Genomic DNA, 56,236 nt, shown 5'->3' on the forward strand with positions numbered 1-56,236 from the left:
GCATCGTTATGGTCCTGGGGCTGGTGGCACTGCTGGCGCTGCCCGTGCAGCTTGCCTCCATTTCGGCCGTCCTGCTGGGTTTCGGCCTGGGAATCTTCCCGCTGGTGATGGTCATGATCAGCCGCAGCGGGGCGAGCACGGCTGAAACCACCGCACTGTCCACCCTGGCGCAGTCCTCCGGCTACCTGCTGGCGACTGCCGGACCTTTCGGGATGGGACTGCTGCACGGCGCCACCGGCGGCTGGACCCTGCCCCTTGCGCTGCTCCTGGTCCTGGCGTTGGTCCAGATTGTGGTGGCGCACCTGATCACAGGCTCCCCAATGACGGGCAAAGCCAACACCAGTGGAACGAAGTAGGACACCATGGCACTGATCCCCTCCACCCGCCCGCCGCTGGCCGACGAGGTCACCGCCAAACTGCGCGCCATGGTGCACTCCGGCGAGTGGCCGCTGAACCAGCGCATCCCCTCCGAGACTGAACTGATCGCGGGCCTCGGCGTTTCCCGCGGCACCCTTCGTGAAGCCATCAAGGCCCTCGCGCACAGCGGCATGCTGGAGGTCCGCCGCGGTGACGGGACCTATGTCCGTGCCACCAGCGAAATTTCCGGGGCCGCCCGGCGGATGTACCAGGACCATACGGAAAAACACATCCTGGAGGTCCGGCTGGGGCTGGACACCCAGGCGGCGCGGCTTGCTGCCAGGAATGCCACCGCCGACGACGTCGAGACCCTGCATGCACTCCTGGCCGAGCGGGACCAGGCATGGAAGGGCGCGGATTACGAGGGCTGGGCACGGGCCGACTGGGGCTTCCACGAGCGGGTGGCCCAGGCCTCCGGCAATCCCCTGCTGCACGAGCTGTACGTCAGCTTCGGACCAGCCCTCCACCAGGACCTCCTCACCCAGCAGCGCCGTCCGGGCTTCGAGGGGCTCCCGCGTGAAGGCCACGAAAATCTGCTGGCAGCCATCGAACGCCACGATGAAGATGCTGCCGTGGCCACTGTCAACCGGAACCTAAACTCCTGCGCGGAGTGGCTCGGCGCCTAATCAATCAGTAGGCTTACTATCTGACGTAGGTAGTTATGCCTGCCTGCACCCGCAGGCGGTGCAGCCGATGATGAGGAGTTCCCATGGCGCGATCCACACGCCTGACCGAACACGACCTGGGCAACGGGCGCCCACAGCCGCAGACTGCCGAGGTTCAGCCCGGACAGGCCCAGGTTCCTGCCAGGAAGACGCGGGAACCCAAGCCGCCCAGTGCCCTCTGGGGCGACGGGCTGGGCCGGGTTGGCATCCGCGCGGCCCAGATCCTGCTGATCCTGACTGTGGCCGTGGTGTCCGTCTATGCGCTGATGCAGATCAAGCTCCTGGTCATCCCCATCCTGATTGCGCTGATCCTGGCCGCCGCCATCGGCCCGTTCGTGAACATGCTCCGGCGCCGCGGGCTGCGCGGCGGGCTGGCCACCGGGATCGCGTTCATCGGACTGCTGCTGGTGCTGGGCGGGGTTTCAACCGTGATCTACTACTCCGTGCGGAACCAGTGGGGCGAGCTGGCAGCCCAGGCATCCTCCGGGCTGGATGAGTTTGAGCGGTTCCTGCTCACCGGCCCCATCCCCCTCGAGCAGGAGCAGTTGAACCAGGCACGGCAGGGAATCATTGAATTCGCCACCAGCAGCCAGGTCCGCTCCGGTGCCATCACCGGACTGTCCGTGGTCACCGAGTTTCTTGCAGGGGCAAGCCTCGTGGTGATCATCCTGTTCTTCTTCCTGAAGGACGGCGCCAAGATCTGGAACTTCTTCCTGCGCCCCTTCAAGGGGGAGCGCGAGGCAAAACTGCGCCGGGTCGGCAGCCGGACCCTTGAGGTCCTGGGCGGCTACGTCCGCGGCACCGCCATCGTGGCGCTGGTGGACACCGTAGCCATCGGCACCGCGCTGCTGATCCTGCAGGTTCCGCTCGCCATTCCTTTGGCCATCATTGTGTTCATCGGCGCCTTCATCCCCCTGGTCGGCGCCACCGTGGCAGGCATCCTCGCCGCGCTGGTGGCACTCGTGGCAAACGGGCCGGTGGTTGCCCTGATCGTGGTGGCGGTGGTCATCGCGGTCAACCAGCTCGAGGGCGATCTCCTGCAGCCCATCGTCATGGGCAAGTCCCTGCAGCTCCACGCGCTGGTGATCCTGATGGCACTGACCGCCGGCACCATCCTGGCAGGCATCGTTGGGGCGGTGCTGTCCGTCCCCCTGGCCGCCGTGGCATGGGCCATCATCCAGGTGTGGACAGCCGAGGATCCCAACATGGAGGACATGAACCCGGACCTGCCGCCCGCCGGCACCAAACCCACCTAGGGCTCTACCTTCAACCCACTTTCACGATTCGACACGCAAAATACCCGGCGCACCTGATATTTCAGGTGCGCCGGGTATTTTGCGCGTCGCCGGTAGCGTGCCCGTCAAACCGCATGCCCCACGCACGGCGGCGGCCCGGCACCTGGGTGCCGGACCGCCGTCGTACGCCTGGCGTTACCGCCTGCTGAACCGCCTAAGAGCGAAGGCCTGCGAAGACGTTCTTGGGCCGCTGCATCTCGCCGTGCTTGGCACCAAGGATGACCACCAGTCCGGCGAACGCCGGGATCGTCCACTGGAGCATCCGGAGCTGCTGCTGGGCGGCCTGCAGTTCCTCGGAAGCGCCCGGCCGGGGCTCCGTTGCACCTTCGGAGCCTTCCTCAGCGAGCTTCTCCACCTTCTTGCCCAGCATGCCGGAGTACAGTGTCACCCCGGCACCGGCCACCGTCACCAACGTCTTGATGACCGTATCCCGGGCCACGCCGTCCTGTTTGGCGATGCGTTCCTTGTTCTCGAGGGCGATGGCCAGGTCCGCCACCAGGTGCGAGGCGAACGCGGCCGTCTGGATAGGCGCCCACTTCATCCATCCGGCGCTGGAGAGCCGGGTCCGCTCAGAGGGGTCCTTGGCTTGCGCCGCTGCGCCGTTCAATCCGATGGCACCCATCAAGGATCCACCGAACCACGCCGCTGCCGTCAGATCGTGAACTGACCGGGCAATGAGATTTCCTGCCATGATGTGCATTCCTAACGTTGAACTGGTTCCGAGATGCCGCTGCTGCGGACTTCGCTTTCCGTGTCCCATCAAGGTCATGGTCCGCCTATGGTAAGCACACTTACTAATGTTACGAAAGCCCGTCTTTCGGGGGACGGACCGCGTAATATCGTCGCCATGGGAAATACAGGCACATTGTTCGGCTGGGCCTTCGGGGATCCCGCCCGTGAAGGTGAGGGTACGTATGTCGACGGGCTTCAGCGCGAGGCGCTGCGTAATGCCCGCGAGACTGCGGAAGCCAAAGGCGTAACCGTCGTCGCGGGCTCGGAGGTCTTCACGGTGCTGAGTGCAAACGAGTCCCTCGTGGAGCTGGACAACGCCCCCGGCCAGCTGGTGGTCCGCTGCACCGTACACGTCGAGGGACCCGGTGCGGAGAAGCTGCGTGCCGAAGGGCCCATGAACGGCTGACCGATGTCAAACGGCGACTTCACCCTCAGCCAGGCCGCGGACGCCATCGAGGAGGCTTCCAACCACAAGGTCCTGGACGTCCTGGCACGCGCCGGATTTGCCGTCATGGCCCTTCTTCACGTCATCGTGGGGTTCATTGCCGTGGCCGTTGCGTTCGGCCAGCCGGGCGAGGCGGAACCCACGGGAGCCATCGAGCAGCTGGCCGCCAACCCGTGGGGCCCATTCGTCATGTGGACGTGCGTGGCCGCGTGCGGCGGACTGTCGCTATGGCAGGCCAGTGAAGCCACGCTCCGCATGCGGGGCCGCCCCCGCAAGGAGCGCGTTGCCAAGCTGATTTCCTCAGGCTTCCTGGCCATCGCCTACGGCAGCGTCGGGCTCAGCTTCGCCGGTTTCGCCGTAGGGCTCCGGGGTGATTCCGGAGACAGCACCCGGGACTTCAGCGCGTCCCTGATGGCCAATCCGCTGGGGTTGTGGTTACTGGTGGCGCTGGGGCTGACCATTGTGGGCATCGGCATCTACTTTGTGGTGAAGGGTGTCCGGCGGAATTTCAAGGAAGAGCTCTTCCACTTCGACGGGACGCGGCGCGGCAGGATCATCGACACCCTGGGAGTGACGGGCCACGTCGCCAAGGGCATCGCCCTGAACCTCACCGGACTCCTGTTCGTGATTGCCGCCGCGAAACACAGCCCCGAGGAGTCCACGGGCCTCGACGGCAGCCTCAAAGCCCTTCGCGACCACCCCTTCGGCCCCTACCTGCTGGTGGCCATCGGGGCCGGCTTCATCGCCTATGGAATTTTTGCCTTGATCCGCTCGCGGTTCGGACGCATGTAGCTCCACCGGTTTACGGGTAGGAAGGAAACATGACCCAGCACCAGACAAGGGACCAGACAGCCGACGACGGCGGCAGCCGTATGGGAGCCGCCGGCACCAAAACAGCGGGCAATGCTTTCGCCGGGATGTTCCGGATACTCAAACTCGCGAGGCCTGACCGTCCCATCCACCCAAAGGGGCTGCGGCTCGCCGGAGAACTGGCCAGGACCGGCAACCCCTTCGAACCGAGCGGCCTGGACTGGCTCGACGCCACCGGGGTGGATCCGGTGGAGGCCAGGTTCTCGCGCTCCGTGGGACTGCCGCAGGCACTGCCGGACATCCTGGGGCTCGCCCTGCGCGTCACGCCGACACTGGACGCAACCGGCAGCCCGGGCGACGGCGGTCCGGCCGATGTCCTTTTCGCCTCCACCGGGTGGCGGCTTCCGGGACGGTTCCTGCTGCAGCCGCGGCTCGACGTCGACGGCGCCACCATGACCACCCTCATGCCGTACCGTGGCAGAAGAGGGCCCGTACTGCTGGGGCTGCGGACAGTCAGCCTGCCGCCAGGGTCGCTGTCCTCAGGGGAATGGGTGCTCGGACTGTACTGGGCCAGGCCGGCGGGACCGTGGCGGCAGTGCGGTGAGCTGCGGCTGCACGCCGGTTCCGAACCTGCCGACACTCCCCTTCGCTTTAACGCCCTCGAGAACCAGCCGCCCGGGGCACAGGCGTATGCCTGGACCCGCCGCCTGCGGGAGCGCTCCTACCGGGCGGCACAGCGGCCGGCCCCTGCCGCCGTCGGACGTTCCGCGGAACGCGCCCGCCCGGCAAAGAAACCAGCAGGAAAGCGTGCCGCCCGGAACCGGGCGCGCACCACCGCAACAGGAAGGAACTCCATGGCTACCGTGTCCCAGCTGTTCAACTCCCCCGCAGCCGATGTGTGGCGGGTGCTGGCCGACGGCTGGCTGTACTCCGGCTGGGTGGTGGGCACGTCCAGGATCCGGGCGGTGGACGACTCCTGGCCACAGGCCGGGGCCCGGCTTCACCACTCCGTAGGCGCCTGGCCCCTGGTGATTAACGACAGCACAAAGGTGGTTGCCGCTGACCACGGCCGCCGACTGGAAGTGATCGCGCGCGGCTGGCCAATGGGCGAAGCCAGGGTGGTGATCACCCTCGAGGACCGGGGCAGCCAGTGCCTGGTGACGATCGCCGAGGACGCCATCCGCGGCCCCGGCACCATGATGCCCAAACTCCTGCGGGACCCGATGATTTCGATGCGGAACCGTGAGACGCTCCGGCGGCTGGAACTGATGGCGGCCGGCGGCGCGGGCCGATAGTTAAACGCAGCGCGAGGTCACTTTCCGCTCAACGTACTGGGCGGAAGGTAACCTCGCGCTGTTGCATTGGGTTAGACCTGCGCGGCTACGCCGTCGCGGGAAATGGCAACCATGTCCTCGCGCGGCACCACCTTGATGCGCTCGCGCTTGACCTCTACACCGTGCGATCCGCCGGCCTCCGTGGCAGCGGCGCCCAGGGCGAGCTCGTGCGCGTCCAGGGACAGCCAGCCTTCCCAACTGGTGAACTTCACGCCGCGGGCGTCCAGGAGTTCGACGACGGCGTCAGCGTCGGGAACGCTGGCCACCGGAAGGTTTTCGCGGTCTTCGAGCAGGTACGTCACGGTTTCCAGGGCGTCGCCCTTCGTGTGGCCGATCAGGCCGACGGGTCCGCGCTTGATCCAGCCCGTGGCGTAGATACCGGGCACGTGGGCGCCGGAGGCGTCCAGGACGCGGCCGCCGTCGTTCGGGATGACGCCCTTCTTGTGGTCGAACTCGATCTCCGGCAGGGCGGAGCCGAAGTAGCCGATGGCGCGGTACACAGCCTGGACCGGGTAGTCCACGAGCTCGCCGGTGCCGCGGGCGTTGCCCGTGCCGTCCAGTTCGGTGCGCTCAAACTTGATGCCGGCAACCTTGCCCGGCGTCTCGGGGTCGTCATAGATCTCCACCGGGCTGTGCAGGAAGTGCAGGTGCAGGCGGCGGGAAGCCTTGAGTTCGGAGAGGTCCTCGGGCTGCTCGGCGATCCAGTTGGTGAGCGTTCCGACCATGGTCTTGGTCTGGTTGTTCGTCTGGATCTGGCGGTCGGATTCCTCGTCGAACTCGAAGTCCTCCGGGTACAGGATGATGTCCACGTCCTTGGAGTGGGACAGCTCGCGCAGCTCCAGCGGGGTGAACTTGACCTGGGCGGGGCCCCGGCGGCCGAAGACGTGCACGTCGGTGACGGGCGAGGCCTTCAGGCCGGCGTAAACGTTGTCCGGAATCTCGGAAACGAGCAGGTCGTCGGCGTGCTTGGACAGGACCCGGGCAACGTCCAGCGCCACGTTGCCGTTGCCGATGACGGCGATTTCCTTGGCGTCGAGGGGCCATTCGCGGGGCACGTCGGGGTGGCCGTCGTACCAGGAGACGAAGTCGGCGCCGCCGTAGGAGCCCTCGAGCTCGATGCCGGGGATGTTGAGGTCCGCATCCTTGATGGCACCGGTTGCGAAGATCACGGCGTCGTAGTGGGTGCGGAGGTCCTCGATGGTGACGTCGGTACCGTAGTCCACGTTTCCGAAGAACCGGATGTCGCCGCGGTCAAGGACTTTGTGCAGGGCGTTGACGATGCCCTTGATGCGGGGGTGGTCCGGGGCAACGCCGTAACGGATCAGGCCGTAGGGTGCCGGGTAGCGGTCAAAAAGGTCGATGCTCACGGTCAGCTCGCCGCTCTTGACGGCTTCGCTCTTGGTGAGGATGTCCGCGGCGTAGACGCCGGCCGGGCCGGAGCCCACGACGGCGACGCGCAGCGGACGTTCGGCAGAACCTACGGGGGTGCTTGATGACACGGCTGTGTTCCTTTTTCTTCGGTCCGTGGGGGCTAGGTGGTGAGGACTCGGGGCTTGTTCGGGGTGGTGGTGCTGTAGTCAGCGGTCTTGAAGTGCGACGGCGCGAACGGGCTCACGCGCACAACGTCACCGATGACAATCACTGCGGGGCTTGCGACGCCGGCGGCCTCCGCCTGGTCCGCAATGGAACCGAGCGTGCCGATGGTGACGCGCTGGTCCGGCAAATAGCCGTTTTCCACAATACCAACCGGAGTGCCACTGGGCAGGCCGGCTTTGCCGAGAGCGGACGTCGATTCGCGGAGCTGGCCGACGCCCATCAGCAGGACGATCGTGTGGTCGGCGCGGGCCGGAACCTCGGACAGTTCCTCATGACCGGTGACCACGCTGAAGCCCTTGGCCAGGCCCCGGTGGGTCACGGGAATGCCCGCGGCGGCCGGTACAGAAATCGCCGAGGTGACGCCGGAAACAACTTCGACCTCCACGCCGTGCCGGCGGCAGTATTCAGCTTCCTCGCCGCCGCGGCCCAGGACGTACGGGTCGCCGCCCTTGAGCCGGACCACGCGATGGCCGTTCAGTGCTTCTTCGACGAGGATGCGGTTGATCTCAGCCTGCGGCACGGGGTGGTGGCCCGGGGTCTTGCCGACCTCGATGATCCGGACGTCGGGAGCGAGTTCATTCAGGAGTTCGCGGGGGCCGAGCCTGTCGGCGACCACGACGTCGGCCTGGCCCAGGAGACGGCGGCCGCGGACGGTGATGAGGCCGGTATCGCCGGGGCCGCCGCCAACCAGCGCAACGGACCCGCGGTGGGCGCGGCGGCGGCGCAGCGGAAGATCTCCTGTTTCCAGTGCGGTAGCAACGGCGTCGCGCACTGCCATGGCACGGCGCGGGTCTCCCCCGGCATTGACAGCGATCTTGACGTCGTCCACCTCGGCGACGGCGGGGGTCCAGGCGGCGGAGGCTTCATGGTCGGAGGCGTTGACGCACCAGATGCGCTGCGCCTCGGCGTCGGCCGAAACCTGGGCGTCCACGGCGGAATCGCCGGTGGCGGTCTGGACGAACCAGGCGCCGTCAACGTCGGACGGAAGGTAGGGCCGCGCCTGCCAGGTGAGGAGGCCGGCGTCGGCCAGTTCCCGGAGCGCGGGAGAGGCAACGGGAGCCACGACGGTGACCCGTGCACCGGCGTCGAGCAGACCCTTGGCGCGGCGTGCGGCAACGGGGCCGCCGCCCACCACCAGCACAGGGCGGCCGAGCAGCCGCAGCGCTGTGGGGTAGATATCCTGAATTGCCATGAATCAACGGTAGGGCCGCGTCACAATCGCCAACAAAGGCCGAGCAACACCAGTTCACGTAAGGTAACGCTGCGTCACATAGCCGGCTGGCCCGCGAGGAACCTGCCGCGGGCAGCGATAAGGCGGTGCAAGTAGGGGCCCAGGACCAGTTTCCCAGCTACGCGCCCCAGGAACCCGAACGGCGCGGTGAACTCCACCCGGTCCGTCATGACGCTGCCGCCGGGCGTGGCCTCGAATTCATGGACGTGGCGGAAGGACCTGAACGGGCCCCGGACCTGCTCGTCCACAAAACTCCTGGGGTAGTCGAAGGCTGTGATGCGGCTGGTCATGGTGAGTGGAAGCCCGAAATGCCGGGCCCGCCACGTGACCTCCTGGCCCTCACCGATCAGTCCGCTCATTACGCCGGCTACAGCCCGCTCGCCGGAGCCTTCCTGGGACTCCACGTGGACGTCGACGCTGCGGGCCAGGTCAAAGAGCCGTTCCTGCGGAAGGGGGCTTTCGGTTCGGCACACAAAGCTGGCGGTCATCGCGTCAGTCTTTCAGATCGCCTGGCGGCCAGGCCTGCGGCCTATCCGTAGAGGCCTGTGCTCAGATAGCGGAAACCGGAGTCGACCACCACGGTGACGACAGTCGCGTCAGGGCCGAGCTGTTCAGCCGTCCGCAGCGCCGCAACAACGTTCCCGCCTGAGGAAGTCCCCGCAAAGATTCCTTCTTCACGGGCAAGGCGCCGGCTCATCGCCATCGCTTCATCGGAGGAGACCCGTTCAATTACGTCAACCTCAGCGGGCTCCCATAGCGGGGGCACGAAGCCGATACCGGTCCCTTCAATCCGGTGCGACCCGGTCGGGTCTCCTGAGAGCACAGCGGATTCGGCGGGCTCAACGGCGACAACACGGAGGCCGGGAAGATGCCCGCGCAGGCCCCGCGCCGTGCCGTGGATCGAGTGGGCGGTCCCGACAAACTGGACAAAGGCGTTCACCCGCCCATAGGACTGCTGCCAGATCTCCTCGCCCAGGGCCAAGTACCCGTTGATGGCGTCGCGGTTGTTGAGCTGGTCGCAGGCCCAATGGCCCGGCCGCCCGCTCAGTTCCCCGGCCCGGGCGATCATGGCCTTGATCAGCTGTTCAGTGATTCGCCCATGGTCGCTTGGCACATCCTCGACCGTTGCCCCCAAGGCCTCCATGGTGCGGCGTTTTTCATTGCTGAAGGCGTCCGAGAAAACGACATGCAGCCGGTAGCCCTTGGCTGCGCAGACCAAGGCGAGCGAGATGCCCGTTGTCCCTGCGGTGTACTCGACGACAGTGTCCCCCGGGCTGATGTCACCGCGGGCTTCTGCGGCTTTGATCGCAGCCACGGCCATCCTGTCCTTCATGCTCCCCGTGGGGTTCGCAAACTCCAGTTTCGCGAACACTCGCGCTGACCCCGGCGGCACCACTTTCCGCAGCTCAATCAATGGCGTGGAACCAATCCCCGCCAGTATGCCTTCGCCTGACTCCACCGCACGTCCCATGGGTCCGCCTCACGCTCAGCGCCAGCCCGGTCCCGGGAGGTTGCCGGACACGATTCAAGGTATACCTCGCTGGACAGGGGCGCCAGTGGCCGGCTTCAAGCCAGCAAAGCCCGACGGCGGGTGTCGCCGTCGGGCTTTGGGGATGCTTCGGCTGCAGGTGCTTTAGCGGGTGCTGCCGGCGAGGAGGCCGCGGCTGCGGAGCAGTCGCTTCTCGATGGGGCCGAACACCAGCAGTTCGATCAGGATGCCGACGGCGAGGATCAGCAGGATTGCCGACATCACCACGGTCATGTCGGACAGGATGCGGCCCTGGTCCAGCAAGGAGCCCAGGCCGAAGCCTATGGTGCCGCCCACGGCGATGATTTCCGCGGCCATGAGTGAGCGCCAGGAGAAAGCCCAGCCCTGCTTCAGCCCGCCCAGGTATCCGGGCAGGGCTGCGGGAAGGATGATCTGCAGCGCCATCTCCAGCCGGGAGGCGCCCAGGACGGTTCCCACGCGCCGGTACTGCGGCGGGATTTGGTCGACGCCGGAGATCAGCCCGTTGATGATGGACGGGATGGCGCCCATGAACACCACGAAGTACACGGTGGCGTCGGTGAGGCCGAACCAGATGATGGCGGCCGGGACCCACGCGACCGAGGGCAGGACCTGGAGGCCGGAGATCAGCGGGCCGAACGCGCGGCGCAGTGGAGCCACCTGTGCAAGCAGGAGGCCTACGGGGGTGGCGATGGCCACGCTGATCAGGAAGCCCACCAGGCCGCGCTGCAGCGAAGTCCAGACGGCTTCCTGGAGCTTGCCCTCGTTCCACAGGACGCCCATCTGTGTTGCGACGTCCAGCGGGCCGGGAACCAGGTCGCGCCTTTTCAGGCCGAGCGAGACGTAGAACTGCCAGGCCAGCACCAGTACTGCCAGGGCGGCGATGGGCAGCAGAATGCGGCTCCAGTCGATCCGGTTCTTGCGGGCGGCGTCGGACTGCAGGGAGTCGAGCCCGGATTCCAGCTCCCGCAGGTCCTCGTTCCCGGTGGAAGTCCGGGTGAGCGCGGCATGGATGTGCCGGGGTTCGGTGGGTTCGGAAGGGGCTTCGGCGAGCGGTGTCTGGTTACTTGGCATGGCGGCGGATCTCCTCCCGGAGCCGGGCGGTGATGACCCCGGTCAGCTGGCCGGCGAGCCCGGCGTCGGTACGGTGTTCCTCGGTGACGTCCCATTCCTGGACGACGCGCCCGGGGCGGGAGGACAACAGCAGCACGCGCTGGCCCAGCCGCACGGCCTCACGGACGTTGTGGGTCACGAAGACAATGGTGCGCCCTGTTTCCTTCCAGATGCGCTCCAGTTCGTCGTGCAGGAGGTCGCGGGTGATGGCATCAAGGGCGGCGAAGGGCTCGTCCATGAGCAGCAGCTGCCGGTCCTGCGCCAGGGATCTGGCCAGGGACACGCGCTGCCGCATGCCGCCGGACAGCTCGTGCGGGCGCTTGTCCCCCGCCACACCCAGGTGCACCAGTTCCAGGAGCTCCTGCGCCTTGGCCTTGCGCTCGGCCTTGCCCACGCCGCGGAGTTTCAGGGCAAGTTCAATGTTCTCGCGGGCTGTCAGCCAGGGGAACAACGCGGCGTCCTGGAACATGAACGCGGCACCGTCGCTGGGCACTTCCAAAGCGCCCGACGACGGCGGCTCCAGTCCCGCGATGATGTTCAGCAGGGTGGATTTGCCGCAGCCGGAGGCACCGAGGAGGGCGACGAACTCGCCCTTCCCGATGGTGGCGTTGACGTCGTCCAGTACCGGGGCGCCGTCGCCGAAGCGCTTGCCCAGGTGTTCCAGTACGACTGGCATGGTGCCGTCCTTAAGTTGTGATGGGTGGGATCAGTCCTGGCCGAGGCCGGCTGCTGAAAGCTTGGTGCTGGCGCCCTGGCCGGCAGGGTTTTCGCCGGCGGCGACCCCGTTGAGCATGCGGAGGTCGAACAGTCCGTTGATATCGGCCTGCTTGGTGGTGCCGGCCTCGACGCCGTCCTGCAGCAGCCGGGGGTAGCTTCCGGCCAGCGGATCCAGGGTGAAGGTGATGTTGGAAAGGGAGCGGGCCAGGACGTCGTCGGCAAGGGCAGCACCGGCGGATTCCTGCAGGGATGCGTTGATAAGGGCAGCCTTTTCCGCGGCAGGCGCCTGGTTCAGCCAGGCCACGGACTTGGCGTGGCCGGCCAGGAGCGCCTTAACCGTCTCCGGGTGGGCGGCGGCAAACTTCCGGTTCACGATCAGGACGGTGGTGGGGAATTCGCCGGGCTTGCCGGTGCCGCTTCCATCCCACAGGTCTTTTTCATCGACCAGTACTTTCGCTCCGGCCTGGAGCACCAGCCGGGAGGCCCAGGGCTCGGGCAGCCACGCGCCGTCGAGCTTTCCGTCCTGGAACAGCTTCAGGGACTGCGCGTTCTCGGTGGGGTTGATGGCCACGTCGCCGCTGCCGTCCACGTTGGTCTTGTAGCCCTGGTCCGCGAGCCAGGCGCGGAGGGCCACGTCCTGGGTGCCGCCGAGTTGCGGGGACGCGAGGGTCTTGCCGTTGAGGTCGGCGGCCGAGCTGATATCCGGCTTCACCACCAGCTGCGCACCACCCGCGGCGGCCCCGGCGATGATCTTCACGGACTGGCCCTGGCTCTTGACGAAGGAGTTGATTGCGGGGTTGGGTCCGATGTATGCGGCGTCTATCGCGCCCGCGTTCAGCGCCTCAATGGCGGCGGGCCCGGCGTTGAAAGTCTCAGTGCTGAGCGCGGTGCTTCCCAGGCTTTCGGCGAAGAAGCCCTGCTTGATACCCACCAGCGCCGCCGCGTGCGTGACGTTGCCGAAGTAGCCCAGCTTCAGCTCAGCTGCGGGGGTGGGTTCGACGGCCTGCGCCTCAGTGTTACGGGAAACAGTGGAGGCCACCACGGCGCCCACCACGATCAGGAGGACCAGCCCGATGGCCAGGGCGGCCTCGATGGCACGCTTGCGCTTGGGAACCGCGCTTTCGCCTGCCACGATGCGGGTCATCCCGGGCTTGGAACTAGTCATTGTTTCACCATAGGGAGTGGCCCAAACCCATTCAACGAAGCGGAAACGGGGGGTCACGCAGGTTCATCCAGCGTCACATTTGGACCCGCGGACCCGCAAGTGGGGCTGCTTCGCCCGGCTGCCCTTGACGCGCTCAGTTTCCTTTGACATTAACCAGCTGCCGCAGTTTGTGCCTGATGGCCACCAGGTCCCGGGCGTCGGCCATGACCTGGTCGATGGGTTTGTAGGCCGCGGGAATCTCGTCAATAAAAGCCTCCGAGGCCCGGAACTCTATCCCGCGCATGGCCTTCTTCAGCTCCTCCAGGGAGAACGCTTTACGGGCTGCGTTGCGCGAATACTCCCGGCCGGCGCCGTGCGGAGAGGAATTCAGCGACGCCGGGTTGCCCAGGCCCTCCACCACGTACGACGCCGTCCCCATGGATCCGGGGATGAGTCCGGGGTCGCCGTGCTCGGCTTTGATGGCGCCCTTGCGGGATACCCAGACGGATTTGCCGTAGTGCGTCTCCTGCTGGGTGAAGTTGTGGTGGCAGTTGATCCGTTCGAGTTCCTGCACCGGGCCGCCCACCCAGTTGCCGAACTGAGTGCTCACGCGGTCCATCATTTCTTCGCGGTTCAGGAGGGCAAAGTGCTGGGCCCACCGCAGCTCCGCGATGTACCGGTCGAACTGGGGCGTGCCCTCCTCCAGGTAGGCGAGGTCCGGGTCGGGCAGGTAGACCTTGTTTTTGGTCACCACGTGCTGCGCGACGCCGATGTGGTGCTGGGCGATCTTGTTCCCGATGCCACGGGAACCGGAGTGGAGGAACAGCCACACAGCGTCGGTCTCGTCCGCGCAGACCTCGATGAAATGGTTGCCCGAACCCAGGGAGCCCAGCTGGAGGTCCCACTTTTCCACGTACTGGCCGGGGTTGAACCCCGCTTTCGCTGCCAGTCTCCTCAGCTCCGCAATTCTCGGCTCTGCAGTGGCAAGCACTTTCCTGTTGTTGTGCCCGGCGGACAGTGGAATGGCCCGCTCGATGCCCTCCCGCAGCTTCTTCCGGTCTTTGGGCAGTTCCTTCAGCGGGTACTGGGTCCGGACGGAGATCATGCCGCAGCCAATATCCACCCCCACGGCAGCCGGCATGATCGCGTGCAGGGTGGGAATCACCGAGCCCACGGTGGCGCCTCTTCCCAGGTGCGCGTCGGGCATTAGGGCCAGGTGCGGATAGATGAACGGCAGCTTTGAAGTCTTCACCGCCTGCTCCCGGGTCTGGGCGTCAAGGATCGAGGCCCAGTTCAGCAGCTTGCCGTTGATGGTCTCCACGGTCCGCCTTCCGCCACGTGATGAGGATTAACGTGGTTCCAAGGCTAACCCCGGCCCCGCTTACGGAGCTGTGAACAAGCAACGGTTTCGAATACGGACCGGGTGGAACTTACGTCCTCCGGTGCACCCGGCGACGTGCATCCCGGGCTCCTGGCTCCAGCTGCGGCTGCCGCAGGAGGCGCAGGTTGAACCAACAGAACAGGGCCAGCCCCATGTACAGGGACAGCTCCATCGCTTCGGCATATTCCGAGATCACATAATTAGGCGTCGGCCACACCAGCAGGCGGAAGAGGCGATAACCGGCGGCCAGCAGGAAGGCAGGCACCAGACACAGCGGAGGGACCAGCAGTCGCATGGACGCAAGATGCCGCCACCGTTTGCCCACCGCCGCCCACACCAGTGGTGCACAGACGCCGTACAGGCTGGCAACGAGCATGGCAGGGGGGATCAGCTCCATCACGCCCCGGATGTTGTGCACAGTGGTCTCCCCCTGGCGGTTGACCGCTGCCATGTCTTCGGGTGTGTCCCAGCCGAAGATGCGCTGGCCCCAGGAGATCTCCTCGCCCGTAAGAAACCAGACGCCGAGCGTGACCAGGCCGTAAAGCAGTGCCATGCCCTTGAGTCCCATACTCAGCAGGCGGATCGTAATGAGGGGCAGGAAAATGCTTGCGCCCAGCAGGCAGAGGAACTGGAGCCATTCAACCAGGGAGTCCTCGCTGACGAGCCAGAGATAGAAGTCCCTGAAGGGAACAGTGGCCGCAACGACGACGGTGAGCACAAAGGGGATCAGGGCCAATACCGTGGCTTGGCACAGGGGAATTCTCCAAGCCTGGGAATCACTTCTGAAATGCTCAGCCGCGCGCGTGTACCACCGATGTTCTTTTGATCCCTTCACGGTACTCCTCGACCGGTCCGCCTCAACGCTGTCGTGTCCAGGTCCCCAAGGAAGCTGGTGCCCCTGCTGACCATTAACCTCCGGTGCTGCAGCAGGCCGCACGAGTAGCGAGTACTTGGATTTTGACGGGAACGGCACTTGGAGACGACAAAACCGCGGCTTGTTTGCGAAGCCGGGCCGTGATGGTCCGGATCTGCGTACAAGCCGCGGTTTCGCGGGCAGAACCTAGATGCTGTAGCGCTCGTCCTCGTGGTCGCCCGGGTGGTCTTTGACCAGGCCGGCGGCCAGCGTGTTGCCGTCCAGGGGGTCGATCACCAGGAACGCTCCCGTGCGGCGGTGGTGCAGGTAGTTCTCCAGCGGCAGCGGCGCGGCGAGCCGGAGCTGCGCGTGGCCGATGTCGTTCAGTTCCAGCGTGGACGCCGGTTCCAGCTTGAAGGACGCCAGGTCCAGCTTGCCGCCAACATTGCGCACCAGCGCCTGGACCGTTCGCGTACCATGCTTGACCAGTACCTTGGCGCCCTCGCGAAGGGGCTTCGGGGACAGCCAGCACAGCGAGGCGTACAGGTCCGCCGAAGCTTCACGGACGGTGCCTGCAGCGGCAATGGTGTCACCGCGTGCCACGTCGAACTCCTCGGCCAGCCGGATCGCCACGGACTGCGGGGCAGCGGCTTCCTCCAGGGAGGCCCCGGCGAAGTCGATGCCCACCACGGTGGTGGTGCGGGGGCCCTGGCCGGGGGTCAGGACGGACACCTTGTCCCCCACCTTGACTGAGCCTTCTGTGATCTGGCCGGCGTACGCACGGTAGTCGCGGTAGGCCTCCACGTCCAGTCCGGCTGCGACGGCGTCGGGAGCCAGGGCGCCCTGCGGCCGGATGACCAGCTGGACCGGGAAGCGGAAGCTTTCCAGGTGGCTTTCCAGTTCGTCGGCTGCGGGCAGGGTTTCGAGGACCTCGAGCAGCGCCGGTCCGGTGTACCAGGGAGTGCGCCCGGAGCGCTCCACCACGTTGTCACCGTCGAGGGCGGACACCGGAACCACCAGCAGGTCGGTGATGCCGTCGGAACCGAGGCCCAGTTCGCGGCCTACCTGCTGCACGTCGGCTTCGATCTCGCGGAACACGGATTCGCTGAAGTCCACCAGGTCGATCTTGTTGACGGCCACGATCACGTGCGCCACGCGCAGCAGCTGCAGCACGGACAGGTGCCTGCGGGTCTGCTCCAGGACACCCTTGCGGGCGTCAATGAGTACGACGACGGCATCCGCAGTGGAAGCGCCGGTCACCGTGTTCTTGGTGTACTGAACGTGCCCGGGGCAGTCGGCCAGGATGAAGCTGCGGCGGTCGGTGGCGAAGTAGCGGTAGGCGACGTCGATGGTGATGCCCTGTTCGCGCTCGGCACGCAGTCCGTCGGTCAGCAGGGCCAGGTCGATGCCGCCCTTCTCCCCGCCGAAGCCCCGGTCCGCGGAGGTGCGGGCAACGGCGTCGAGCGTGTCAGCCAGGATGGCCTTGGAATCGTGCAGGAGGCGGCCCACCAGTGTGGACTTGCCGTCGTCGACCGATCCCGCGGTGGCGAACCGGAAGAGCGTCGTGGGCAGTGATGTCTCGAGCTTGGCGGCCAGTGTGTCGGTGCTCATTAGAAATACCCGTCCTTCTTGCGGTCTTCCATGGCTGCCTCGGAGATGCGGTCATCTGCGCGGGTGGCGCCACGTTCGGTCAGGGTGGAGGCAGCGACTTCAACCACAACGTCGGCCACCGTGTACGCGTCGGACTCGACGGCACCGGTGCAGGACATGTCCCCCACTGTGCGGTAGCGGACGGTCTTGGTGATGACGTCCTCGTGCGGCAGCGGCTGGGACACCTCGCCCACTGCGCGCCACATCCCGTCGCGGGCGAAAACCTCGCGCTCGTGGGCGTAGTACAGGCCGGGCAGTTCGATGTTCTCGCGCTCGATGTAGCGCCAGATGTCCAGCTCAGTCCAGTTGCTGATGGGGAACGCGCGGACGTGCTGGCCAACGGTATGGCGGCCGTTGTACAGGTTCCACAGCTCCGGGCGCTGGTTGCGCGGATCCCACTGGCCGAACTCGTCGCGCAGGCTCAGGATGCGCTCCTTGGCGCGGGCCTTGTCCTCGTCGCGGCGGCCGCCGCCGAAGACGGCGTCGAACTTGTTTTGCTGGATGGCGTCCAGCAGCGGGACGGTCTGCAGCGGGTTGCGGGTGCCGTCGGCGCGCTCGGCGAGCTCGCCGCGGTCAATGAACTCCTGGACGGAGCCGACCACGAGCTTCAGTCCGAGCCGCTCGACGGTCCGGTCACGGAAGTCGATGACCTCGGGGAAGTTGTGGCCGGTGTCCACGTGCAGCACGGGGAACGGAACCTTGCCGGGCCAGAATGCCTTGGTGGCCAGGTGCAGCATCACCACGGAGTCCTTGCCGCCGGAGAACAGCAGGGCAGGCTTCTCGAACTCGGCAACAACCTCGCGGATGATGTGGATGGCTTCGGACTCGAGGGTGTCCAGGCTGGAGAGGCGCGTGGAAACGGCGGCGTCAGTCACCTGGGTGGTCTCCTCGGTTAGGGAAGTGCTCATACGTGTAGTCCGCATTCTGTCTTGTCGGAGCCTGCCCAGCGGCCGGCGCGGGGGTCAGCGCCGGGCGCCACCTTCCGCGTGCAGGGCTGGCAGCCAATGGAGGGGTAACCCTGGGAAAGCAGCGGGTTGACGGGCAGGAGGTTGTCGTCCGAGTACTGGACAAGCTGGTCGAAAGTCCACGCGGCCACAGGGTTGACCTTGACCAGGCCGTTGGCCTCGTCCCAGGTCACGAGCGGCGTGTTGGTGCGGGTGGGTGCTTCGTCGCGGCGGACACCGGTGAACCACACTTCATAGCCGGACAGGGTACGGCGCAGCGGGGCCACCTTGCGGAGGGCGCAGCACTGGGCAGCGTCGCGGGCGAAGAGATCCTTGCCCAGGAGCCGGTCCTGCTGCTCCACCGTGTTCTCGGGGAGGACGTCCACCACGTTGACGCGGAGGTTCGCGGCCACCTCATCGCGCGTGGCGTAGGTCTCCGGGAAGTGGTAGCCGGTCTCCAGGAACAGGACGTCGACGCCGGGCAGCTGGTCCGCAACGAGGGCGGGCAGGACGGCGTCGGCCATGGAGCAGGCGACGGCGACGGCGGGCAGGTCGAAGTTGCGCTCCACCCAGGCAATAACATCGCGGGCAGGGGCGTCCCAGCCGAGCTCGGCGGCGCCGGACTCGGCGAGGGCCTTGAGCTCTTCCTTGCTGCGGTGCTTGGGAGCGCCGGCTACGGTGGCGTCCACCTTGGCTGAGGCGACCGCCGGCTCAACTACCGGGTCTACCCCGAGGGCATGCTTGGGCCCACGGCCGCCGGGGTCCCCGGCCGAGCTTGCGAGGTTGGGGTGCGGCTGGGGACTCACTGGAGTGCCTCCTCGTCTGCTGCGTGGGCCCACTCGGCGAAGGTCTGGCCCTCGGCCCGCTGGGCAACGAACGTCCGGACAACGCGCTCGACGTAGTCGGGCAGGTCGTCAACGTAAACCTTCAGGCCGCGGACGGTGCGTCCCAGGCCTGCTTCCTCGCGGTCGCTGGAAGCCAGCCCGCCGCCGAGGTGGACCTGGAAACCCGGGGAGGGGTCGCCGTCGGGCGTGGGAAGCATCATGCCCTTGAGTCCGATGTCCGCGGTCTGGATGCGGGCGCAGGAGTTGGGGCAGCCGTTGATGTGGAGGGACAGCGCGTGCGGCAGCTCGCCGGAGGCCGCCAGGTCCGCCAGCCGGCGTTCCAGCTCGGCCACGGCGGTGGCGGCCGTGTGCTTGGTCTCCACGATGGCCAGCTTGCAGTACTCGATGCCCGTGCAGGCGATGGTGCCACGGCGGAATACGGACGGACGGGCGGACAGGCCCAGGGCGTCCAGCTCGGCCACCAGGGGCTCAACGTGGTCCTTCTCGACGTCCAGGACAACGAGCTTCTGGTGCGGGGTGGTGCGCAGCCGGTAGGAACTGCGGGCCTCGAGGGTGTCCGCAAGCTTCACCAGGGTTGAACCGGAGAGCCGGCCGGCCAGCGGGGTGGCGCCGATAAAGAACTTGCCGTCCTTCTGCTCGTGCACGCCGATGTGGTCGCCCGGAGTGGTGGGCCTGGGCGCGGCGGGGCCGTCGGCCAGCTTGTAGCCCAGGTACTCGTCCTCGAGGATCTGGCGGAACTTCTCCGGGCCCCAGTCGGCCATCAGGAACTTCAGGCGGGCCTTGGTACGCATGCGCCGGTAACCGTAGTCGCGGAAGATGCTGGTGACGCCCAGCCATACGTCCGCTGCCTGCTCGGGCTTCACGAAGGCGCCGAGGCGCTTGCCGAGCATGGGGTTGGTGGAGAGCGCCCCGCCGGCCCAGAGGTCGTACCCGATGCCGAGTTCGGGGTGGCGGATACCCACCAGGGCGAAGTCGTTGATCTCGTGGACCACGTCCTGGCTCGGGTGCCCGGTGATGGCGGTCTTGTACTTGCGGGGCAGGTTGGACAGCAGCGGGTTGCCGATGAAGCGCTCCCCCAGCTCCTCGATCAGCGGGGTGGGGTCGATGATCTCGTCCTTGGCGATGCCGGCCACGGGCGAGCCCAGGATGACGCGGGGTACGTCGCCGCAGGCCTCGGTGGTGGACAGGCCAACGCCTTCCAGGCGGTTCCAGATCTCGGGGATGTCCTCCACCCGGATCCAGTGCAGCTGGATGTTCTGGCGGTCGGTGAGGTCAGCGGAATCCCGGGCGAAGTCCACGGAGATCTGGCCGATGACGCGCAGCTGCTCGGTGGTGAGCGCACCGCCGTCGATCCTCACGCGGAGCATGAAGTACTTGTCTTCGAGCTCGTGCGGCTCGAGTGTTGCGGTCTTGCCGCCGTCGATTCCCTGCTTGCGCTGGGTGTACAGGCCCCACCAGCGGAACCGGCCGTGCAGGTCCTGGCCGGGGATGGCGTCGAAGCCCTCTTTGGCGTAGATGGTCTCGATACGCTCGCGCACGTTGAGGCCGTCGTCTTCCTGTTTCCAGGTTTCGTTGGCGTTCAGGGGCGTTTTGCCGTCCACTTTCCACTGTCCGTGCGGCTTTGCAGCGGGACGGGACGGGCGGGCGGGGCGCTTGGTGGCAGCGGAGTCCGCGGACGCTCCGGCTAGAGCTGTATCAGTCATGCATCGACTGTAGGTCCCGCCCGAATTGCGTCACAAAGGCCCGGAAACGCTAAGTCACCTAGGGAAATATTTCGTCACGAAACGCCGAACGGCCTTGAAGAAGCCACCCTGCTGTGCATCGGCCGGCTCCTTCCTGGGTGCCTGCGCGGGGTCTTTTTCGGGCGCTTTGGCGGGTTCTTCCGCTGGCTCTTCCGGAGCTGCCGAAGTGGCCGCGTCCCGGGACTTTGCGACGGCGGCGTCGTACCGCTCCAGGGCAATCTCTGCGAGCACGGGGGACGGCAGCAGCGGCTCGGTGACCAGGTCGGCGCCCGCCTTGGCCAGCTGGTCGTGGAAGAAGCCCGGTGCCAGGAGGTACGAGGCAATCACCACCCGCCCGCCGACATACACCGCCCCTGCGGACTCCCCCGCCCCGGCACCCCCGTCCAGTTCCTCGCGAAGCATTGCGACGGCGTCGGGCACGGAAGGCTTGGCGGAGGCACCATAGGCGGCCACCATCCGGTTGGGCCGCAGCTCCTGGAGCTGGCCCAGCAATTCCTCCACGCTGATGGCGGCGTTGGGGTTGGACGAGCCGGCGGCGGCCAGCACGATCACGTCGTTGTCCGTCACGCCGGCTTCGCGGAGCCGCTGGTCAAGCAGCGCCGCCAGGCGGGGATCCGGGCCCAGCGGTGCGGCCGCAGCGCTGCCCGGCCGGCTCTTCACTGCCCGTGCGATGTCCACCTTCACGTGGTATCCCACGCTCAGCAGCAACGGCACCACGACGGCGGACTCCCCCTCCGGCAGGCCCGCCACCACGTCCACCAGGTCGGGCTGCTGGACATCCACGTACGCTTCCCGGACATCGAGGCCGGGGCGGAGGGCGGCGATTTCAGCGCGCAGGGCGTTGACCTCCGCGGCTCCTTGTGTGTTCGACGTCCCATGGGCGCAGGCGATCATGACGGGGCTGTTCATAGGGGCTAGCGTAACGTTGGACCAGCCCTGACCGCCCTCTTTGAATTGCCGGGACGCTCCATGACCTTCCCTTTTGACTTCGCCCTGGTTTGGCTGGACCTGGCCGGTGTCTTCTTCTTTGCCGTCTCGGGATCGCTGCTGGCCGCCCGGAAGAGGTTCGACATCCTGGGCTCGCTCCTTTTGGCCTCGCTGGTGTCGCTCGGTGGCGGCGTGATCCGCGACATCATCCTGAATACCGTCCCGGCAGCCTTCACCAATCCCGCCTACCTGGTGCCGCCGCTGCTGGCGACGTTCCTGGTGTACTTCCTGTTTTCCAGCCTGCAGCGCTTCACCTCCCTGCTGGTCCTGTTCGACGCCGGCGGGCTGGCGCTGTTCTGCATCACCGGCACGCTGAAGGCCCTTTCGTTGGGGATGAACCCGTTCGCGGCGGTCCTTCTGGGCGTCGCAACTGCAGTAGGCGGCGGGCTGCTGCGCGACATCACTGCCAATGAGATCCCTCAACTGTTCAATGCGAGGGACCTTTACGCGCTCCCCGCGTTCAGCGGATCGGCTCTGACCTCTGTGCTGTGGGTGTCGGGTTCATTCAATGCACTGAGTGCGTGCCTGGTGGCGGCTGTCGTTTTTGCCTTCCGGGTGGTGGCATGGCGCCGTTCCTGGTACGTTCCGCTGGCCGTCCGCGGCTGGCACCGGGCGGGGCTTGAGGGCGGCGAATCACGGGTCCGCGATTAGCTAGGATATGAGCATGACTGACATGTTCCTCGAGAAGTTCCGCGCGCTTGTTCCGAAGTATCTCGAGGATGAATGGCAGGAAGAGGACGGGCTGTTAGTCGAAGAGCTGGACAAGGCCCTGGCCGACCACCAGTTCCAGATCCCGCTGGTCCTGCGGGAGTTCTACCTGGCACTGGGTGGCTGCGAGGACCTCATGGAGGCCTACCACTACTTCTGGGACCCGGAAGAGCTCGAAGTGGACGACGAAGGTTTCCTCATGTTCCTTGAGGATGAGCAAGAGCAGTTCACGTGGGGTTTCCGTGTGGGCGACCTCAGCGTCCCCGACCCCATCGTTTACCGCCGCAACAATGCCCGCGGCCAGTGGAAGTCTGAAGAAGGCACGTTCTCGGAGTTCGTGTTCGACATGTTCGAGTGGGCCTTCGAGGAAGACGAAGAGGACTAGGGTTACTCCCGCCCGGCGCGCCGGGGCTTGGTTCCAACGGCGGCCGACCGAAATGCGGAACTTATAGCCTCGCACTGGGCTTCGGACCCCGGAATCGCGGGGTTTGTTTTTCCCGCGGCGGCTAAAAGTTACGCATCTGCGTCCGCTCCCATTCCTCCCCTCGCGGGAAAACGCCGCAGCGCCTCAACTCGAGCACCGCAAGGACCTCAGCGACCATGTCGTCTGGGGAATAGACGACGTCTTCGTAGTAGTACCGGAGCACCAGATAGCCGCCCAAAATGCTCTTGTTGTTCCGCCGTTGGTCCTTCTTGACGGACCGTGGCTCAAAATGCGTGGACCCGTCGGTCTCCACTACAAGGCATTCCTCGATCAGGAAGTCGACCTCACCCACGCCTGGAATGAGGACATGGCGCCGTACCCGTAGACCCGCCCTTGCAAAATGGCTGTTGGCGAGCACCTCGAGTACGGAGTCTGCCCTGGGGATCACCATATCCAGGATCTTCCGTGTCTTCCCGTTTCGCCGCCCGGTTGACCTCGAATACAGAAACTCCAGTGAGATGTCGCCCCTGCCCACGGCCGATTGCACCATGACCAGCGACTCCAGCTCGGGCAGGCATCGCAGACCGTGCAGGAGCACGTCCGCCAGGCCTGCAACCGGGAGCCACGCGTGCTTGGGATGTTTGGGCCGGCCGTGCTCAAACAAGCCGGACGTTTGCACCGGATGGCTGCGGCAGATGTGTAAAGCTGCGGCATCCTTCAAGGTCCACAGCGTGTACGCCGGTGCTGCCGACAGGCAGGTCAGCAGCCCTCCGTGTTTCACAGCCTGCAGCAAAGGATTCACCCCCGACGGAATTCCGTAGACACCACGGCTGGACCTGACGATATTGCCCTCGGCGACTGCCTTGTTCACTGCCGCGCGGCCAAACCCGGCCCGTTCGAGCTGTGACGTTCGCGCCACCCCGCCACGCCGCTGGAGATAGTCCGAGATATCCACCTGCTCAGACTGACGCAGCAGCGCCCGAGACCGTGAGGTCAGGGGGGCTATGTGCAAAAGATGCGGCAGTGGCAAGAAGTCGACGCCTCAGTTGCGTACTTTTTGCCCCCAGTGCGGGACGAGACCCCTATGTATCCGGGCGATTCCGTTGTACAAAAATATCAAACCTGCGCATTTCCGTCGCTATGGCCACGTATCTGCCCCGAGGCGGAAGATGCTTGACAGCAGCAGTAACAAAGGACTTGCACTCTATGACAAACCTGTCATAAACTATTCACGGATCCGCTAAATGCCTCCGGTGGGTCTGATGCGAACGGAGAGATAGCCCCGGCTCTATGCAACATATGACTCGTATTGTTGCTGCGGACCGGGGCTATCCCGTTTAACAGGCGCCAGCGAAACAACAGGACGGCGGCGCCACCACAGCAGGAGCCCGGCGCCTGGGGGGAGCCGGGCTCCTGGCTGCCACCCAGCCGGCGCACATAAAGAAGCCCGGCCCTCTTAAGGAAGAGCCGGGCTTCAACAGGAACCGAGACTTAGCTGGCGCGGTCCACTACTGCCAGTGCGAAGTTGGACAACGACTCCTTGACCACGCCATCGGGCAGCGGATCCAAAGCCGTGACTGCCTCGTCGGCCCAGCGGCGGGCGACGATCCACGATTCAGCAGTGACGGGGTGATCGCGCAGGCCGGCCACGGCAGCAGCAAGGGCATCATCGGAAGTCAGGTCCCCGTCAATAAGCCGGAGAAGTTCGACGGCGGACCCGTCGCCATCCTGAGCGGCTTTCCGCAGGAGCAGGACCGGGAGGGTGGGAACCCCCTCGCGCAGGTCGGTTCCGGGGGACTTGCCGGACTTTACCTTGACGCCGGTGACGTCGATGACGTCATCGGCGAGCTGGAAAGCCACACCCACCTTTTCGCCGTACTCCACCAGGACGTTCTCGTATGCGGGATCAGCCCCGGCGAAGATGGCACCGAGCTGGCCGGAAGCTGCGACCAGCGAACCGGTCTTGTCGGCAATCACGGAAAGGTAGTGCTCTATCGGGTCCTCATCCGGCCGGGGGCCCACGGTCTCGTGCAGCTGGCCCAGGCACAGGCGCTCGAAGGTGCGGGCCTGGATGCCCAGCGCGCGCGAGCCCAGCTCGGACACCAGGATGGAGGCGCGGGCAAAGATGAGGTCGCCGGTCAGCACGGCTACCGAGTTGCCCCAGACCTCGTGGGCGGTGGGGGCGCCGCGACGGAACGGGGCGGAGTCCATGACGTCGTCGTGGTACAAAGTAGCCAGGTGCGTCAGTTCCACCACGACGGCGGCCTGCACCACTGCAGGCAGGGAGGCGTCGCCCAGGTGGGCACACAGCAGGGTGAGCAGCGGCCGGATGCGCTTGCCGCCGGCTTCCACCAGGTGACGCGACGTTGCGTCAGCCAGCGGGTCCGAGTTGGCGATGGCTTCGCGGAGCTTCTTCTCCACCCTGGCCAGGTTGTTGGTGATGGCAGGTCCCAGCTCGGCGTCCCCCGCGATGGCGGCGAATCCCGCCGGCAGCTGGAGGCCGGTGGCGATGGCGCTGGTGTTGAGCGAAGGCTCAGCGTCGGTCATGCCGTGTCCGGCACGTGTCCAGCTGTGGTCTGCGGGGTTGGTCACTGGTTAACCCTAACTTTTTGTTGCGGATACCGCTGGTTCGAAGCAGACGGGGTATTGGATGTGGCCGGAACCAGCGACTCCAGGACGCGGATCACCCGGTCCTCGAGGCCCTTGGCCGACGGGTCCGTGAGGTTGGCCAGGAGCCGGACCACGAACCGCATCAGCACCGGGATGGGCATGCCTGTGCGCAGTGCGAGCTTCATGACGGCGGGTTTGCCGATCAGGGCGGCAAACGCGCGGCCCAGGGTGAAGTGCGATCCCCACTGGTCCCGGACATAGTCCGCGTACCGCGAAAGGTGCGCATCGGCGTCGTACGTTCCGGCCGAAGCAGCCGTGCGCGAGGAGGCCTCGATGATGAACTCGGCGGCGAAACGTGCGGACTCCATCGCATAGGAGATGCCCTCGCCGTTGAACGGGGAGACCATGCCGCCGGCGTCGCCGAGTAGCAGCAGGCCGGGTGAGTAGTGCGGGGTGCGGTTGAAGCCCATGGGCAGCGCGGCGCCGCGGATCTCGCCTACCTGGTTCTCCGGGGTGAAGCCCCAGTCGGCGGGCATGCCGGCGGTCCATTCGCGCAGGACCTGTTTGTAGTCGAGCTTGCCGAATTCCTTCGAGGAGTTCAGGATGCCGAGGCCCACGTTGGAGGTGCCGTCGCCCACGCCGAACACCCAGCCGTATCCGGGCAGCAGCTTTCCGCCGCGGCCGGGGAGCTCCAGCCAGCCCTCCATCCAGTCATCGTCGGTGCGCGGGCTGGTGAAGTAGGTGCGGACGGCAACGCCGAGGGGGCGGTCGTCGCGTTTTTGGATGCCGAGCGACACAGCGGTGCGCGTGGAGTTTCCGTCCGCAGCGAGTACGACGTCGGCGCTGAACCCACGCGTCTCGCCCGTCTTGCGTCCGGACTCGTCCAGGAGCGCTGCGCGGACGCCCGTTACCCGGCCATTTTCGCTATGGATGGCCTCCGTGACGCTGTGCCGTTCAAGGATGGCAGCCCCTGCGGCCTGGGCATGGCGTGCCAGTTCCTCGTCGAAGCCGAGGCGCGTGCGGATCAGGCCGTATTGCGGGAAGTCGGAAACCTCTGGCCACGGCAGTTCTATTGACCGTCCGCCGGCGATGAGGCGCAGTCCCTTGTTGCGGCGCCAGCCGTCGTTTTCGGGATGCGGCAGGCCGAGCTTCTGGATCTCCCGGACGGCGCGTGGCGTGAGGCCGTCGCCGCAGACCTTTTCACGCGGGAAGCTGGTCTTTTCCAGCACCGTGACCTCGATGCCGGCCTTGGCAAGGTAGTACGCGGCGGTGGATCCGGCCGGACCCGCGCCGACAATCAGTACTTTCACAGGTCAGCGGACGATGTTGCGGCGCAGCTTGGCCACCGGGCCCTTGTGCGCAGCGATCGCGGCAGCACCGCCGTCGGGCGTTGACTCGGTTGCCTTGAAAGCGCGATGCACCGCCACGATGCCGCCGGTGAGGTTGCGGTAGGTGACGTTTTCCCAGCCGGTTTCCTGCAGCCAGGCGGCCAGGTGGTCCTGGTCCGGCCAGGCACGGATGGACTCGGCCAGGTAGACGTAGGCGTCAGGGTTGGAGGCGACCTTGACGGCGATGGCCGGCAGGGCGCGCATGAGGTACTCGGTGTACATGGTGCGCCAGAGCGGGACCACGGGCTGGGAGAACTCGGCGATGACCAGGCGGCCGCCGGGCTTGGTGACGCGGAGCATCTCCTGCAGCGCCTTCTTGGGCTCGTTGACGTTGCGCAGCCCAAAGGAGATGGTGGTGGCGTCGAAGGTGTTGTCCGCGAACGGCAGGTTGGTGGCGTCACCGGCGATGAAGTCGATGTCCGGGCGGCGGCGCTTGCCGACCTTCAGCATGCCGAGTGAGAAATCACAGGCCACTACATCTATGCCTGCATCAGCATATGGCTCGCTGGAAGTGCCCGTGCCGGCAGCCAGGTCCAGGACGCGCTGGCCCCTGTAAACCTCCATGGCGTCCACCACCACCTTGCGCCACCGGCGGGTCTGCCCCATGGACAGGACATCGTTAACGACGTCGTATTTCGGTGCGACGTCGTCAAACATCGTGGCTACTTCGTCCGGACGCTTATCCAAGGATGCTCGGTTCACCATGTCATTGTCTCAAATGTTCGGCAGCGTCCGGACCAGTGCCGGTTTGACTCACGGCTTCAGCAGGAATGCCCTGGCATCGTCCGCCACCAGGTCCGGACACACTCCCAGAGCACCAGATGGCCTGGCGTCCGGGTAAGGCCTCCAACGCCGCGCCCTGGATCCGGGAAGCCAGTTCTTCCTGGCCCGGTTGACTGTGATGCCGGTATCCAATGTGAGCCTGCGGAGCCCCGGGTCAATGGCTGAAGGCTACGCCCGGCAGCGAACTCCCGTGCAGGTCCAGCCAAAAGTACTTAAAGGTACTGTGGACCAATCATGACGAGCACGTTCCGCACCTTGACAGTCCCCCTGGATGGAAAATCATTCCCCGGGGGGCTGCCGTCGTTTTTGGTCCGGGACGACGTCCTTTGCTGGACCCGCCGCGAGGCCGGACTGGCAGGGTTCGGCGAAATTGCCCGGTTTACCGCCACAGGCCCCGAACGGTTCCTCGAGGCCGATATCTGGTGGCGCCACCTGGTCCTCGAAGCCGACATTAGGGACTCCGTAGGGTTGCCGGGCACCGGCCCGGTTGCGTTTGGCTCGTTCGCCTTCTCCAAGACCTCCGCCCATGAGTCCCGCCTGATTGTGCCGGAGATCGTAGTGGGTGTGCGGGACGGCCAGGTCTGGGTTACGCAGTTGACGTTCGACGACGGCGACCTCACCGAAGAGGGCGCCCGCGCCGCCCTGGACCGCTGGCTGAGCAGCGGATCCGCCGCGATTTCCCTTGACGCTCCCCCGGCAGGGCCGCCCCCGGCCGCCGCGATTCCAGCCGGCGTGGTTCCTGCCGGAGCGGTCCCTGGTGGTTCGCTTCCGGCGGCGGCAGCGGACTTCGCCGGGAACGCTTTCCCCGGTAACGTTCCCGCCAGCGTGGGCGGCGCCGTCGTGCGTCCCCTCCCCCTGGCCGCCGGCGCCACCCTGCACACGGGATCGCTCAGCGAGGAATCGTGGATGCAGGCCGTTGCCGCGGGAGTGGCTGAAATCCGCACCGGGGCGCTGGAAAAGCTGGTGCTTGCGCGGGATGTGGTGGCCACGGTCCCCACGGGCGTGAACGCCTCGAAAGTACTGCGCGAGCTTGCTGTGCGGTACCGCGAATGCTGGACGTACGGTGTTGATGGCCTGGTTGGCGCCACCCCGGAGATGCTGATCCAGGTTGAGGGCCGGACCGCGCAGGCCCGCGTGCTGGCGGGAACGCTGGACCGACGCGACGCGCATGGCGAGGACGGCATCCCGATGGACTACGCCACGCGGGTGCTGGCCGGATCCGAAAAGCAGCGGCACGAGCACGAGATTGCGATCCAGTCGCTCACCACCCAGCTGGCGCCGTTCTCTGAAGCAATGAACGCGCACGACGAGCCCTTCATCCTTGAGCTGCCCAACGTGTGGCACCTGGCATCGGACGTGAAAGCCGAGCTTGCCGAGGTGGAGGGGCACGTGCCCACCTGCCTCGCACTGATCAACGCTTTGCACCCCACTGCTGCAGTCTGCGGAACACCCACGCAGGTGGCCGGGGCCCTGATCCGCAAACTCGAACACCTGGACCGGGGACCCTACGCCGGCCCGGTGGGTTGGCTGGACGCGGCCGGCAACGGCGAGTGGGGCATTGCCCTGCGCGGTGCTGTAATCGAGGCTCCTGACACAGTGCGGCTGTATGCCGGATGCGGAATAGTCGACGGGTCCCAGCCGGAAGCGGAACTCGCCGAAACCTGGGCCAAGTTCCGTCCGATGCTCGAGGCGCTGGGGATCAACAACTGAGCGCACCTCCTGCCCAACTAAGTAGCAGCAGGTGTCGTTCTGGAGGCTCAATACGACACCTGCTGCTACCTACTTGGGGCGGGAGTCCGGAATAGGAGACAACCGTCGTCCCCGCCCGCTTGATTTTTGGTGTGATTTAGTTATCCAATAGTGAAACTAAGTTTCCTGTGATGCACATCTCATAATCGGCGCTACACTATGAACCGATTTAGTACCGCATACCCCTGCAACAAAAGGTAAGAATTATGCAGCTCAAGTCCCTGGCCACGGCCAAAATGACCGCCAAGGCAGCAGCACTCTTCGCCGCCGGCGCCCTCACCCTCACGGCATGCGGCGGGGGTGGCTCCACCCCCGCCGCCTCTGAAGGCGGCATCCAGCTGATCAACGCAGGCAAGCTCACGGTCTGCTCGGACATCCCCTACGAGCCCTTCGAGTTCGAGAAGGACGGCCAGACGGTCGGCTATGACGTGGACATCGCCAAGGAGATCGCCAAGGACCTGGACGCGGAGTTGAGCATCGTGGACAGCTCCTTCGAAGCTATCGAGACCGGCACCGCCCTCACCCAGTGCGACCTGGGCATCTCCTCGATCTCCATCACGGACACCCGCAAGGCTGTCATGGATTTCTCCACCCCGTACCTCGATGATGACCTGGCCCTGGTCGCCAGCGAGGAGTCCGGCATCAGCAGCCTGGATGATGCCAAGGGCAAGAAGGTGGGCGTCCAGCAGGCCACCACCGGCGCCGAGTACGCGCAGGAGCAGGGCATCGACGCCCAGCAGTTCGAGGACACCGGGCTCCTGGTCCAGTCGCTCCAGGCCGGCACCATCGACGCCGCACTTGGCAACCAGTCCGTGCTTGGCTACGCCATCAAGGACCAGCCCAAGTTCAAGAGCGTCGAGGACTTCGCAACCGGCGAGCAGCTGGGTATCTCAGTCAAGAAGGGCAACACAGCATTGCTGGAGAAGGTTGACGGCACGCTTGAGCGCCTGAACGAGGACGGTTCGCTGGAGAAGTTCAAGACCACCTGGTTCGGCGAGACCGCCAAGTAAACCAGAGCGCGGGTCCCAGGGCTTCCTTAGCCTTGGATCCTTTCCAGCCCTGAGAACCACGCAGCGGGGGCCCCGGACAAGCTGTACGCAGTCCGTCCGGGGCCTCTGCCACGCATAACGAATGTGAGCAACCTATGGCAACGGCAATGGCAATGACTGCACGTCAACGCGCCAGAGTAAGCCTGTACGTCCAGGCCGGAATCTTCATTGTGGCCGCCGCCGCGCTGATCCTGGCCACCGACTGGGAGACCATCGGCAACAGCGTCTTCAACTTCGCCAAGATCGGGCCGATGTTCCCGGGCATCTTCGTCACCGGCCTGGTCAATACCCTGATCTATACGTTCCTGGGCTTCGTCGTGGGCCTTTCCGGCGGCCTGCTGCTGGCCCTGATGAAGCTTTCCAGCTTCCCCCTGTACCGCTGGATCGCCACCGGCTACATCGAATTCTTCCGCGGAATCCCCGCCCTGCTGGTGTTCATCGCCTTCGGCTACGGCGTTCCGCTGGCTTTCGGTGTTTCCTGGAACGTCACCGTCATCGTGATGATCTCGCTGGGCATGGTGGCCTCGGCATATATCGCCGAAACCCTCCGCGCCGGCCTGCAGGCGGTCCCCAAGGGCCAGCTCGAAGCCGCGCGTTCGCTCGGCATGCCGCAGTGGCGCGCCATGGTGACCATCGTGATCCCGCAGGCCTTCAAGATCGTCCTGCCCCCGCTGACCAACGAAATCATCCTGCTGACCAAGGACTCCTCGCTGATCTACGTCCTGGGCCTGACCGCTTCGCAGTACGAGCTCACAAAGTTCGGCCGTGACGGCATCTCCAGCCTGGGCGCAGGCCTGACGCCGCTCCTGGTGGCCGGCGCCTTCTACCTGGTCATCACCATCCCCCTGAGCCTCCTGGCCCGGAAGTTCGAAAGCCGCTCCGCGCGGACCACACGATAGGCAGGGAAGACAATGAACGACGTCGTACATTCCTCCGGCGGCAGCACCGGTACCATCCACGCCGCCGGTGTAGCAATCAAGGACCTGCGGAAGTCCTACGGATCCAACGAGGTCCTGAAAGGCATCAGCCTGGACGTGGCTCCGGGCGAAGTGGTGTGCCTGATCGGGCCCTCCGGCTCCGGCAAGTCCACCCTCCTCCGCTGCGTCAACCTGCTGGAGCAACCCAACCAGGGCACCATCCACGTAGGAGGCTTTGAGGCCACCGATCCCGACGTGGACATCGACAAGATGCGCCGCAAGGTGGGCATGGTGTTCCAGCAGTTCAACCTGTTCCCGCACCTGGACGCGAAGCGCAACTGTTCGATCGCCCAGACCAAGGTCCTTAAGCGCTCCCAGGCGGAGGCGGACGAGGTGTCCATGCACAACTTGGAGCGCGTGGGCCTCGGGCACCTGGCGGACCGTTTCCCGGACCAGCTCTCCGGCGGCCAGCAGCAGCGTGTGGCCATCGCCCGTGCCCTCAGCATGGACCCGGAGCTGATGCTCTTCGACGAGCCCACGTCCGCCCTGGACCCCGAGACGGTAGGCGATGTCCTCTCCGTCATGCGGATCCTCGCCAAGGAGGGCATGACCATGCTGGTGGTGACCCACGAAATGGGCTTCGCCCGTGAAGTGGCGGACCGCGTGGTGTTCATGGACGGCGGCGTTGTGGTGGAGGAAGGGGTGGCCGAGGACGTCATCGGTGCCCCTACCCAGCCGCGCACCAAGGAGTTCCTGCGCCGGGTGCTCGATCCGACGCACATCGGCATCGAGGAATAGGCCCCTCGATGTGCTGATCAGCTGACAATACGCAAATGCCCTGGTACCGGAATTCCGGCTGCACCAGGGCATTTTGCGTATCCATGAGCCTTTACTTCAATGAGTGGCGCATCCGACAATGGGTCCCACCACAGCATCCACTGGCTCAGCAGCGCGCTGCCATTCCGCACCCAGGGCCGGCACTGCCGGCCGCACATTAGGAGCGCTGACATGACAGATTCGGTATCCACATCCCGGGCCGCTTCCGCGGTGTCCGGCCACGCCGCGCGGCTGGCTTCCATCCCCTCTTTCCAACGGGTGGACGCCTATATCACGCAGGCAAACGTGCGCCGCCAAGGCCAGTCGGAAGTCTGCGATTTCACATTCGGCAATCCGCACCAGATGCCTGCGGCCCGCTATGTCAGTACGTTGCGGGACGCTCTGGCACCGCAAAATGATCAGTGGTTCGCGTACCAGACCAACGGCGAGGCCGCCCGTGAGGCTGCCGCGGAATCCCTGCAGCGACTGCTGGACGTGCCGTTCCGGACAGAGGACATCTACCTCACCACCGGGGGCTTCGCCGCCATCGCCTTGGCCCTGAAGACGGTAACAGATCCGGGCAACGCGTGATGCACTGATCCGGGACCCGCAAGGAGCAACGTTCAGTGCCAGTCAGTTCACACCGCCGGCTGATTGAGGCAGGACTCCGGCAGCGCCGGCTGGCCGGAGGCGGCATGGCCAAGCCGAACCTGAAACGTCCTCCAGCTAACGCGCGAGCACTCCCCCGACGGCGGCGGCGACTGCGTCCTTGATCCGGCTGTGCAGAGCGCGCAGGCCGTGCCGGTCCGTGCGGACTTCCACGATGCTGCGCCCCGAGACCGGTTGGGCCAGAGCTTCGACGAGTCCCGCCGTCGTGGTTACCCGGGAATGCCCGACGCCGTATGCCGCCGCGAGTGCCGCGATGTCCACTGAGTGCGGGGTGCCGAAGAGCCGCTCGACGGCGTCACCGTAGCGGCCGCCTTCCTCCACCGCGCCGTGCTCGAGGAGCCCGAAGATGGCCCCGCCGGAGTCATTGAGCACTACGATCCGCAGCTGCGGCTCCTCCTCCCCAGCCCCGAGGAGCAGGCCGCCGGCGTCATGCAGGAAGGTGACGTCACCCAGCAGGACTGTGGTTTCCTGCCGCCCGCCCAGCGCGATGCCCGTGGCGGTGGAAATGGTGCCGTCGATCCCGGCGAGGCCGCGGTTGGCATAGACGGTGGCGGCGGGGTCGGGAGCGGGCAGGCCGGCCAGGTCCACGTCGCGGATGCCGTTCGAGGAGCCGAGCAGCAGCTGGCCGCGGGTATGCTTCCAGACCAGGGACCCCACGGCCGGCCCGGTGGCTGCGGCCTCGGCGGACAGTACCCCGTCCAGCGCGTGCTGCGCCGCCGACCCTGCCAGCAGCCAGGTATCCAGCCAGGCAGCGGTGCCGCGGCCGGCGAAGTCCGCGAGGTCGGCCAAGCTTTCCAGCGGCAGTTCGGTGCGCCGTCCGGGCTCGTACCAGGCGACGGGAACTGGCTGGTACAAGGCGGCCTGGACATCTGCCCGGGCCAGGAGTGCGGCCACCGGCCGGGACAGCGTGGGCCGGCCGAAGAGCACCACGCGCTCGATCGGCTGGTCAGATTCCGGCCCGAAATGTTCCAGCAGCAGCCGGTACGGGCCCACGGCGTTCGGCCCGAACCGTGAATTGGAGGAGGGCTCGGCAAGCAGCGGCAGGTTGTGGGCGCGTGCAAACGCTTCGGCGACAGGGCCGGCGTCGTGCCCTGCCAGCACCACTGTGCGCCGTTCCGGAAGCGCGTCTGCTGCCGGTGGCAGATTCATGACCAGCGGCTCGGTGCCGATCCGGTAGCGCTGCCGTTCCACCGCGCCCGGCAGCGCTTCCTCTGGCGCGGGTACGAGCGGATCGCGGAACGCGAGGTTGAGCTGGACAGGTCCGGGCGGAAGCTCAGGGAAAGCGCCGGTTGCTGCGGAGAGGCCTGTCTGGATGGCACGTTCGGGGTTGCTGCCGGCGGGAATGTCGGCCGCGAAGCGCACCTGCTCGCCGAAGAGGTCAGGCTGGATGGTGGTCTGGTTGGCGCCGGTGCCGCGGAGTTCTTCGGGCCGGTCTGCGGACAGGACAATCAATGGGACGGCGGCGTGGTTGGCCTCCATCACGGCGGGCAGCAGGTTCCCGACGGCGGTCCCGGACGTCGTCAGGACGGCCACCGGCGAGCCGGTGGACAGGGCCAGTCCCAATGCGGTGAATCCGGCGGCCCGCTCGTCGATCCGGACCAGGAGTTCCACCCGGCCCTCGGCGGAGGCCTCAGCCAGCGCGTACGCCATGGGCGCCGACCGGGAACCAGGCGAAAGCACCACATGCTGCACGCCGCCGCCGAGCAGGATTTCGACGGCGATCCGCGCCGCCGCGAGGGCGCCGAGTTCAGGAGCGGAGTCGGGAGCGTCCGGGGAAGCGTGGGGGGCGGGTTCGTTCGGCGAAGTCACCAAACCAGTCTGCCACCCCCGACGCTCTCTCACTTCCCGCAACGAAACCCCCGACGCTCTCTCACCTTTTGCAGCAAAACGGCTGACGCTCTCCCACCTTCGGCCCCGGCCTGAGGAAGGTGAGAGAGCGTCCGCCCAAAAGGGGGCAAAGGTGAGAGAGCGTTGGCCCAAAACCTGCGAAACGTGGGAGAGCGTCGCAGGGGTGGGAGTGGACTTAGGCGTCCGTGCGGAACACTTGGATCACTGACGGACGCGGCGCGCGCGCCTGGCCCGGAGCCGGCGTCGTGCCTTCTGCAACGTAGTCCGGGAAGAACGAAACCTGCGCGTCGAACGTGCCGTCCTCGCCCGGGTGCTGCACGGCGACGAACACGGTGCGCTCCTGGTCGTGGATGATGGGACCGCAGGTTTCGCCATCGCGCGGGACGGCGAGGAACTGCTCAACCTTGCCGCGCTCTGCACCGTCCAGGGTGACCTTGAACAGGCCGTCCGCCCGGCCGATGCCGGAGGGTGCGCCGTCGGTGGAGATCCAGAGGTTGCCCACGGAGTCGAACGCGAGGTTGTCCGGGCAGGAGATGGGTGAGACCTGGTCCACCGGGAAGCCGGAGAAGTAGGTGACATCGCCCTGGGCCGGATCGCCGCAGACCATCAGCAGGTTCCAGGTGAAGGTGGTGGAGGTCTGGTCGCCGGTTTCGGTGATTTCCACGATGTGCCCGTCGCGGTTCCGCGTGCGCGGATTGACCTCGGTGGCGCCCTCGTTGGATCCCACACCGCGGTTGGAGTTGTTGGTGCAGGCCACATAGACCTTGCCGGTGTGCAGGCTGGGCTCCACGTCCTCGCAGCGGTCCATCTTGGTGGGGCCCACCGTGTCGGCGGCCAGGCGGGTGTATACCAGGACCTCTTCCACCGACATCCCCGGAACTGCGGACTTGCCGTCAACCACCAGAGGCAGCCATTCACCGATGCCGTCGAAGGCGCCGTCGGAGGGAACGGCACCGGTGCCGGTGATTTCGGCAGCCGGCGAGTTGCCGGTGAACCTGGCGACATACAGGCTGCCGGCGGACAGCAGCGTCATGTTGTGCTTGCGGTCGCCCTCCCGGTACTTGTCCTTGGAGACGAACTTGTACAGGTAGTCGAAGCGCTCGTCGTCGCCCGAGTAGGCCACCACGTGACCGGACTCGGCGATGATCACGTTGGCGCCCTCGTGCTTGAAGCGGCCCAGCATGGAGTGCTTCTTCGGGGTGGAGGTGGGGTCGAACGGGTCAACTTCCACAATCCAGCCAAAGCGGTTGGTCTCGTTCTCGTAGCCCGGGTTGCGGGTGTCCCAGCGTGGCTCGTCCAGCTCCCACTGGCGGGCGGTGGGCCTGGACGTAATGCCGTAGCGCCTGTCGCCGGCGGAGGTGCCGGGCGCCACGAAGTAGCTCTGGAAGTTTTCCTCGCCCGAGAGGATGGTGCCCCAGGGGGTGGTGCCGCCGGCGCAGTTGCCGAGGGTTCCCTTGATGAAGCGGCCTGCAGGATCTTCCACGGTCTTGACCAGGGAGGAGCCGGCGGCCGGGCCGGTCAGTTCGTAGACGGTGTTGTTCAGGAAGCGGCGGTTCAACGGCGCACCCTTGACGTAGGTCCACGGCTTGTTCTTGTTCTTGCGCTCCAACTCCACCACGGACAGGCCGTGCGCCGCTGCCCCCACAGCGCGCATCTGGTCTGCGGGCATGGTTGTCGGGAACATGATGGTGTCGTTGGTGTACTCGTGATTGGCGAACAGCACGGCGCGGTTGCCCTTGCTGCCCGGGATCTCCAGGATGTCCGTGTAGTCATTGTTGTAGCCGAACTGCTTCTCCTGCGCGGCGGCCGTCTGGTTGTTCAGGTCGAACTGCGGCGCGTCGTTGAAGATGGGGTCACCCCAGCGGATGACCGGCTGCCAGGTGAAACCTTCCGGAACGGTGACGGCGTCGACGGCGGCATCAATGGACGGAATGGCCGTGAACTGGAGCTTGGACTTGCCAAAGCCTTCCTTGGCCGCCTTGGACAGGCCGGCGGCGTTGGCGGATTCAGGCGACGTGACAGCTCCGCCAAGGACGACGGCGAGCGCGCCGGCGGCGCCGAAGCCCAGGGCGGCGCGGCGGGACATGGTGGCGGAGGCGATGTCGCGGAAGTAGCTGTTGGAGCTGGTGTTGCAGACGTCGCCGGCGCAGGCGTTGTCACACTTCAGCGCGCAGGTGACGGCGCTGCGCTTGCCCTTGGTATGGCCGAGCATTGGCAGCAGGGTGAACTTGCGGGCAGTCGTTTCAGACATGGGGGCCTTCCAGGGAAAATCGATGCGGTTCACTCACCCTGTCAAGCGGTTTCTACGCGGAGTCATCCGCAAAGTGAAGTTCCGGTTAACCCCTTGTGACCTGCAGTAATGTTCACAAGCATTGTTTTACAGCGGTCAAACGTGAGAGAGCGTTCTGTGAAAAGCCGCAAGAAGTGAGAGAGCGTCCCGTGAAAAACCGCAAAAAGTGAGAGAGCGTCTCAGGGGGCCAGCAGTGCATGGACGCGGCTGAGCCGGGCCAGCCACCAGTCCCGGCGTTCCGCTGACGCGGCGTACCTCTCAAGCAGCCCGGCGTCGGCAGTGACGTCGCGGAGGCGGATGGCGCCGTCGTCGGCCACCAGGGGGTCCAGGGTGATGTCCGACTCGAACAGGGACACCGTCCCCAACCCGCACGCATACGGCAGCCCGGGCAGGGAAGCCGCAAGTGCCAGGCCCGCCCGGATGCCCACGGAAGTGTCCAGCGCGGAGCTGACGACGGCGGGCAGCCCGGCCTCCGCCACGATGTCCAGTGCGCGCCGCACTCCCCCAAGCGGTGCGACCTTGACCACGATGAGGTCTGCCGCGCCGGCCCGCGCCACCCGAAGGGGGTCGGATTCCTTGCGGACACTTTCGTCCGCCGCTATCAGGACCGGAGTGCCGGCTGCCCGCAGCGCCCGCCGCACCTCGGCCAGTCCTTCAATGGTGGGTACGGGCTGCTCCGCGTATTCCAGCCCGACGGCGGACAGCCGGGTGAGCGCCTCAACCGCGGCCGGTACATCCCAGCCGCCGTTGGCGTCCACCCGGATGGCGGCATCCGGCATGGCGGAACGGACGGCATTGAGGCGGGCGGCGTCGTCGTCGAGGCTCTGGCCCTGCTCCGCGACCTTGACCTTCACGGCATCCACCCGGCCGAAGCGGGCCAGGACCTCCGGCACCCGGTCCGCAGGCACGGCGGGGACGGTGGCGTTGACCGGAACCGCTGGACGCAGGGGCTCAGGAAAGCCGGACCAGGCTGCTTCGATAGCGGCGGCAAGCCAGCGGGAGGCCTCGGCGTCACCGTACTCGGGAAACGGGCAGAACTCGCCCCAGCCGGCCGGGCCGCGGAGCAGCAGGGATTCGCGCTCCATGATCCCCCGGAACTTAACCCGCATGGGAAGGCTGACCACATGCGCGGATGCGAGCAGTTCGTCCAGGTCAGGGAGGCCGGCGGCAGGAGCACCAGCGGCGGGGACAGCGGGGCGGGAAGACATGGAATCACTGTACAAGCGCGTACTGCGGGACCTGCGTAGTGGACATCCGCGACGTGGACCGGCTGTCCGGCTGGAAGGCAGGACCGTGCCGGAGCAGTTCGGGGTTACCGAGAAGCTGGCGGCGCCCCAGGGGCAGCTCCAACGTGCGGCGTTATCCCAGCTTTCTGTGACACCCTTAATACGATGGCACTTTCACCGCAGACGAAGACCAGGACCACAGCTCGACCCGCTCCCGGCTCGGGTTTCCTGTTCCTGCTTGCCACGCTGGCGTGTGTTGCAGGGTTGATGGCCACGTACTACTACTTTGTGCAGACCACCACAGGCCAGTTCATTGATGAGTCGGCCCTGGTGGAAGCCGTGGAGCTGCACGGACCGGCAGGCAAGGCGAGCACCAGGTTCCTGGACCTGCTGCCCACCATCTCCCTGGTGATGGCCGCCGTCGTGGTGCTGTTTGTCACTGTGATCCGGAAGCGCTGGACCGAGGCCGGGATCGCGGTGGCGGCCTGCATCGGCGCGAATGTGGCAACGCAGGTGTTGAAGGCCCTGCTTCCGGCCCGTCCGGACAAGGGAGTGATCACGCTGGAGCTGAACTCGCTGCCGTCGGGGCACACCGCCCTGGCGGCGTCGGCGGCGGCTGCGGTGTTCCTCATGGCGTCACCGCGCTGGCGCCCGATGGCCGGATTTGTGGGCGGCACGTTCGCCATCGCCTCCGGGGTATCCACCCTGATTAACCAGTGGCACCGCCCGGCTGACGTGGTGGCGGCGTTCCTGCTGGTGGGTGCCTTCATGATTCCCGCCGGCTGGCTTATTATCCGGCGCGGGTCCTGGAATGCCTGGGACGGATTCGGCGGGCATATCGGGTCCGCCCGGATCTGGCTGACGCTGCCGGTGGTGATCGGGCTGGCCTCGGCAACCGTGGCCGTGTATTCGCTGATCCGCCTGGCGCCCAGTCCATGGCAGGAAACCAGCACTACCAACTATTTCTGGGCCGGGATTTCGCTGATCGTGATTGCCGGCTACCTGGCCACCGTAGCCACCACCTCGCTGTTCGCCTACGCCGCGCGCGGCCGGGGCCCGTCGAACCGCTGACACCCACCTTTCGGGCAGCAGCCGGCTCAGCCCACCCTGTGGCGCTGTAGCCACATCTCCAGCAGGGCGAACTGCCACAGGACGTTGCTGTTCACGGGAGTCCGCCGGGTATTGGGATCCGCAAGCAGTTTATCGATGTACGCGGGCCGGAACAGCCCGCGCTGCTTGGCCTCGGGTGCGTGAAGGGCATCACGGACCATCGAGGTGAACGGTTCCTCCAGGTGCCGGAGCGCCGGGACCGGGAAGTATCCCTTGGGCCGGTCGATGATGGCGGATGGCAGCAGCTGCCGGCCCAGGTCCTTCAGGATCCCCTTCCCGCCCTGCGAGGCCTTGAGGCCGGGCGGGCAGGACGCCGCCAGCTCCACCAGTTCATGGTCCAGGAACGGAACACGCGCCTCAATCCCCCATGCCATGGACATGTTGTCCAGCCGTTTCACGGGATCGTCCACCATGAGCAGGTGGGTGTCCAGGCGCAGGACGGCGTCCAGGGCGGTGTCGGCTCCGGGCGCGTCCAGGTTGGCGGCGAGCACCTGGCTGCTCACATCGGATCCGCAGAACCATTCGGGTTCGAGGATCCCCACCAGGTCCTCGTGGGTGTGGTCCGCAAAGGATTTCGAGAACGCCGAAAGGGCGTCCTGGCGGCCCACACCGGCAAGGGGCTGGTGATACCGGTATCCGGCGAAGACTTCATCGGCGCCCTGCCCGCACTGCACCACCTTCAGGTGCTCCGCCACGGTTTTGGACAGCACGTGGAAAGCGGTCACGTCGTGGCTCGCCATCGGCTCGGACATCGCACCTACGGCAGCGTCAATGGAGGGCGCGAATTCGGACGTGCTGATGTGGAGCCGTTCATGCCGGGTGCCGAACTCCCGTGCCACGAGGTCAGAGTAGGCGAACTCGTTGCCGGCGTCCCCGCCGACGCCGTCGAATCCGATGCTGAAGGTGGACAAACCGCGCTGGCCTTCCTCAGCCAGCAGGGCAACCAGGAGGCTCGAATCCAGGCCCCCGGAGAGAAGGACGCCTACCGGCACGTCGGCGACCATCCGCCGTCGTACTGCTGTCCGCAGGGCATCGCGGATGGCATCCTGCCACTCCCGCGGCGACCACCCGGAGTGCTGTGCGCGGCGGGTGTAGTCCGGGCGCCAGTACTCGCTGTCATGCCAGGTTCCATCTGCGCGGACGGTACGGATGGTGGCTGCCGGCAGCTTCTGGATTCCGCGGAGGATGGTACGCGGCGCCGGAACGATCGAGTGCCAGCTGAGGTAGTGGTGCAGCGCCGCTTCATCGATGCCGGTGTCCACACCACCGGACGCCACGAGCGCGGGCAGGGTGGATGCAAAGCGCAGCTTTCCCGGCAGTGTGGCTACGTACAGCGGCTTGATTCCCAGCCGGTCGCGGACCAGGAGCATCTCCTGCCGCTGCGGATCGTACAGCGCGATGGCGAACATCCCCACCAGGTGGTGGACAAAGCCGTCTCCCCATTTCCGGTAGGCCTTGAGGATCACCTCGGTGTCGCTGGTGGTCCGGAAGGTGAACTCAGGCTCCAGTTCCCGGCGCAGTTCCTTGTAGTTGTAGATGCAGCCGTTGAAGGTAACGGCCAGGCCTTCATCCAGCATGGGCTGGGCCCCCGTGGAGGAGAGGTCGATGATGCTGAGCCGCTGGTGCCCCAGTGCGACCCAGCCGGCGCCGTCCCACGTTCCCCTTCCGTCAGGTCCGCGGGAGGTCATGGCCCCCATCATTTTAAGGACCGGTTCCCGGGAGGCTGTCCCTCCGTTAAAGGCGGCTTCGCCTGCTATTCCGCACATAACTTCCTCGTTTCCTGCGGCTTACTGCGATCTACGCTTGCACTGCGCCGGACCACCGTGAGTTCATTGCGACTGCTCTGTGGATATCAGCGGCGCATCTTTCACGTCCACCAGCGGTGCAACCGGCAGGTTGCTGCTGTGCACGGCGTCGGCGATGACTCCGCGAAGACTCCCCGTTCTGGCATGGGCTTCGCGCTGCCGTGCGGCGCCGGTCCCCCGGGTCATGACCTGGAAGAGCAGGAACTCCACCGTGCCCAGCTCGCCGTGTTCCTCAAGCACCGGCCGCAGATGGTCCAGCAGTGCAGCAACCACTTCCGAGGCGGGCCGGGGCTTTCCGGTTACGGGGTCCGCCAGTTCGCCATCCAGCCCATAGCGGCTTGCCTGCCAGGCGGCCAGCCTCAGCCGGGAAGCCGATGCCGGAACCGGCGGCACGCCGTCGCACCACTGGCGTGCCGCCGTCTCCACCAACGCGCGCACCAGGGCGGCAAGAAGGACGGTGTCGTCGGCGAACAGGCACACGTCGGCCACCCGCACCTCAACCGTCGGATGTTTGTGGCTCAGCCGGGAGTCGAAGTAGAGGTTTGCTTTGTCCAGCGGAACGCCGGAACCAAGGACCTGCTCGATCTCGCTGTAATACCCGGCGGCCGAACCGTAGATTTCGGCCGGTCCGGTGGTGGGCCAGCGGTTCCAGGCCTGGGCCCGGTAACTCGCGTACGCCGAGTCCACGCCGTTCCAGTACGGCGAATTGGCGCTGATTGCCTGCAGGACGGGCAGCCAGATCCGGATGCGGTCCAGGACGGCCACTCCTTCCTCGTCCGACCCGATCTCCACGTGCACGTGGCAGCCGCACGTCAGCTGCTCCACGGCAGTCAGCCCGAACCTCCGCATCAGCCGGTCGCACCGCTCACCGGGGGCCACCGTGGAGGTTACGGGCATCGGGGAGGTTGCCAGGGCAACGGCACGCGCTCCAACAAGCCTGGCCGCGGCGTCGGCACTCTTGCGCCCGGCGGTGATGTCCTGGGCCAGTTCGCGGAGGCTGATGCGGGGAAGGGTGCAGGTTTCGATCTGTTCCTGCTTCATCTCGCTGGTGAGGCCCGGATAGTCACTGAGGCGTTCCAGCACGTCACCCAATGCGACGGGATGCCCGTCAACGCTGTCAACAATCAGGAATTCTTCTTCGACACCCAGCCGGCGTATCATCGCACTCCTGCAGTACGAGGCGATTTCGCGCTCGGCTCCCAGCCGGCGGGCGGGAAATTGCGGTGGTCAAGGTTAGCCACGATGCCTCCTCGGTGGACCGTGAAGCATTTGCATAACCTCAAATAGTCCTCACATGGTAAGCATGCTTATTTGTCCCAGGCAAGCAAACCGCGCAAAAACAGCCTCCGGCCGCCTGCCCGGCAGGGCTTGCCGGGTCAGAAAGCGCCGGGCTCGATGGAGATCGCCGCCGTGGCCCCGGACGTCGCCATTGATGCGGAGGCGACCGACGACGGCGTGGCCGGCAGCAGGCGGGACAGGTACTTTCCGCGGGCTGCTTCAATGAACCCGCGGAACAGGCCGAAGTCCTCGGGAAGTTCCTCCGGGTGCCACTGGATGCCGAGGGCAAAGCTGTTGGCCGGGTATTCGATGGCTTCCACCACCTGATCCTCGCTCCAGGCGGCGGCTACCAGGCCCTCGCCGAGCTTGTCCACTGCCTGGTGGTGGGCAACGGGAACAATCTGGGTGTCCGAGCCGATCAAACGGGCAAGCTGCGAGTCGGGGCGCACTTCAACGGGTATCTGGTTGAAGGCGTAGCCGCCCAGCTGGTACTGCCCGTTTCCCACCACCTCGGGCAGATGCTGGTGGAGGGTGCCGCCCAGCGTGACGTTCAGCAACTGTTCCCCGCGGCAGATGCACAGCAGGGGCACGTCCTGGCGGAGCGCCTCACGGATCAGGGCCTGTTCCCAGGCGTCACGTTCCGGCCGGGGCTCGTCGGTTTCCGCATGGGCTTCCTGGCCGTAGAGGGCGGGGTCCACATCCCAGCCGCCGGGAATCAGGAGACCGTCCAGCCTGCCCACCAGGGCTTCGATCACACCGGCCGCGACGGGCTGGGGCGGCAGGAGCGTGGGGACGCCGCCTGCGGCGATGATGGGGATCAGGTACGTCTCGGGAAGGAACGCCGCGCTGACGGTGCCGCAGCCCGCGGTACCGGCCTGCTCAAGGTAAGTGCTGAGGCCGATGATGGGCTTCACGGCAGCGTCGGTTGTTTCCAATGTGTTCCTTCCAGGCGATTTCCCTGCATACAAGGATATGAGACCGCCGGGCCCCAATTGTTTCCGGCACGTCAAATTCGCGTATCAGTCAAGCACCCGCGGGGCCAAAAAAACCAGCCGAAAGCTTGACCGAACCTTGAGTAATTACTGGCGAGTAACTTGATCCTGGTCCACAAAGCTGTGTTCAGAAGGAGCCGCTCAGGGCTCAAAGTCTGCGGACACCGCACAAGAAGTTTTTAGGGGACACATATGAGCCAGGCTGCTGGACGTAAGAAACGCATCATCGGCACCACCGTGGCACTGGTAGCAATCGGCGGCGGCGCTGCCTTCGCTTACTGGACCGCTACAGGCACGGGCAACACCACTACTGCGGCGGGCACTTCCGCGAACTTCACCGTCACCAGCACCGTTGCCGGCGCCCCGCTCTCCCCGAATGGTCCAACCCAGACGGCCACCTTTACGGTGACCAACCCGGGCACCGGCGTCCAGAAGCTCAGCACCGTTGCCGTTACCGTCGCAGCTACCGACGGCTCGGCCTGGACAGCCGTCAACGGCTGCTCTGCCGCCGACTTCACCGTGGGAAGCCCCAACTTCACTGCCACCGAAATCCCGGCCGGCGGCGAGGTAACCGGCACAGTGACTCTTCAGATGATCGACCGCCCGGGTGTCAACCAGGACGGTTGCAGGGGCGCCACGGTGCCCCTGCATTTCTCGGCCAGCTGAAGAGGGCAGGGCCTGGCATTACCGGCACAGTCCATCAGCTTCATAGCCGAATGGTGAAGAAGCCCGCCTAACCCCTATCGAAGCCCGACTTCCGGAAGGTCACCCGTGCCCACCATCGCCAGCTCCCCCGAAGCCTCCCCCCGGCTTCGGAGGGAGCTGGTTTTGGTTGTCACAATCCTGCGTTCCGGGGTGTTTGCCCTCGTTGTGCTCTTCGTAACGGCTGCGCTGGGTGCCGTTCCCGCTTCCGCCTACTGGCGTGCCAGCGGAACAGGCAATACGACGGCGGCAGTCGCCACCCTGCTGCCTCCCACCAACGTGTCAGTACCGGCCAACAGCAACTCCAGTGTGGCCGTCAGCTGGACCGGCTCCTCCGGAACAGTGGCCCCCACCGGGTACTACGTCACCCGCATCACCGGTTCCACCACGATGCCCGCCTGCGGTTCCAGCCCCGCTGCCCTCATCCCAGCCACGACGTGCACGGACACGTCGGTTCCGGAAGGCATCCACAAGTACCAGGTCACGGCTGTCTACCGTTCCTGGAGCGCCGCCGGCACCGTGAGCGGGAACGTGACGGTGACCAGCATGCGGGACCTTTCCTTCAGCTCCCAGCCGCCCACTTCTGTTACAGCCGGTTCACCCATCACTACGTTCAGCGTTCAACTGCGGACCGCCTTTGGCCTCCCCGTATGGGAATCCGGTGTCCCGATCACCATCAGCATCGGCGCAAACCCCGGCGGAGGAACACTGTCGGGATCCCTAACGGCCAACACCAACTGGTCCGGCACTGCCACCTTCAGCGGGCTTTCCATCAACAAAGCAGGATCGGGCTACAGCCTTATGGCCTCCAGCCCGGGCTTCGCCGGAGTAGCCAGCAGCGGCTTCACAGTCACACCGGCAGCCGCCAGCAAGCTCGTAGTGACTACCGGCAGCACCATCAGCGGCACCGCTTCATCGGCCGCGCTCCTCGGCCCGGTCACGGTGGAGCGCCAAGATGCCTACGGAAATGCTGTCAGCGTTGGAACCACGGCCGTGACGCTGTCCACCACTTCAACGTCAACGGGAACCCTCGCTGCCACAGTGAACGGCGCCAAGGTCACCACGGTAACCATCCCGGCCGGCTCGGCCTCGGCGCCGTTCTTCTACGGCGACACCAAAGCGGGCAACGCAACCATATCCCTTGCAGCATCAGGCCTGACCAGCCCGGCACCGGTGACGGCGACCATCACGGCGGCAGCCCCCGCAAAGCTCAAGTTCGATGCCGTTCCGGCCGTGGTCCTGAAGAACGCGCCCATCACCCCGCCTGTCACGGTCCGGATCCTGGACACGTTCGGGAACCAGACGGACAGCGCCGCCCAGGTCACGCTGCAATCCGCCTGCAGCACCAAGGGCACGCTCACCAGGGCAGCGGTTTCGGGTGTGGCTGCCTTCCCCGACCTTGAAATTGCCGGCAAAGCATCAGGATGCACGCTGACTGCCACGAGCGGCATGCTGGCTGCGGATACCAGCACCCCGTTCAACTCGGACTAGGACCCACTGCGGAGCTCCCCGGCCGCCCCGGTTCGTACAGGTCGATGATCGGGAGGTGGCCGTCGGTGCGGATCGCGTCGCCGCCGCCGTTGCGGTGGTGGTAGCCGCTGGAGTAATTGAGGATGATGTGCACTGACTCCACGGCGTTGGCTGCGCGGAGCGTTTCGATGATGAAGTCGCGTTCCTCGTCCGTGCGGTCAGCGATTTTGTGGGTGATCTGGAACGTGAAGAGGGACAGGCCGACGCTCCTGTCATAGGTGCCGGCACCCACCCAGTCCACCGAGAGGCCGCCGGGCAGCATCCATCCCGCAGGGCATTTCCAGAACCGGACATGGTGCCGCTTGCGCGGGTTTCCGTCGATTTCACGCTGGAAGGCCAGGTCCTGCTTGTTTCCGAAAACGTAGAGCGAGCTCACCGGCGCCGCCGGGTAGCTTCTTCCCAGCACAGTGGACGTCAACGTTCGCCAGGCCGTGGCCAGGGAAATGGGGTCGGCCTCCACCCAGCCGGCCGAACGCATCGCCCGCCTCAGCTCTTCTTCCGTTCCCACCACTGCCAGGTTCACGGGATCGCCCAGCACGCCGTCGCCCGTCCTGGCCCTGCCGATGAAGTAGTCCGGGATGTAGAGGCTGCTCAGAATCTTGTGTATGCGTGGCAGCAGGGCGTAGGCAAGGACCAGCCATACCGGCAGGAACACCCAGGCCTGCTCGGGTCCGCGCGACAGGCGGGACAGCAGGAAGAAGTACACCGCCCAGCCCACGGCGATGGTCACCAGCAGATAGAGCAGCCTTTGCAACACCGCCAGCACAGTGGCCCACCGGCTCTGCCGCCGCTCCGCGGTGTTCTCGATGCGCGAGTGGTCCGGCTCGTGCGGAGCGGGCCGGCCGCCGTCGTACTGTGCGCCGGGATCAGGAACGGGGTTCACGATTCTCTGGGGGTGAGCTGCTCCACAATGATGCGGGCCGTTTCCGGATCGCCCAGGATCCGGAAGTGCCCGGGCGTGGGCAGCCCGATGTTGGTGGCTCCCGGCAGGACGCTGCCCTCCGGAATGTGCGGGTCGAACGGGCCGTAGATGGAGGTGATCCTGCTGTTGATGGTTTCCTCACGGGCCAATTGGAGGGTCAGGGCGTTGCGGGGCGAGAAGACCCGCAGGGTTGGCAGCAGCATGTACTTCGCATAGCGCGACCCGGAGAACGGCGTGCAGACCGTGATCATCCGCGAGATCCGCTGCTCCGGGTCCAGGTTCAGCATCGCGTACTTGCCGATCAGCCCGCCCTTGCTGTGCGCGACAATCGCGGCGTCCCGCAGCCCGGCCTCTTCCAGGTGCTGCGCCACCAGCCGGGCGGCCACAGGAACGTCCAGTTTGTTCCGCTGCAGGACCGTGACCACGTGGACGGGGTGGCCGGCGTCGTGGAGTGACCGGATGAGCGGCATCATGAACTGCCAGTTTTCGTACACGCCGGGAATGATCAACACCGGACTGAGGTGCCCCTTGTGGAAGGAGCCCGGCTGCACCCGGGACAGCATGCCCTGGACCTGGCAGACCGCAGCGTAGATATAGTCCTGTGCCCACCACACAGCCTTCTGCAGCGGACTGATCCGAGCGGGGATCCCCGTTTCACTCATCTGTCGAGGATAGCGTCCCAAGCCCCTTGCCCTCGCCGTGGGGACGCCAAACCGGCGGCTTAGGGACCGAAAATGGCAGCGCAAGCGGCCCCGGTCAGTAGTTCCGCCGGTGCTTCAGCCGCGGAATGACGACGGCGAACACAGCCGCCGCGGCGAACCCCAGTACGCCTGTGGCTGAGACCCCCGCGCCAAGGGTGGCAAGGGCTGTCACGCCGGCGAGGAGCAAGGGCCCGCCGGTGGACCCGGCATCGGCCATGAACCGCCACAGCCCCAGGAACTGGCCCCGGCCGCGGTCGGGCGAGAAGTCCGCTCCCAGTGTCATCACCAACCCGGAGCTGATTCCGTTTCCGAAGCCGATCAGCAGCGACGCCAGCAGCAGCCCCGCAAAGGATCCGGTCAACGGAATGAGCAGCAGGGCCGCGCCCATGAGAAGCGTGGAGGGAACGGCAACAAAGTGCCGGCCCTTGCGGTCCATAAGCTTGCCGGCGGGATAGAACACCAGCATGTCGATTGCGCCTGAAAGTCCGTAGATCAGCGAGGCGGAGGCGGCGTCCATGCCCAGGTGGTCCGCCCACAGCGGGATGACCACCTGCCGCGAGGAGCGGAGGGCGCTGAGCAGCAGGATGCCCACGCCGAGGCTGAGGAACACGCCGGAGTGGGACACCGCGACGCTCCGGAGCGTGGGCTCGGGACCCTTGTGGCCGCCGTCGGGCGCTGGCAAAACAGCCAGGTCCGGGATGGTGAGGGACAGCAGGGCGGCGGCCGCCATGGCCACTACGCCCACCCAGTAGGCGCCACTGATGCCGGAGAACTGCATCACAGCCGCGCCCAGGAATGGGCCGATAAACACACCAATGCGGTTCACGCCGCCCAGCGTGGACAGTGCCCGGGCGCGGAACTCCACGGGCACCGCTTCGGTGAGGTACTTCTGCCGGGCCAGGCCGAACACGGCGCCAGACATTCCGACGACGGTCATCGCCACCGCGAGCAACCACAGTCCAGCGGGGACCAGAGAGGTCAGACCTGCTGCGGCGAGTGCGAGGCCGGCGGCGACGGCGGCACCCACGATGGACCAGCGCTCACCGAACTTGAGGGTCACCAGGGATGCGGGCAGGTTGAAGAACCAGGATCCAAGCCCGATCAGTGTGAAGACGAGTGCCGCGACGGCCACTGAGGCACCGAGGTCGCGGGCGGTCAGCGCCACCACCGGAAGGATGGCGCCCTGCCCGATTCCAAAGAGCAGCGTGGGGCCGAAAGCAGCCACGGCGATGCCACGCAGGCTGAAGGGCTGGGGGTCATCCGGGGAAGTCATCAGAGTTATCCTATGGCTGGCCCGGGGACCGGCATTTCCGCACGAGTTCTGAACGAGGAGCTGGCGGAACTCCATGCTTCATCAGCGAGAAAGTCCCAGAACACCACCACAAACAGGTGCTGCTGAGCATGCCGGGCTTCGGACCCGTCCTGGCAGCTGAGTTTCTTGAGAACGGCACGAAAAGAAAGCCAGGCAACCAGCTGGTGCTTCCGCAAAAGACAGGCCCTCGACGGTAACGGCAAAAAGGTGTTCTCCCGGGTCGTGCTGGAGCTGGGGGACGCGCCGGTTCCAGCATGCACATGCACAGTCGGATGTAGCGTGGTCATAATGGCGTTCCTGCCCGCATCCCAGGCGCAGACCAACCCCATAGCGCCGGCGTCTGGGAGCCCGCCATTGCGTTTGCCGTCATTACTTCAATGAAGGGCGGAACAATTGGACCACTTCCTGCAGAGTCAAACCTGGGCAGACTTCAAGGCTTCTCTCGGCCGCAGGGTCCACCAGCAGTCAGGTCCGGGGTGGAGGTTCCTGGCCGTGGAGGAAAAGAACCCCGCAGGAAAGGTGCTGTATGCACCATACGGCCCGGTCGCAACTTCCCCTGAAGCGTTCGACGCCGCCCTGGCGGCCCTCGTTAAGGCCGCACGGTCCTGCGGTGCTGTCTTTGTCCGGATCGAACCTGTCTCCGCCGGGCTGGAGCTGCCGTCTGCCGCAGCGGAACTCCGGCGCCGCGGCCTGCAGCCCGCACCTGTGAATCAGCAGCCTGAGCTGAGCCGGGTGATTGACCTGGAGGGCGACTTCGAGGACGTTTTGGCGGCGATGAAGCCCGTAAACCGGAACCTCTATCGGAATATTCACAAAAAGGGCGTCACCTTCCGCACCTCGCAGGATCCCGGTGACATCCGGATTCTGCTCAACTTCCTTCACATGGCCGCCAGGCGTAACGGTTTCAAGCCCCAGAGCGACGAATACCTCACTCAAGTAGCAGCTTCGCTGATGCCGGCCGGCGCTGCCACGCTTTTTGTCGCGGAGCTGCACGGCGACCCTATAGCGGCAGCGCTTGTCTACGATTCAGCAGACACCCGCACGTATGCCCACGCAGCCCTTGACGACTCACACCGGAAGCTCAGCGCAGGGATCCCGCTCGTGGTAACCCTGATCGCGGATGCGAAGACACGTGGCCTCAAACATGTGGATCTCTGGGGTGTTGCGCCGTCGGACCAACCGGATCATAAATGGGCCGGCTTCACGGCGTTCAAAAATTCCTTTGGCGGCCGGGAGGTATCGTATCCCGGCACTTGGGACCTGCCGGTCAAGAAGTTCCGATACAGGGCCTACCGGCTCGCGCGCAAGCTCCGGACCAAGCTCCTCCCCACTCCTTCGGCTTGAACGCGGGGCGTTACGGTCCCGTCAAGAATCCCCCTAAGCCATCACGAGTGCATAACACGGGGTTGTTAGGCCGTCTCGGGCACGTAGCCTGATTAGTGAGAGGCATTGCGAAACCGGATCTCACGGAACCGCAAAATAAAGCCCATAACAAAATGCCCACCAGCAACGAGCCGCCCTTAGTGGCCTCCGGCAGACGCACCAGGGCCCCCTTCGCCCCGCTAACGGCACCGCCGACTGCGGCCAGATGGCCCCTGCCCTCCGCCTCGGCCCCTGAGACAGGGCAGGGAATCCGGCACCGGCAGGAACCTCCTATCGGTGAATGTTGAAAGGTAGTGGTTCTAATGGCAATGACAAGCAAAGCAGGCGTACTGATCGCAGGATCTGCCCTGGTGGCGGGCCTGCTTACAGGTTGCGGAGAACAAACGGTGGTCGAGGAGGCTCAGGAAGCAGGCCCCACCGCTGAAGCGGCGATTCTGGGTGAAACGGTCACTCTCCAGGCGGAGGTTCAAGACATCATCGGGCCTAACTCCTTCACGGTCGGCGATGACACGCTGGTCTTGGGTGAGGGTATAACCGAAGGCCTGGAAGACGGGGAACAGGTACAGGTCACCGGGACCGTCCGCAGTTTCGTCAAAGCGGACGTGGAAAGGGACTACGGCCTGGACTTCAACGATGATGAAGACTCCTTCGTCGTCGAGTACGAGCAGGATCTGGCCGTAGTGGCAGACAAGGTCCAGAAACTCCCTTAAGCAAGGAGGCAGTGGCACCCCTTGGCAGGGCGGACATTAGGGCTTCCCTTCGGGGTTCGCTGCAGTTCCCGCTTGGATAGGTAGCTTCTGGAAAGCGGCCCTGGACGGTAGTGAAATTTGGAAAGGGCATGTCCATGGATAGGGAAAAAAAGGTCTTCGCGGCGATGGTGGCACCATGTGTTGCGGCGATGCTTCTAACCGGGTGCACTCCGCCCGCTGACGAAGACCGTTACGCGGTAGCTGTGGGGTCAGACAAAGACTTTGCGGGCCTTGAATTGCGCAGCGTCTTCATTGTCGCTTCGGGCGAAAATGAACCCGGCCGGATCCTTGGAACGGTCTTCAATACAACTGGCGAGAATGTGGATCTGGTTATTGGAGACCGTGACGACGAACTGCCGGTGAGCATTCCAGCTGGCGGGAAGGTGGAATTCCAAGATTCCCCGGTTGTGCTCAGCAGCACAGAAGCCAGTCCAGGCGCGCGGACCGACCTGACTGTCACAGCGCAGGGTGACACGACAAGTTTTGACGTGGCCGTCCTCGACGGCACCCTGGAGCAATATGCACCGTATGTTCCCAAATAGGGATTAGGTCATTGAGTCAACTGACGCGGCCACCCGAGGTTCCAACCGAGGGGTAACTAATTGCCCTTGAACTGTGCGCCACTCAGCGCGCAGTGCATTAAGAGAACTAGTAAGCAAACGGTAATTGTATGTTACTGGCCATCCAATCAGATGAGGAGCACCAGCATCATGGCATCAAAGAACACCAGCGGGTCCAGTACCCCTAAGGAACATCGCGATGACGCCGTTGCCGCTGAAAAGGAGCGGTTCGGCGGGATCAAGTTCGGTTCAGCGTTCTTTGGCTGGCTGACGGCCATCGGGCTCACTGTAATCCTTAGTGCCTTGGCCGCCGCCATCGGCCTGGGGGCAGGAGCTGCGAACAACACCAGCGCCGGTGAAGCCGCGAACCAGGCCACGGAGAATGCCCAGACCATCGGCATCGTCAGCGGGATCGTGCTGGCTATCGTCCTGTTCGTTGCTTATTACTGCGGCGGGTACGTTGCCGGACGCATGGCACGCTTCGATGGAATGAAGCAGGGCATCGCGGTCTGGCTGTGGGGCATCATCATCGCGATCGTCCTCGCCATCCTCGGAGCCATTGCCGGCAACCAGTTCAACGTCATGGCTACCATCGGCGGAGCCCCCCGGATCCCGGTCGACGAAAACCTCCTGACCGCAAGCGGCCTGATCGCCCTGGCTATCGCCATCCTCGTGCCCCTTATCGGGGCCATCATCGGCGGCAAAGCCGGCATGCGCTTCCACCGCAGAGTGGACCAGGCCGGCATCAACCACCAGACCGGCCTGACCCACTAAACCGCGGATCTCTTCCTGGACCGGCCCTTGAACCCAGGCCATACCTCGCCTCCCCTGGGTAGCCGCGACCCCGATGGCTGCGGAACTTCACCCGGTAACAACATAAGGACAAACAGCAGCAAATTCGGGGGTCACAAAAGGCCCCCGAAGGAGTAGCGTTCGACTTATGGGGCGTTCTTCCGCGCCCACCGCCAAAGGGGAGGTCATTCCATGGGTGAAGTGTGGATCCGTACGCTCGGCAACGGGCTGGTCCGGGCAGACAGAGTCACCGAGATTTCATCCACCCGCGGATCCCTGCATGAGGACCAGGGGTATTCGCTGAAGGTCATTGTTGACGGCAAGGGCCACGTGCTGATTGACGACGCCGACCTGCAGGGCACCGCGGCGGAACGGTTCGAGTACGCGCGGCACGTTGAGGACGCCCTGCTGCTCGCCATGGACGAGGCCCGTGAGAACGACGCTTCCGTGGTGATTTCCTACGAGCCCGAGCGCGAGCGCTGGTCCTCTGCCGCCGTCTCGGTGTTAACCGGAAGACTTCCCGAGGCGGTCGGCTGAAGCCGGGCCGCCGGCGCAGGAGGAGCCGGCGGCTACCGGGTAGAGGTTTCGCTTGATCAGTTGCACGGACCGTTTGCAGGCGCGCAGGGCGGTGCGCAGCGCCCGGAGCAGGTGGAGGCGGCCCAAGCCGGTCTTAGGCCCTGCCGCAGGACGCCTCCGCCCAGGCAGCCGCTTCCCTCCTTTGACCTGGCCAAATGATGCCGTGCCGGAGGGGATGCAAGGGGGAACATTCCCCTTTTTCCGCCGTCATCACGCGGGTAACGAAAAGACCATCCGATGTAATAAATGCCATGGTGTTGCGTGAGTCACATTTCGCCCCTACTCTGGATGAGGCTGATGCAAACGGCCATAGCAAGAAGCTGCAGCGTCGCAGCCAATGCCGGGGAAGGCTTTACAACTTGAACTCTAAGCTCAACATTGTTGTCCGTGTAGATCTCGACCACGCACGTGCGAAGGTGATTGCAAAGGGGCATATCACCGTCCACAGCGTCAACGCCCTTTATGTAGTAGCTAAGCGGGCCAATTCCTTAAGGGCAGGCCTGGATTTGGAACTGGATGTCTCGCACGCCCGCGTAGATGAAGCAGCCCTGAAAATGCTCCAGACCTCGTCTGAGACCCATCACTTGCCAGCCAGGATCGATCCGCAGCAAGCGCCCTGCACCATCAGCGTGCTGGCGCCGCGGCGGCAGGCTGCGGCAGCAACCACCCGCCTGGCCGCATAGGCCAAAGACCGCGGCAACTCCCAGCGCCCAGCGTGGGGCCCAGAGTTTGCCATCAACCTCTTCCACACTTTCCATCGACCCCTGAGTACAGCTCGATCTGAATACACGGATGGCTGTACTCTGGGATCATGGAGACTCTTACGCACGCGCCGGTCCTGGCGCGCTTCGGTTATGCAGTGTCCGACCCCACACGGGCAAGGATCCTGCTGGCCCTGGCCGACGGCGGCGCGTACCCGTCCGATCTTGCCGAGTCCATCGGCGTATCCCGCCAGAGCATGTCCAACCATCTGGCGTGCCTGCGCGGCTGCGGCCTGGTGGTGGCTGTTCCGGACGGCAGGCGGACCAGATACGAACTTGCCGACGGCCGGCTGGGGCACGCCATGCGCGACCTGATCGGTGTTGTCCTGGCGGTGGATCCTGCCTGCTGCGCCCCGGACGGGACGTGCACGGCATGACCAGCCTCCAGCTCTCACCGGCACCGGGCCGGCGTGCGGTCCTGACCCGCCGCATCCGTTTCTTCGCTGCGGCCACCATCACCTACAACGTCGTTGAAGCCGTGGTCGCGCTCTGGGCCGGGAATGTTGCCGGTTCGGCAGCGCTGATCGGTTTCGGCCTGGACTCCGTGATCGAGGTGGCCTCCGCCGTCGCCCTGTCCTGGCAACTCGCTTCGAAGGACCCGGAGCGGCGCGAGCACCTCACGCTGCGCATCATCGCCCTGTCCTTCTTTGCCCTCGCAGCCTTCGTCGCCGCCGACGCCGTCCGGTCGCTGGCCGTCGGTGAACCAGCAGGGCATTCCACACCGGGCATCGTCATCGCCGCGCTGAGCCTGGCCATCATGCCGGTGCTGTCCTGGCTGCAGCGCCGGGCCGGACGGGAACTGGGCTCCAGAACAGCGGTGGCGGACTCCAAGCAGACGCTGCTGTGCACGTACCTCTCAGCCGTGCTCCTGGTGGGCCTGCTGCTCAACAGCACGCTGGGTTTGTGGTGGGCCGATGCCATCGCGGCCCTGATCATCGCCGCCATCGCCGTACGTGAAGGCATCAATGCCTGGCGCGGGGATGCCTGCTGCGCCGGTTGCGGTGGCCCAGCGCCGGCAGAGCAGGGCCCAATGACGCCCTAGGTGTCCGGCTGCCAACAGGAGCGGAAAAGTCGAGTACCCAATACTGTGTCCCGCTTCTTCCGTCCCGCGTAGGGTCCTTCCTAAGCCTGGGGGTGGTCAAGGCCCTTTTTCCCGGCCGGGAGGAGGGGTCACCCCCTCCTGGGCGGAAGGACATTGCTGATGCAGGACGAAGGGCTCGCTCCGCCCCTCCTGGACCCCTCCGTGCTGGACAGGCTGCGCGACGATGTGGACGACGACGAGGGCATCTGGAAGGTGTTCGTGCAAAGCTTCATCGCACAGCTTCCCGACAGGACCGAAAGGCTGCGACTCACCCTGACAACCGGGGATCTGGGTGGTGCCATCGACGCCGTGCTCAGCCTGAAAACCTCAAGCCAGATGGTGGGTGCCCAGCGCCTGGCGGGCTTGGCCTTAGGTCTGGAGAGGTCGCTGCGGGAAGATGAGAGCCGCGCCGAACCCGCCGTTGTCCTGCCCCATCTGGCAGCGGCCCACCTTCGCCGGATCAAGCAGTGCAGCAGACAAACCATCTACGCGCTGCAGGCCTGGCTGTAATGCTCGCCGGACGAGGCAAACCGGGCCGATCGGTAGGATTTTTATTATGAAGATGGCCATTGCGGGGGGAACCGGAACAGTCGGACGCCACGTTGTGGAACTGGCCCGCGAGCGCGGGCACGACGTGGTCAGCCTGAGCCGCTCGGAGGGCGTGGATCTGGTTAGCGGAAGAGGCTTGGAGCAGGCTCTTCATGGGATGGATACCGTGATCGACGTATCCGGCATTGAGTCCATGTCGACAAAGAAGAACGTGGACTACTTCACCAACAGCACCCAGAATCTGCTGGCAGCTGAGAAGAAGGCGGGTGTCCGGCACCACATTGCGCTCTCCATCGTGGGCATCGACCATGCCACGTCCGGTCTTTATGCGGGAAAGCGGGCGCAGGAGGACGCGGTCCGGCACGGCGGCGTGCCGTGGACCCTGCTGCGCAGCACGCAGTTCCACGAGTTCGTGCCGCTGACTATCAAGGTTGCCTCGGCAGGGCCGCTGGTAGTGGTTCCCAAGATGTTTACCCAGCCCATAGCGGCGCGGGAGGTGGCCGAAGCCCTGATCGCGGCGGCCGAGTCTGGACCGCAGGGACGCAGCACAGATCTGGGCGGTCCCCGCACGGAGGAGCTGGCGGATCTTGTCCGCGCCTACCTGGCCAAGACTGGCCAACGCAGGAGAATCCTCGAGGTTCCGTTCCCTGGGCCTATGGGGGAAGCCATGCGCCGCGGCGACCTGGTCCCGGCGCCGGGCGCCGCCGTCGGACGCCAAACGTTCCTCGAATGGCTTGAAACACGTAGTGGCGGGAGCGGTCAGGAAAAGTAGAGTACCGGCTACTCGTGTTCTCCGCGGGTGCCGCCCCTAGATTCGATGAAAACCCGCGCAGCTGCGGGCGGACCGGAAGTCGAGGGGGCAGAAAATTGGCAGTACAACCGGTAGCCGGAAGCAGGCGAACCCAAAACCCTGGGTTCCTGCTGGATCTGATCACGGGCGCGGAGACCGATCTGGACTCGGTGCAGCGGTTGGCGGAGGCTGCTGCTTTCGCCCTTGGCGGGTCTGGAGGGGTTGATTGTGCCGCCACGTTGACGCATGCGGGCCGTCCGCCCGTCACCGCAGGGAATGTGGGAGCGGCGGCGTGCGTTGCGGACTCCGAAGCCCGTTACTGCGACGGTCCCATGGTCCAGGCCGCCGCCATCTCGGGTCATGTGTCGGTGACCGGGGACGGGCCGTCCCAGCGGTGGCAGGCCTACCGGCGCCGGTTGGTGGGATCCGGGTATGGCGTGGCACTGGCTGTTCCGCTTGAACTTGACGGCCGAACATCCTGCGTCCTGGTGTTCCTGGGTACCGCCGGCTTCGAATTCACGCAGGACTTGGTAGACGAGGCCTCGCGGTTCGCGGCGGTGGCGTCACAGAGCATGAGGCTGGCCGTTGAAGTGCGCAGCATCCGCGCCGCCGGGGACAACCTGAAGACTGTCCTGGAGAGCCGCAGGTCCATCGACGTGGCCTGCGGCGTGATCATGGCGCAAAACAGCTGCTCCTACCCGGAGGCGTTCAGCAAGCTCGCCGGCGTTTCCCGGCAGCGGAACCTGAAGGTCCGCAGC

55 protein-coding genes (2 of these 55 only partly in view) are annotated in these 56,236 nt (G+C 65.7%); 27 read left to right on the forward strand and 28 right to left on the reverse strand.

Going from position 1 to position 56,236, the window contains the following annotated elements; all coding sequences use genetic code 11:
- The 3 genes from NXY83_RS15085 to NXY83_RS15095 all read left to right on the forward strand — a co-directional run.
- Positions 1-356: the 3' end of a CynX/NimT family MFS transporter gene (locus NXY83_RS15085; protein ID WP_397427345.1), read on the forward strand. Its footprint begins 937 nt before the window's first position; 356 of the gene's 1,293 nt are visible here — the last part of the coding sequence; the start codon falls outside the window, past its left edge; its stop codon occupies positions 354-356.
- A 6-nt stretch (positions 357-362) separates the two neighbouring features.
- On the forward strand, positions 363-1,043 hold the full coding sequence (locus NXY83_RS15090) for a FadR/GntR family transcriptional regulator (protein ID WP_258802999.1): 681 nt from the start codon (positions 363-365) through the stop codon (positions 1,041-1,043).
- 83 nt (positions 1,044-1,126) lie between these two features.
- Positions 1,127-2,338 (forward strand): AI-2E family transporter, encoded by a 1,212-nt coding sequence (locus tag NXY83_RS15095; protein ID WP_258803000.1) that lies wholly within the window; start codon positions 1,127-1,129, stop codon positions 2,336-2,338.
- A gap of 193 nt (positions 2,339-2,531) precedes the next feature.
- Here the strand turns inward: NXY83_RS15095 and NXY83_RS15100 are convergent, their stop codons facing one another.
- Positions 2,532-3,068 (reverse strand): hypothetical protein, encoded by a 537-nt coding sequence (locus tag NXY83_RS15100; RefSeq protein ID WP_258803001.1) that lies wholly within the window; start codon positions 3,066-3,068, stop codon positions 2,532-2,534.
- Between the two features lie 156 nt (positions 3,069-3,224).
- On the opposite strand from NXY83_RS15100, the gene NXY83_RS15105 reads away from it, so the two are divergent.
- Genes NXY83_RS15105 through NXY83_RS15115 form a run of 3 tightly spaced genes read left to right on the forward strand, consistent with a single transcriptional unit; the run spans position 3,225 to position 5,659 of the window.
- Positions 3,225-3,515: a hypothetical protein gene (locus NXY83_RS15105; RefSeq protein ID WP_258803002.1), complete on the forward strand. Its 291-nt coding sequence runs from the start codon at positions 3,225-3,227 to the stop codon at positions 3,513-3,515.
- A gap of 3 nt (positions 3,516-3,518) precedes the next feature.
- Positions 3,519-4,346: a DUF1206 domain-containing protein gene (locus NXY83_RS15110; protein ID WP_258803003.1), complete on the forward strand. Its 828-nt coding sequence runs from the start codon at positions 3,519-3,521 to the stop codon at positions 4,344-4,346.
- Between the two features lie 29 nt (positions 4,347-4,375).
- Complete coding sequence (locus NXY83_RS15115; protein ID WP_258803004.1) at positions 4,376-5,659, forward strand: SRPBCC family protein; 1,284 nt, start codon at positions 4,376-4,378, stop codon at positions 5,657-5,659.
- A 71-nt stretch (positions 5,660-5,730) separates the two neighbouring features.
- Here NXY83_RS15115 and NXY83_RS15120 read toward each other — a convergent pair whose 3' ends face one another.
- The 14 genes from NXY83_RS15120 to NXY83_RS15185 all read right to left on the reverse strand — a co-directional run bounded on the left by NXY83_RS15120 (position 5,731) and on the right by NXY83_RS15185 (position 21,330).
- A complete protein-coding gene (locus NXY83_RS15120) occupies positions 5,731-7,197 on the reverse strand; it encodes an FAD-dependent oxidoreductase (RefSeq protein WP_258803005.1) in 1,467 nt (488 codons plus the stop codon).
- A gap of 32 nt (positions 7,198-7,229) precedes the next feature.
- Positions 7,230-8,486 carry a uroporphyrinogen-III C-methyltransferase gene (gene cobA, locus NXY83_RS15125; RefSeq protein WP_258803006.1) on the reverse strand — a complete coding sequence of 419 codons (1,257 nt, stop codon included), beginning with the start codon at positions 8,484-8,486 and terminating at the stop codon, positions 7,230-7,232.
- 74 nt (positions 8,487-8,560) lie between these two features.
- On the reverse strand, positions 8,561-9,013 hold the full coding sequence (locus NXY83_RS15130; protein ID WP_258803007.1) for an SRPBCC family protein: 453 nt from the start codon (positions 9,011-9,013) through the stop codon (positions 8,561-8,563).
- A gap of 41 nt (positions 9,014-9,054) precedes the next feature.
- Positions 9,055-9,996 (reverse strand): PLP-dependent cysteine synthase family protein, encoded by a 942-nt coding sequence (locus NXY83_RS15135; RefSeq protein WP_258803008.1) that lies wholly within the window; start codon positions 9,994-9,996, stop codon positions 9,055-9,057.
- 162 nt (positions 9,997-10,158) lie between these two features.
- On the reverse strand, positions 10,159-11,106 hold the full coding sequence (locus NXY83_RS15140; RefSeq protein ID WP_258803009.1) for an ABC transporter permease: 948 nt from the start codon (positions 11,104-11,106) through the stop codon (positions 10,159-10,161).
- Positions 11,096-11,821: an ABC transporter ATP-binding protein gene (locus NXY83_RS15145; protein ID WP_258803010.1), complete on the reverse strand. Its 726-nt coding sequence runs from the start codon at positions 11,819-11,821 to the stop codon at positions 11,096-11,098. Before NXY83_RS15145 ends, NXY83_RS15140 begins: the two co-directional genes overlap by 11 nt.
- Positions 11,822-11,851: 30 nt before the next feature.
- Entirely contained in the window at positions 11,852-13,006 is a 1,155-nt protein-coding gene (locus tag NXY83_RS15150) for an ABC transporter substrate-binding protein (RefSeq protein ID WP_258806261.1), read from the reverse strand.
- A gap of 154 nt (positions 13,007-13,160) precedes the next feature.
- Positions 13,161-14,327: an RtcB family protein gene (locus NXY83_RS15155; RefSeq protein WP_258803012.1), complete on the reverse strand. Its 1,167-nt coding sequence runs from the start codon at positions 14,325-14,327 to the stop codon at positions 13,161-13,163.
- 109 nt (positions 14,328-14,436) lie between these two features.
- Positions 14,437-15,123 carry a hypothetical protein gene (locus NXY83_RS15160; protein WP_258803014.1) on the reverse strand — a complete coding sequence of 229 codons (687 nt, stop codon included), beginning with the start codon at positions 15,121-15,123 and terminating at the stop codon, positions 14,437-14,439.
- A 324-nt stretch (positions 15,124-15,447) separates the two neighbouring features.
- Positions 15,448-16,851, reverse strand: coding sequence for a sulfate adenylyltransferase subunit 1 (locus tag NXY83_RS15165; RefSeq protein ID WP_258803016.1), 1,404 nt, complete (start codon positions 16,849-16,851; stop codon positions 15,448-15,450).
- Positions 16,851-17,798 (reverse strand): sulfate adenylyltransferase subunit CysD, encoded by a 948-nt coding sequence (cysD, locus tag NXY83_RS15170; RefSeq protein WP_258803018.1) that lies wholly within the window; start codon positions 17,796-17,798, stop codon positions 16,851-16,853. The genes NXY83_RS15165 and cysD overlap by 1 nt, the downstream gene beginning before the upstream one ends.
- A complete protein-coding gene (locus NXY83_RS15175; RefSeq protein WP_258806262.1) occupies positions 17,795-18,523 on the reverse strand; it encodes a phosphoadenylyl-sulfate reductase in 729 nt (242 codons plus the stop codon). Before NXY83_RS15175 ends, cysD begins: the two co-directional genes overlap by 4 nt.
- A gap of 113 nt (positions 18,524-18,636) precedes the next feature.
- Positions 18,637-20,382: a nitrite/sulfite reductase gene (locus tag NXY83_RS15180; protein ID WP_258803020.1), complete on the reverse strand. Its 1,746-nt coding sequence runs from the start codon at positions 20,380-20,382 to the stop codon at positions 18,637-18,639.
- A 54-nt stretch (positions 20,383-20,436) separates the two neighbouring features.
- Positions 20,437-21,330, reverse strand: coding sequence for a sirohydrochlorin chelatase (locus NXY83_RS15185; RefSeq protein ID WP_258803021.1), 894 nt, complete (start codon positions 21,328-21,330; stop codon positions 20,437-20,439).
- Positions 21,331-21,390: 60 nt separating this feature from the next.
- On the opposite strand from NXY83_RS15185, the gene NXY83_RS15190 reads away from it, so the two are divergent.
- Both NXY83_RS15190 and NXY83_RS15195 read left to right on the forward strand, forming a co-directional pair.
- Positions 21,391-22,059, forward strand: a complete 669-nt coding sequence (locus NXY83_RS15190) for a trimeric intracellular cation channel family protein (RefSeq protein WP_258803022.1) — start codon at positions 21,391-21,393, stop codon at positions 22,057-22,059.
- Between the two features lie 13 nt (positions 22,060-22,072).
- A complete protein-coding gene (locus NXY83_RS15195) occupies positions 22,073-22,501 on the forward strand; it encodes a hypothetical protein (RefSeq protein ID WP_258803024.1) in 429 nt (142 codons plus the stop codon).
- Positions 22,502-22,622: 121 nt separating this feature from the next.
- Here NXY83_RS15195 and NXY83_RS15200 read toward each other — a convergent pair whose 3' ends face one another.
- The 4 genes from NXY83_RS15200 to NXY83_RS15215 all read right to left on the reverse strand — a co-directional run bounded on the left by NXY83_RS15200 (position 22,623) and on the right by NXY83_RS15215 (position 27,240).
- Complete coding sequence (locus NXY83_RS15200) at positions 22,623-23,495, reverse strand: type IV toxin-antitoxin system AbiEi family antitoxin domain-containing protein (RefSeq protein WP_258803025.1); 873 nt, start codon at positions 23,493-23,495, stop codon at positions 22,623-22,625.
- A 536-nt stretch (positions 23,496-24,031) separates the two neighbouring features.
- Positions 24,032-25,132, reverse strand: coding sequence for a polyprenyl synthetase family protein (locus NXY83_RS15205; RefSeq protein WP_258803026.1), 1,101 nt, complete (start codon positions 25,130-25,132; stop codon positions 24,032-24,034).
- Positions 25,129-26,460 carry a geranylgeranyl reductase family protein gene (locus NXY83_RS15210; RefSeq protein WP_258803027.1) on the reverse strand — a complete coding sequence of 444 codons (1,332 nt, stop codon included), beginning with the start codon at positions 26,458-26,460 and terminating at the stop codon, positions 25,129-25,131. The genes NXY83_RS15205 and NXY83_RS15210 overlap by 4 nt, the downstream gene beginning before the upstream one ends.
- Before the next feature lie 3 nt (positions 26,461-26,463).
- Positions 26,464-27,240 (reverse strand): demethylmenaquinone methyltransferase, encoded by a 777-nt coding sequence (locus tag NXY83_RS15215; protein WP_258806263.1) that lies wholly within the window; start codon positions 27,238-27,240, stop codon positions 26,464-26,466.
- 315 nt (positions 27,241-27,555) lie between these two features.
- On the opposite strand from NXY83_RS15215, the gene NXY83_RS15220 reads away from it, so the two are divergent.
- The 5 genes from NXY83_RS15220 to NXY83_RS15240 all read left to right on the forward strand — a co-directional run bounded on the left by NXY83_RS15220 (position 27,556) and on the right by NXY83_RS15240 (position 32,443).
- Positions 27,556-29,031 carry an isochorismate synthase gene (locus NXY83_RS15220; protein WP_258803029.1) on the forward strand — a complete coding sequence of 492 codons (1,476 nt, stop codon included), beginning with the start codon at positions 27,556-27,558 and terminating at the stop codon, positions 29,029-29,031.
- A 245-nt stretch (positions 29,032-29,276) separates the two neighbouring features.
- Positions 29,277-30,080: an ABC transporter substrate-binding protein gene (locus NXY83_RS15225; RefSeq protein WP_258803030.1), complete on the forward strand. Its 804-nt coding sequence runs from the start codon at positions 29,277-29,279 to the stop codon at positions 30,078-30,080.
- A gap of 146 nt (positions 30,081-30,226) precedes the next feature.
- A complete protein-coding gene (locus tag NXY83_RS15230; RefSeq protein ID WP_258803031.1) occupies positions 30,227-31,018 on the forward strand; it encodes an amino acid ABC transporter permease in 792 nt (263 codons plus the stop codon).
- 12 nt (positions 31,019-31,030) lie between these two features.
- The gene (locus NXY83_RS15235) at positions 31,031-31,834 is read left to right on the forward strand and encodes an amino acid ABC transporter ATP-binding protein (RefSeq protein ID WP_258803032.1); all 804 of its coding nucleotides are present in this window, start codon (positions 31,031-31,033) and stop codon (positions 31,832-31,834) included.
- A 210-nt stretch (positions 31,835-32,044) separates the two neighbouring features.
- Complete coding sequence (locus NXY83_RS15240) at positions 32,045-32,443, forward strand: hypothetical protein (protein WP_258803033.1); 399 nt, start codon at positions 32,045-32,047, stop codon at positions 32,441-32,443.
- Between the two features lie 135 nt (positions 32,444-32,578).
- Here NXY83_RS15240 and menD read toward each other — a convergent pair whose 3' ends face one another.
- The 3 genes from menD to NXY83_RS15255 all read right to left on the reverse strand — a co-directional run bounded on the left by menD (position 32,579) and on the right by NXY83_RS15255 (position 37,867).
- On the reverse strand, positions 32,579-34,330 hold the full coding sequence (gene menD, locus NXY83_RS15245) for a 2-succinyl-5-enolpyruvyl-6-hydroxy-3-cyclohexene-1-carboxylic-acid synthase (RefSeq protein ID WP_397427356.1): 1,752 nt from the start codon (positions 34,328-34,330) through the stop codon (positions 32,579-32,581).
- 214 nt (positions 34,331-34,544) lie between these two features.
- Entirely contained in the window at positions 34,545-36,620 is a 2,076-nt protein-coding gene (locus tag NXY83_RS15250; protein ID WP_258803035.1) for a PhoX family protein, read from the reverse strand.
- A 218-nt stretch (positions 36,621-36,838) separates the two neighbouring features.
- Positions 36,839-37,867: an o-succinylbenzoate synthase gene (locus NXY83_RS15255; protein WP_258803036.1), complete on the reverse strand. Its 1,029-nt coding sequence runs from the start codon at positions 37,865-37,867 to the stop codon at positions 36,839-36,841.
- 183 nt (positions 37,868-38,050) lie between these two features.
- Between NXY83_RS15255 and NXY83_RS15260 the strand changes: the two genes are divergently transcribed.
- On the forward strand, positions 38,051-38,956 hold the full coding sequence (locus NXY83_RS15260) for a phosphatase PAP2 family protein (protein ID WP_258803037.1): 906 nt from the start codon (positions 38,051-38,053) through the stop codon (positions 38,954-38,956).
- 26 nt (positions 38,957-38,982) lie between these two features.
- Here the strand turns inward: NXY83_RS15260 and NXY83_RS15265 are convergent, their stop codons facing one another.
- From NXY83_RS15265 to NXY83_RS15275, 3 genes are all read right to left on the reverse strand, one after another.
- Complete coding sequence (locus tag NXY83_RS15265) at positions 38,983-40,761, reverse strand: N-acetylglutaminylglutamine amidotransferase (protein WP_258803038.1); 1,779 nt, start codon at positions 40,759-40,761, stop codon at positions 38,983-38,985.
- A gap of 63 nt (positions 40,762-40,824) precedes the next feature.
- Complete coding sequence (locus NXY83_RS15270) at positions 40,825-41,961, reverse strand: glutamate--cysteine ligase (protein WP_258803039.1); 1,137 nt, start codon at positions 41,959-41,961, stop codon at positions 40,825-40,827.
- Positions 41,962-42,176: 215 nt separating this feature from the next.
- Positions 42,177-43,013, reverse strand: a complete 837-nt coding sequence (locus tag NXY83_RS15275) for a gamma-glutamyl-gamma-aminobutyrate hydrolase family protein (RefSeq protein WP_258803040.1) — start codon at positions 43,011-43,013, stop codon at positions 42,177-42,179.
- A gap of 249 nt (positions 43,014-43,262) precedes the next feature.
- Here NXY83_RS15275 and NXY83_RS15280 point away from each other — a divergent pair, with 249 nt between their 5' ends.
- A complete protein-coding gene (locus NXY83_RS15280) occupies positions 43,263-43,736 on the forward strand; it encodes a hypothetical protein (RefSeq protein WP_258803041.1) in 474 nt (157 codons plus the stop codon).
- Positions 43,737-43,898: 162 nt separating this feature from the next.
- Positions 43,899-45,263: a hypothetical protein gene (locus tag NXY83_RS15285; RefSeq protein ID WP_258803042.1), complete on the forward strand. Its 1,365-nt coding sequence runs from the start codon at positions 43,899-43,901 to the stop codon at positions 45,261-45,263.
- Here NXY83_RS15285 and NXY83_RS15290 read toward each other — a convergent pair.
- The 3 genes from NXY83_RS15290 to NXY83_RS15300 form a co-directional block, all read right to left on the reverse strand.
- Positions 45,250-46,185 carry an LssY C-terminal domain-containing protein gene (locus tag NXY83_RS15290; protein ID WP_258803043.1) on the reverse strand — a complete coding sequence of 312 codons (936 nt, stop codon included), beginning with the start codon at positions 46,183-46,185 and terminating at the stop codon, positions 45,250-45,252. The two genes, NXY83_RS15285 and NXY83_RS15290, sit on opposite strands and share 14 nt — an antisense overlap.
- Positions 46,182-46,886, reverse strand: a complete 705-nt coding sequence (locus NXY83_RS15295) for an esterase/lipase family protein (protein ID WP_258803044.1) — start codon at positions 46,884-46,886, stop codon at positions 46,182-46,184. The genes NXY83_RS15290 and NXY83_RS15295 overlap by 4 nt, the downstream gene beginning before the upstream one ends.
- Before the next feature lie 94 nt (positions 46,887-46,980).
- Complete coding sequence (locus NXY83_RS15300) at positions 46,981-48,198, reverse strand: MFS transporter (protein WP_258803045.1); 1,218 nt, start codon at positions 48,196-48,198, stop codon at positions 46,981-46,983.
- 432 nt (positions 48,199-48,630) lie between these two features.
- On the opposite strand from NXY83_RS15300, the gene NXY83_RS15305 reads away from it, so the two are divergent.
- The 11 genes from NXY83_RS15305 to NXY83_RS15355 form a co-directional block, all read left to right on the forward strand.
- A complete protein-coding gene (locus tag NXY83_RS15305) occupies positions 48,631-49,581 on the forward strand; it encodes a lipid II:glycine glycyltransferase FemX (RefSeq protein ID WP_258803046.1) in 951 nt (316 codons plus the stop codon).
- 341 nt (positions 49,582-49,922) lie between these two features.
- Positions 49,923-50,330, forward strand: coding sequence for a hypothetical protein (locus tag NXY83_RS15310; RefSeq protein ID WP_258803047.1), 408 nt, complete (start codon positions 49,923-49,925; stop codon positions 50,328-50,330).
- Between the two features lie 110 nt (positions 50,331-50,440).
- Positions 50,441-50,911: a hypothetical protein gene (locus tag NXY83_RS15315; protein WP_258803049.1), complete on the forward strand. Its 471-nt coding sequence runs from the start codon at positions 50,441-50,443 to the stop codon at positions 50,909-50,911.
- A 168-nt stretch (positions 50,912-51,079) separates the two neighbouring features.
- On the forward strand, positions 51,080-51,703 hold the full coding sequence (locus tag NXY83_RS15320; protein ID WP_258803051.1) for a hypothetical protein: 624 nt from the start codon (positions 51,080-51,082) through the stop codon (positions 51,701-51,703).
- A gap of 210 nt (positions 51,704-51,913) precedes the next feature.
- On the forward strand, positions 51,914-52,258 hold the full coding sequence (locus NXY83_RS15325; RefSeq protein ID WP_258803052.1) for a hypothetical protein: 345 nt from the start codon (positions 51,914-51,916) through the stop codon (positions 52,256-52,258).
- Positions 52,259-52,548: 290 nt separating this feature from the next.
- On the forward strand, positions 52,549-52,980 hold the full coding sequence (locus NXY83_RS15330; protein WP_258803053.1) for a hypothetical protein: 432 nt from the start codon (positions 52,549-52,551) through the stop codon (positions 52,978-52,980).
- Positions 52,981-53,108: 128 nt separating this feature from the next.
- Positions 53,109-53,435, forward strand: coding sequence for an ArsR/SmtB family transcription factor (locus NXY83_RS15335; protein ID WP_258803054.1), 327 nt, complete (start codon positions 53,109-53,111; stop codon positions 53,433-53,435).
- Complete coding sequence (locus NXY83_RS15340; protein ID WP_258803055.1) at positions 53,432-54,100, forward strand: cation transporter; 669 nt, start codon at positions 53,432-53,434, stop codon at positions 54,098-54,100. The genes NXY83_RS15335 and NXY83_RS15340 overlap by 4 nt, the downstream gene beginning before the upstream one ends.
- Positions 54,101-54,259: 159 nt before the next feature.
- Positions 54,260-54,649, forward strand: coding sequence for an Hpt domain-containing protein (locus NXY83_RS15345; protein ID WP_258803057.1), 390 nt, complete (start codon positions 54,260-54,262; stop codon positions 54,647-54,649).
- 46 nt (positions 54,650-54,695) lie between these two features.
- Entirely contained in the window at positions 54,696-55,460 is a 765-nt protein-coding gene (locus tag NXY83_RS15350) for an SDR family oxidoreductase (RefSeq protein WP_258803058.1), read from the forward strand.
- A gap of 95 nt (positions 55,461-55,555) precedes the next feature.
- Positions 55,556-56,236, forward strand: partial view of an ANTAR domain-containing protein gene (locus NXY83_RS15355; protein ID WP_258803059.1) — the 5' portion only. 75 nt of this gene lie beyond the right edge of the window; only the first 681 of its 756 coding nucleotides appear in the window; the start codon lies at positions 55,556-55,558; the stop codon falls past the right edge of the window.

The sequence above is a fragment of the Pseudarthrobacter sp. NS4 genome, from assembly GCF_024758005.1.
Classification (GTDB): domain Bacteria; phylum Actinomycetota; class Actinomycetes; order Actinomycetales; family Micrococcaceae; genus Arthrobacter.

What these genes read in the sequence shown, in the direction of transcription:
- NXY83_RS15325 (WP_258803052.1), top strand. Translation starts at nt 51,914, where the DNA reads ATGGGTGAAGTGTGGATCCGTACGCTCGGCAACGGGCTGGTCCGGGCA.
- NXY83_RS15130 (WP_258803007.1), bottom strand. Translation starts at nt 9,013, where the DNA reads ATGACCGCCAGCTTTGTGTGCCGAACCGAAAGCCCCCTTCCGCAGGAA.
- NXY83_RS15335 (WP_258803054.1), top strand. Translation starts at nt 53,109, where the DNA reads ATGGAGACTCTTACGCACGCGCCGGTCCTGGCGCGCTTCGGTTATGCA.
- NXY83_RS15225 (WP_258803030.1), top strand. Translation starts at nt 29,277, where the DNA reads ATGCAGCTCAAGTCCCTGGCCACGGCCAAAATGACCGCCAAGGCAGCA.
- NXY83_RS15135 (WP_258803008.1), bottom strand. Translation starts at nt 9,996, where the DNA reads ATGGGACGTGCGGTGGAGTCAGGCGAAGGCATACTGGCGGGGATTGGT.
- NXY83_RS15280 (WP_258803041.1), top strand. Translation starts at nt 43,263, where the DNA reads ATGAGCCAGGCTGCTGGACGTAAGAAACGCATCATCGGCACCACCGTG.
- NXY83_RS15095 (WP_258803000.1), top strand. Translation starts at nt 1,127, where the DNA reads ATGGCGCGATCCACACGCCTGACCGAACACGACCTGGGCAACGGGCGC.
- NXY83_RS15140 (WP_258803009.1), bottom strand. Translation starts at nt 11,106, where the DNA reads ATGCCAAGTAACCAGACACCGCTCGCCGAAGCCCCTTCCGAACCCACC.
- NXY83_RS15330 (WP_258803053.1), top strand. Translation starts at nt 52,549, where the DNA reads ATGGTGTTGCGTGAGTCACATTTCGCCCCTACTCTGGATGAGGCTGAT.
- NXY83_RS15150 (WP_258806261.1), bottom strand. Translation starts at nt 13,006, where the DNA reads ATGACCCGCATCGTGGCAGGCGAAAGCGCGGTTCCCAAGCGCAAGCGT.
- NXY83_RS15235 (WP_258803032.1), top strand. Translation starts at nt 31,031, where the DNA reads ATGAACGACGTCGTACATTCCTCCGGCGGCAGCACCGGTACCATCCAC.
- NXY83_RS15345 (WP_258803057.1), top strand. Translation starts at nt 54,260, where the DNA reads ATGCAGGACGAAGGGCTCGCTCCGCCCCTCCTGGACCCCTCCGTGCTG.
- NXY83_RS15230 (WP_258803031.1), top strand. Translation starts at nt 30,227, where the DNA reads ATGGCAATGACTGCACGTCAACGCGCCAGAGTAAGCCTGTACGTCCAG.
- NXY83_RS15195 (WP_258803024.1), top strand. Translation starts at nt 22,073, where the DNA reads ATGACTGACATGTTCCTCGAGAAGTTCCGCGCGCTTGTTCCGAAGTAT.
- NXY83_RS15145 (WP_258803010.1), bottom strand. Translation starts at nt 11,821, where the DNA reads ATGCCAGTCGTACTGGAACACCTGGGCAAGCGCTTCGGCGACGGCGCC.
- NXY83_RS15255 (WP_258803036.1), bottom strand. Translation starts at nt 37,867, where the DNA reads ATGTCTTCCCGCCCCGCTGTCCCCGCCGCTGGTGCTCCTGCCGCCGGC.
- NXY83_RS15115 (WP_258803004.1), top strand. Translation starts at nt 4,376, where the DNA reads ATGACCCAGCACCAGACAAGGGACCAGACAGCCGACGACGGCGGCAGC.
- NXY83_RS15310 (WP_258803047.1), top strand. Translation starts at nt 49,923, where the DNA reads ATGGCAATGACAAGCAAAGCAGGCGTACTGATCGCAGGATCTGCCCTG.
- NXY83_RS15100 (WP_258803001.1), bottom strand. Translation starts at nt 3,068, where the DNA reads ATGGCAGGAAATCTCATTGCCCGGTCAGTTCACGATCTGACGGCAGCG.
- cysD (WP_258803018.1), bottom strand. Translation starts at nt 17,798, where the DNA reads ATGAGCACTTCCCTAACCGAGGAGACCACCCAGGTGACTGACGCCGCC.
- NXY83_RS15220 (WP_258803029.1), top strand. Translation starts at nt 27,556, where the DNA reads ATGACGAGCACGTTCCGCACCTTGACAGTCCCCCTGGATGGAAAATCA.
- NXY83_RS15340 (WP_258803055.1), top strand. Translation starts at nt 53,432, where the DNA reads ATGACCAGCCTCCAGCTCTCACCGGCACCGGGCCGGCGTGCGGTCCTG.
- NXY83_RS15265 (WP_258803038.1), bottom strand. Translation starts at nt 40,761, where the DNA reads ATGTGCGGAATAGCAGGCGAAGCCGCCTTTAACGGAGGGACAGCCTCC.
- NXY83_RS15300 (WP_258803045.1), bottom strand. Translation starts at nt 48,198, where the DNA reads ATGACTTCCCCGGATGACCCCCAGCCCTTCAGCCTGCGTGGCATCGCC.
- NXY83_RS15165 (WP_258803016.1), bottom strand. Translation starts at nt 16,851, where the DNA reads ATGAGCACCGACACACTGGCCGCCAAGCTCGAGACATCACTGCCCACG.
- NXY83_RS15190 (WP_258803022.1), top strand. Translation starts at nt 21,391, where the DNA reads ATGACCTTCCCTTTTGACTTCGCCCTGGTTTGGCTGGACCTGGCCGGT.
- NXY83_RS15105 (WP_258803002.1), top strand. Translation starts at nt 3,225, where the DNA reads ATGGGAAATACAGGCACATTGTTCGGCTGGGCCTTCGGGGATCCCGCC.
- NXY83_RS15185 (WP_258803021.1), bottom strand. Translation starts at nt 21,330, where the DNA reads ATGAACAGCCCCGTCATGATCGCCTGCGCCCATGGGACGTCGAACACA.
- cobA (WP_258803006.1), bottom strand. Translation starts at nt 8,486, where the DNA reads ATGGCAATTCAGGATATCTACCCCACAGCGCTGCGGCTGCTCGGCCGC.
- NXY83_RS15090 (WP_258802999.1), top strand. Translation starts at nt 363, where the DNA reads ATGGCACTGATCCCCTCCACCCGCCCGCCGCTGGCCGACGAGGTCACC.
- NXY83_RS15180 (WP_258803020.1), bottom strand. Translation starts at nt 20,382, where the DNA reads ATGACTGATACAGCTCTAGCCGGAGCGTCCGCGGACTCCGCTGCCACC.
- NXY83_RS15350 (WP_258803058.1), top strand. Translation starts at nt 54,696, where the DNA reads ATGAAGATGGCCATTGCGGGGGGAACCGGAACAGTCGGACGCCACGTT.
- NXY83_RS15270 (WP_258803039.1), bottom strand. Translation starts at nt 41,961, where the DNA reads ATGATACGCCGGCTGGGTGTCGAAGAAGAATTCCTGATTGTTGACAGC.
- NXY83_RS15295 (WP_258803044.1), bottom strand. Translation starts at nt 46,886, where the DNA reads ATGAGTGAAACGGGGATCCCCGCTCGGATCAGTCCGCTGCAGAAGGCT.
- NXY83_RS15240 (WP_258803033.1), top strand. Translation starts at nt 32,045, where the DNA reads ATGACAGATTCGGTATCCACATCCCGGGCCGCTTCCGCGGTGTCCGGC.
- NXY83_RS15110 (WP_258803003.1), top strand. Translation starts at nt 3,519, where the DNA reads ATGTCAAACGGCGACTTCACCCTCAGCCAGGCCGCGGACGCCATCGAG.
- NXY83_RS15320 (WP_258803051.1), top strand. Translation starts at nt 51,080, where the DNA reads ATGGCATCAAAGAACACCAGCGGGTCCAGTACCCCTAAGGAACATCGC.
- NXY83_RS15250 (WP_258803035.1), bottom strand. Translation starts at nt 36,620, where the DNA reads ATGTCTGAAACGACTGCCCGCAAGTTCACCCTGCTGCCAATGCTCGGC.
- NXY83_RS15260 (WP_258803037.1), top strand. Translation starts at nt 38,051, where the DNA reads ATGGCACTTTCACCGCAGACGAAGACCAGGACCACAGCTCGACCCGCT.